At 57.1% G+C, this 56,031-nt stretch carries 52 protein-coding genes, 1 tRNA gene and 1 other RNA gene (1 of these 54 cut by a window edge); 20 read left to right on the top strand and 34 right to left on the bottom strand.

Annotated features, from left to right (window positions below; genetic code table 11):
* Positions 1-423: the 5' portion of a Nif3-like dinuclear metal center hexameric protein gene (locus tag HMPREF1022_RS01945; RefSeq protein ID WP_009301637.1), read on the bottom strand. 372 nt of this gene lie to the left of the window's left edge; only the first 423 of its 795 coding nucleotides appear in the window; its start codon is at positions 421-423; the stop codon falls past the left edge of the window.
* Between the two features lie 221 nt (positions 424-644).
* Positions 645-1,454, bottom strand: a complete 810-nt coding sequence (locus tag HMPREF1022_RS01940) for a phosphoribosylformylglycinamidine synthase subunit PurQ (RefSeq protein ID WP_008684166.1) — start codon at positions 1,452-1,454, stop codon at positions 645-647.
* Between the two features lie 215 nt (positions 1,455-1,669).
* Between HMPREF1022_RS01940 and HMPREF1022_RS01935 the strand changes: the two genes are divergently transcribed.
* From HMPREF1022_RS01935 to HMPREF1022_RS01890, 10 genes are all read left to right on the top strand, one after another.
* Positions 1,670-3,313 (top strand): CTP synthase, encoded by a 1,644-nt coding sequence (locus tag HMPREF1022_RS01935; protein WP_008684165.1) that lies wholly within the window; start codon positions 1,670-1,672, stop codon positions 3,311-3,313.
* A gap of 241 nt (positions 3,314-3,554) precedes the next feature.
* Positions 3,555-4,985, top strand: coding sequence for an RNA polymerase factor sigma-54 (rpoN, locus tag HMPREF1022_RS01930; protein WP_009301636.1), 1,431 nt, complete (start codon positions 3,555-3,557; stop codon positions 4,983-4,985).
* Positions 4,986-5,022: 37 nt separating this feature from the next.
* Positions 5,023-5,562 (top strand): ribosome hibernation-promoting factor, HPF/YfiA family, encoded by a 540-nt coding sequence (gene hpf, locus HMPREF1022_RS01925; protein ID WP_008684163.1) that lies wholly within the window; start codon positions 5,023-5,025, stop codon positions 5,560-5,562.
* Between the two features lie 76 nt (positions 5,563-5,638).
* Positions 5,639-6,592, top strand: coding sequence for an RNase adapter RapZ (gene rapZ / locus HMPREF1022_RS01920; protein WP_009301635.1), 954 nt, complete (start codon positions 5,639-5,641; stop codon positions 6,590-6,592).
* 34 nt (positions 6,593-6,626) lie between these two features.
* The gene (locus HMPREF1022_RS01915; protein WP_008684161.1) at positions 6,627-7,070 is read left to right on the top strand and encodes a PTS sugar transporter subunit IIA; all 444 of its coding nucleotides are present in this window, start codon (positions 6,627-6,629) and stop codon (positions 7,068-7,070) included.
* A 3-nt stretch (positions 7,071-7,073) separates the two neighbouring features.
* Positions 7,074-7,532, top strand: coding sequence for a PTS sugar transporter subunit IIB (locus HMPREF1022_RS01910; RefSeq protein ID WP_008684160.1), 459 nt, complete (start codon positions 7,074-7,076; stop codon positions 7,530-7,532).
* Positions 7,533-7,697: 165 nt separating this feature from the next.
* The gene (locus tag HMPREF1022_RS01905; RefSeq protein ID WP_232221529.1) at positions 7,698-8,222 is read left to right on the top strand and encodes a hypothetical protein; all 525 of its coding nucleotides are present in this window, start codon (positions 7,698-7,700) and stop codon (positions 8,220-8,222) included.
* 471 nt (positions 8,223-8,693) lie between these two features.
* Positions 8,694-8,770, top strand: a tRNA-Arg gene (locus HMPREF1022_RS01900).
* Between the two features lie 84 nt (positions 8,771-8,854).
* Positions 8,855-9,886, top strand: a complete 1,032-nt coding sequence (locus tag HMPREF1022_RS01895) for a polysaccharide deacetylase family protein (protein WP_009301633.1) — start codon at positions 8,855-8,857, stop codon at positions 9,884-9,886.
* A 915-nt stretch (positions 9,887-10,801) separates the two neighbouring features.
* Positions 10,802-12,706, top strand: coding sequence for a methyl-accepting chemotaxis protein (locus HMPREF1022_RS01890; RefSeq protein WP_009301632.1), 1,905 nt, complete (start codon positions 10,802-10,804; stop codon positions 12,704-12,706).
* Positions 12,707-12,776: 70 nt separating this feature from the next.
* Here HMPREF1022_RS01890 and HMPREF1022_RS01885 read toward each other — a convergent pair whose 3' ends face one another.
* Positions 12,777-13,964, bottom strand: coding sequence for a hypothetical protein (locus HMPREF1022_RS01885; protein ID WP_009301631.1), 1,188 nt, complete (start codon positions 13,962-13,964; stop codon positions 12,777-12,779).
* A 211-nt stretch (positions 13,965-14,175) separates the two neighbouring features.
* On the opposite strand from HMPREF1022_RS01885, the gene HMPREF1022_RS01880 reads away from it, so the two are divergent.
* Positions 14,176-14,838, top strand: coding sequence for an HAD-IA family hydrolase (locus HMPREF1022_RS01880; protein WP_008684059.1), 663 nt, complete (start codon positions 14,176-14,178; stop codon positions 14,836-14,838).
* 206 nt (positions 14,839-15,044) lie between these two features.
* On the opposite strand, the gene HMPREF1022_RS01875 is transcribed toward HMPREF1022_RS01880, so the two are convergent.
* Genes HMPREF1022_RS01875 through HMPREF1022_RS01860 form a run of 4 tightly spaced genes read right to left on the bottom strand, consistent with a single transcriptional unit; the run spans position 15,045 to position 18,803 of the window.
* Positions 15,045-16,271 (bottom strand): aspartate kinase, encoded by a 1,227-nt coding sequence (locus tag HMPREF1022_RS01875; protein ID WP_035060242.1) that lies wholly within the window; start codon positions 16,269-16,271, stop codon positions 15,045-15,047.
* Between the two features lie 59 nt (positions 16,272-16,330).
* Entirely contained in the window at positions 16,331-16,813 is a 483-nt protein-coding gene (tsaE, locus tag HMPREF1022_RS01870; RefSeq protein ID WP_008684053.1) for a tRNA (adenosine(37)-N6)-threonylcarbamoyltransferase complex ATPase subunit type 1 TsaE, read from the bottom strand.
* Positions 16,801-18,432 (bottom strand): bifunctional ADP-dependent NAD(P)H-hydrate dehydratase/NAD(P)H-hydrate epimerase, encoded by a 1,632-nt coding sequence (locus HMPREF1022_RS01865; protein WP_009301629.1) that lies wholly within the window; start codon positions 18,430-18,432, stop codon positions 16,801-16,803. Before HMPREF1022_RS01865 ends, tsaE begins: the two co-directional genes overlap by 13 nt.
* Complete coding sequence (locus HMPREF1022_RS01860) at positions 18,432-18,803, bottom strand: holo-[acyl-carrier-protein] synthase (protein WP_009301628.1); 372 nt, start codon at positions 18,801-18,803, stop codon at positions 18,432-18,434. The genes HMPREF1022_RS01865 and HMPREF1022_RS01860 overlap by 1 nt, the downstream gene beginning before the upstream one ends.
* Positions 18,804-18,954: 151 nt before the next feature.
* On the opposite strand from HMPREF1022_RS01860, the gene HMPREF1022_RS01855 reads away from it, so the two are divergent.
* A complete protein-coding gene (locus tag HMPREF1022_RS01855) occupies positions 18,955-20,295 on the top strand; it encodes a UDP-glucose dehydrogenase family protein (RefSeq protein ID WP_008684049.1) in 1,341 nt (446 codons plus the stop codon).
* Between the two features lie 69 nt (positions 20,296-20,364).
* Here HMPREF1022_RS01855 and HMPREF1022_RS01850 read toward each other — a convergent pair whose 3' ends face one another.
* The 3 genes from HMPREF1022_RS01850 to HMPREF1022_RS01840 all read right to left on the bottom strand — a co-directional run bounded on the left by HMPREF1022_RS01850 (position 20,365) and on the right by HMPREF1022_RS01840 (position 24,839).
* Positions 20,365-21,339, bottom strand: a complete 975-nt coding sequence (locus HMPREF1022_RS01850; protein ID WP_009301627.1) for a rhomboid family intramembrane serine protease — start codon at positions 21,337-21,339, stop codon at positions 20,365-20,367.
* A gap of 58 nt (positions 21,340-21,397) precedes the next feature.
* Positions 21,398-21,607: a 50S ribosomal protein L28 gene (rpmB, locus tag HMPREF1022_RS01845; RefSeq protein ID WP_009301626.1), complete on the bottom strand. Its 210-nt coding sequence runs from the start codon at positions 21,605-21,607 to the stop codon at positions 21,398-21,400.
* Between the two features lie 169 nt (positions 21,608-21,776).
* Positions 21,777-24,839: a bifunctional diguanylate cyclase/phosphodiesterase gene (locus HMPREF1022_RS01840; RefSeq protein WP_009301625.1), complete on the bottom strand. Its 3,063-nt coding sequence runs from the start codon at positions 24,837-24,839 to the stop codon at positions 21,777-21,779.
* Between the two features lie 322 nt (positions 24,840-25,161).
* Between HMPREF1022_RS01840 and HMPREF1022_RS01835 the strand changes: the two genes are divergently transcribed.
* A complete protein-coding gene (locus tag HMPREF1022_RS01835) occupies positions 25,162-26,265 on the top strand; it encodes an FAD-binding protein (RefSeq protein WP_009301624.1) in 1,104 nt (367 codons plus the stop codon).
* Positions 26,266-26,309: 44 nt separating this feature from the next.
* On the opposite strand, the gene HMPREF1022_RS01830 is transcribed toward HMPREF1022_RS01835, so the two are convergent.
* Positions 26,310-27,236, bottom strand: coding sequence for a LysR family transcriptional regulator (locus HMPREF1022_RS01830; RefSeq protein ID WP_009301623.1), 927 nt, complete (start codon positions 27,234-27,236; stop codon positions 26,310-26,312).
* 105 nt (positions 27,237-27,341) lie between these two features.
* Here HMPREF1022_RS01830 and HMPREF1022_RS01825 point away from each other — a divergent pair, with 105 nt between their 5' ends.
* Positions 27,342-27,722 (top strand): carboxymuconolactone decarboxylase family protein, encoded by a 381-nt coding sequence (locus HMPREF1022_RS01825; protein ID WP_009301622.1) that lies wholly within the window; start codon positions 27,342-27,344, stop codon positions 27,720-27,722.
* Between the two features lie 36 nt (positions 27,723-27,758).
* Here the strand turns inward: HMPREF1022_RS01825 and HMPREF1022_RS01820 are convergent, their stop codons facing one another.
* Entirely contained in the window at positions 27,759-28,706 is a 948-nt protein-coding gene (locus tag HMPREF1022_RS01820) for a DMT family transporter (protein ID WP_008684041.1), read from the bottom strand.
* 160 nt (positions 28,707-28,866) lie between these two features.
* Here HMPREF1022_RS01820 and pdxR point away from each other — a divergent pair, with 160 nt between their 5' ends.
* On the top strand, positions 28,867-30,291 hold the full coding sequence (pdxR, locus tag HMPREF1022_RS01815; RefSeq protein WP_009301620.1) for a MocR-like pyridoxine biosynthesis transcription factor PdxR: 1,425 nt from the start codon (positions 28,867-28,869) through the stop codon (positions 30,289-30,291).
* A gap of 23 nt (positions 30,292-30,314) precedes the next feature.
* On the opposite strand, the gene HMPREF1022_RS01810 is transcribed toward pdxR, so the two are convergent.
* Entirely contained in the window at positions 30,315-30,755 is a 441-nt protein-coding gene (locus tag HMPREF1022_RS01810) for an acyl-CoA thioesterase (protein WP_009301619.1), read from the bottom strand.
* 298 nt (positions 30,756-31,053) lie between these two features.
* Here HMPREF1022_RS01810 and HMPREF1022_RS01805 point away from each other — a divergent pair, with 298 nt between their 5' ends.
* The gene (locus tag HMPREF1022_RS01805) at positions 31,054-31,233 is read left to right on the top strand and encodes a hypothetical protein (RefSeq protein WP_009301618.1); all 180 of its coding nucleotides are present in this window, start codon (positions 31,054-31,056) and stop codon (positions 31,231-31,233) included.
* Between the two features lie 230 nt (positions 31,234-31,463).
* Here HMPREF1022_RS01805 and HMPREF1022_RS19050 read toward each other — a convergent pair whose 3' ends face one another.
* Positions 31,464-31,598, bottom strand: a complete 135-nt coding sequence (locus HMPREF1022_RS19050; protein WP_269544134.1) for a hypothetical protein — start codon at positions 31,596-31,598, stop codon at positions 31,464-31,466.
* A gap of 398 nt (positions 31,599-31,996) precedes the next feature.
* Here HMPREF1022_RS19050 and HMPREF1022_RS01800 point away from each other — a divergent pair, with 398 nt between their 5' ends.
* The gene (locus tag HMPREF1022_RS01800) at positions 31,997-32,344 is read left to right on the top strand and encodes a hypothetical protein (RefSeq protein WP_009301617.1); all 348 of its coding nucleotides are present in this window, start codon (positions 31,997-31,999) and stop codon (positions 32,342-32,344) included.
* A 16-nt stretch (positions 32,345-32,360) separates the two neighbouring features.
* Here the strand turns inward: HMPREF1022_RS01800 and traI are convergent, their stop codons facing one another.
* The 5 genes from traI to HMPREF1022_RS16915 form a co-directional block, all read right to left on the bottom strand.
* Positions 32,361-33,086, bottom strand: a complete 726-nt coding sequence (traI, locus tag HMPREF1022_RS01795; RefSeq protein WP_009301616.1) for a TraI/MobA(P) family conjugative relaxase — start codon at positions 33,084-33,086, stop codon at positions 32,361-32,363.
* A complete protein-coding gene (locus HMPREF1022_RS01790; RefSeq protein ID WP_009301615.1) occupies positions 33,083-33,400 on the bottom strand; it encodes a plasmid mobilization protein in 318 nt (105 codons plus the stop codon). Before HMPREF1022_RS01790 ends, traI begins: the two co-directional genes overlap by 4 nt.
* 311 nt (positions 33,401-33,711) lie before the next feature.
* Positions 33,712-34,041, bottom strand: a complete 330-nt coding sequence (locus HMPREF1022_RS01785; RefSeq protein ID WP_009301614.1) for a TraK family protein — start codon at positions 34,039-34,041, stop codon at positions 33,712-33,714.
* On the bottom strand, positions 34,038-34,661 hold the full coding sequence (locus HMPREF1022_RS01780; RefSeq protein WP_232221527.1) for a hypothetical protein: 624 nt from the start codon (positions 34,659-34,661) through the stop codon (positions 34,038-34,040). Before HMPREF1022_RS01780 ends, HMPREF1022_RS01785 begins: the two co-directional genes overlap by 4 nt.
* A 54-nt stretch (positions 34,662-34,715) precedes the next feature.
* On the bottom strand, positions 34,716-34,943 hold the full coding sequence (locus tag HMPREF1022_RS16915) for a helix-turn-helix transcriptional regulator (RefSeq protein ID WP_009301612.1): 228 nt from the start codon (positions 34,941-34,943) through the stop codon (positions 34,716-34,718).
* A gap of 428 nt (positions 34,944-35,371) precedes the next feature.
* Here HMPREF1022_RS16915 and HMPREF1022_RS01775 point away from each other — a divergent pair, with 428 nt between their 5' ends.
* Positions 35,372-35,746, top strand: coding sequence for a type II toxin-antitoxin system RelE/ParE family toxin (locus HMPREF1022_RS01775; protein ID WP_009301611.1), 375 nt, complete (start codon positions 35,372-35,374; stop codon positions 35,744-35,746).
* Entirely contained in the window at positions 35,739-36,053 is a 315-nt protein-coding gene (locus tag HMPREF1022_RS01770; RefSeq protein ID WP_009301610.1) for a helix-turn-helix domain-containing protein, read from the top strand. Before HMPREF1022_RS01775 ends, HMPREF1022_RS01770 begins: the two co-directional genes overlap by 8 nt.
* A 255-nt stretch (positions 36,054-36,308) precedes the next feature.
* Here the strand turns inward: HMPREF1022_RS01770 and HMPREF1022_RS17890 are convergent, their stop codons facing one another.
* The 11 genes from HMPREF1022_RS17890 to rdgC all read right to left on the bottom strand — a co-directional run bounded on the left by HMPREF1022_RS17890 (position 36,309) and on the right by rdgC (position 47,709).
* Entirely contained in the window at positions 36,309-37,829 is a 1,521-nt protein-coding gene (locus HMPREF1022_RS17890) for a hypothetical protein (RefSeq protein ID WP_009301609.1), read from the bottom strand.
* Positions 37,820-39,052: a toll/interleukin-1 receptor domain-containing protein gene (locus HMPREF1022_RS16910; RefSeq protein ID WP_009301608.1), complete on the bottom strand. Its 1,233-nt coding sequence runs from the start codon at positions 39,050-39,052 to the stop codon at positions 37,820-37,822. The genes HMPREF1022_RS17890 and HMPREF1022_RS16910 overlap by 10 nt, the downstream gene beginning before the upstream one ends.
* Positions 39,053-39,061: 9 nt before the next feature.
* The gene (locus HMPREF1022_RS01765; protein ID WP_035060233.1) at positions 39,062-39,508 is read right to left on the bottom strand and encodes a DUF4231 domain-containing protein; all 447 of its coding nucleotides are present in this window, start codon (positions 39,506-39,508) and stop codon (positions 39,062-39,064) included.
* A gap of 478 nt (positions 39,509-39,986) precedes the next feature.
* A complete protein-coding gene (locus HMPREF1022_RS01755; RefSeq protein WP_009301607.1) occupies positions 39,987-41,270 on the bottom strand; it encodes a tyrosine-type recombinase/integrase in 1,284 nt (427 codons plus the stop codon).
* 189 nt (positions 41,271-41,459) lie between these two features.
* Positions 41,460-41,838: a transfer-messenger RNA gene (gene ssrA, locus HMPREF1022_RS16905) on the bottom strand.
* 49 nt (positions 41,839-41,887) lie between these two features.
* A complete protein-coding gene (locus tag HMPREF1022_RS01750) occupies positions 41,888-42,427 on the bottom strand; it encodes a hypothetical protein (protein WP_009301606.1) in 540 nt (179 codons plus the stop codon).
* A gap of 367 nt (positions 42,428-42,794) precedes the next feature.
* Positions 42,795-44,390 carry a DNA repair protein RecN gene (locus tag HMPREF1022_RS01745; RefSeq protein WP_009301605.1) on the bottom strand — a complete coding sequence of 532 codons (1,596 nt, stop codon included), beginning with the start codon at positions 44,388-44,390 and terminating at the stop codon, positions 42,795-42,797.
* Between the two features lie 109 nt (positions 44,391-44,499).
* Positions 44,500-45,336 carry an ABC transporter permease gene (locus HMPREF1022_RS01740; protein ID WP_008684010.1) on the bottom strand — a complete coding sequence of 279 codons (837 nt, stop codon included), beginning with the start codon at positions 45,334-45,336 and terminating at the stop codon, positions 44,500-44,502.
* Positions 45,336-46,373: an ABC transporter permease gene (locus tag HMPREF1022_RS01735; protein WP_009301604.1), complete on the bottom strand. Its 1,038-nt coding sequence runs from the start codon at positions 46,371-46,373 to the stop codon at positions 45,336-45,338. Before HMPREF1022_RS01735 ends, HMPREF1022_RS01740 begins: the two co-directional genes overlap by 1 nt.
* A gap of 15 nt (positions 46,374-46,388) precedes the next feature.
* On the bottom strand, positions 46,389-46,916 hold the full coding sequence (locus HMPREF1022_RS01730; RefSeq protein WP_009301603.1) for a hypothetical protein: 528 nt from the start codon (positions 46,914-46,916) through the stop codon (positions 46,389-46,391).
* 169 nt (positions 46,917-47,085) lie between these two features.
* Positions 47,086-47,709, bottom strand: a complete 624-nt coding sequence (rdgC, locus tag HMPREF1022_RS01725; RefSeq protein WP_008684004.1) for a recombination-associated protein RdgC — start codon at positions 47,707-47,709, stop codon at positions 47,086-47,088.
* Positions 47,710-48,151: 442 nt separating this feature from the next.
* Between rdgC and HMPREF1022_RS01720 the strand changes: the two genes are divergently transcribed.
* A complete protein-coding gene (locus HMPREF1022_RS01720; RefSeq protein ID WP_008684003.1) occupies positions 48,152-48,886 on the top strand; it encodes a pseudouridine synthase in 735 nt (244 codons plus the stop codon).
* Positions 48,887-49,343: 457 nt separating this feature from the next.
* Here the strand turns inward: HMPREF1022_RS01720 and HMPREF1022_RS01710 are convergent, their stop codons facing one another.
* The 4 genes from HMPREF1022_RS01710 to HMPREF1022_RS01695 form a co-directional block, all read right to left on the bottom strand.
* Positions 49,344-50,993: a phosphoglucomutase gene (locus HMPREF1022_RS01710; protein WP_009301600.1), complete on the bottom strand. Its 1,650-nt coding sequence runs from the start codon at positions 50,991-50,993 to the stop codon at positions 49,344-49,346.
* A 245-nt stretch (positions 50,994-51,238) separates the two neighbouring features.
* The gene (locus tag HMPREF1022_RS01705; protein ID WP_008683995.1) at positions 51,239-52,669 is read right to left on the bottom strand and encodes a DegQ family serine endoprotease; all 1,431 of its coding nucleotides are present in this window, start codon (positions 52,667-52,669) and stop codon (positions 51,239-51,241) included.
* 14 nt (positions 52,670-52,683) lie between these two features.
* Positions 52,684-54,150: a 30S ribosomal protein S1 gene (locus HMPREF1022_RS01700; RefSeq protein ID WP_009301599.1), complete on the bottom strand. Its 1,467-nt coding sequence runs from the start codon at positions 54,148-54,150 to the stop codon at positions 52,684-52,686.
* Between the two features lie 325 nt (positions 54,151-54,475).
* Positions 54,476-55,657 (bottom strand): MFS transporter, encoded by a 1,182-nt coding sequence (locus HMPREF1022_RS01695; protein WP_009301598.1) that lies wholly within the window; start codon positions 55,655-55,657, stop codon positions 54,476-54,478.
* Positions 55,658-56,031: the final 374 nt, after the last annotated feature.

Here is a 56,031-nt window from a genome sequence, read left to right as displayed (position 1 = left end):
ACCGAAGCCCAGCGGCAGGGGAGCCGCAGCCAGCGGCGGGGCCGTGGCTTCCAACACCGCCAGGTTGCCGAGTTCCAGCTCGCGCGCCAGCCAGCCCGCCGGACCGTCGGCGTTGACGTCCAGCGAGGTGTGGGCGGCATAGAGCGGCACATCCGCAGCGAGCAACAGGCACAGAACTTCATGGTAGGCGTCCAGACGCCGGGGCAGGGCGGGCTTGAGCGCCAGGGGGTGGTGGCTCAAAATGCACTGCGCCCCCCGTTCCAGCGCCTGACGCACCGAGGCGGGCGTGGGGTCCAGGCAGACGGCCAGCATGTCGGCTTCACTTCTGTGCGCTGCTACCTGCAGGCCCGAGATATCCCAGGGGGCGGCGGCGTCGAGAGGCGCGATTTTTTCAATGGCGCTAAATATTTCAATGAGTTGCATTGATATTGCCCTCAATAAAAAAGGCACTTTCTTGCACTTGAACAGAGAAAGCGCCTTAAAAAATCATCCGGCGTAAAAAAAGAAAGCGGGAATGTGCGGCAAACGTGTACACACCTTGTCTGACGCGCGCGGCTCTGAGCGAACCACACGGCTGTTGCACGATGTTGTGGTTAATCTTGATATTCTGTCCGTATAAGTCGGCTTTGTCAAGGCCGGGCCAGCTACTGGCCGCGCAGATAGCGCACGGCATTGACGAACAGCAGGGTGCCCGGCGGGTCCAGTTCGCCCCTGGTCCAGGCGGGATGATTGGTCACATGGTGAAAGGCTTCGGGATGCGGCATGAGGCCCAGCACGCGTCCTGTGGGGTCGGTGAGTCCGGCAATGGCCAGCGGCGAGCCGTTGGGGTTATAAGGATACTCCTGCGTGGGCTTGCCGCTTTCCGGGTCGGCATATTGGAGAGCGATGAGCTGTTCGGCCGCAATACGACGCAGACATTCCTCGTCACGGGGAATGAGCTTGCCCTCGCCATGGCGCACGGGCATGGCCAGCAGGGGCAGGCCTTTGGTGAACACGCAGGGGCTGTCGGAATTGGGCAGCAGATGCACCCAGCGGTCCTCGAAGCGGGCGGAATCATTGTGACCCAAGGATGCCTGGCGCTCGAAGCGGACGCCGCCCAGCGCGGGCAGCACGCCCAGCTTGACCAGCAGCTGGAAGCCGTTACAGATGCCGAGGATCAGCTTGCCCTGGTCCAGAAATTCCCGCAGGCTTTGCAGCAACGGCGTGCCTTGGGCGTCTTTCAAATAGCGCCAGCGCATGGCTGCGGTCTGGGCCGCGCCCAGGTCGTCGCCGTCCAGAAAGCCGCCGGGGAAAATCAGAAAATGGTAGTCCGCAAGGCATACGTTGCCCGCCACCAGATCGGAGAAATGCACCACGTCGGCCCTGTCGGAACCGGCCAAGCGGGCCGTATGCGCGGTTTCCAGATGGGAATTAGTACCGTAGCCGGTGATGACCAGAGTATTGACTGTAGCCATGCGGGAGGAGCCTCCTTAGGAGCAGCCTGAAATACGCCCGGCCCGGAGCGGGGTAGGGCCGCGCGTCCAACCACACGGCGGGACGCATGCTGAAAAAGGGAAAATTACACTACTTACCTTATCAGACTTAGTCAATGCTAGCCAAAAAAATCAATTGGGTGTATCAGCATGCGGTTACGCGGAACCGTGCATTCAAGCAAAACAGGTGGGAGGCCATGAAAACCAAATTTATTTTTGTAACGGGCGGGGTTTTGTCTTCACTGGGCAAAGGCTTGGCGGCCGCTTCGCTGGGCGCGCTTTTACAGACGCGCGGCCTGTCGGTGACCATTCAGAAGCTGGATCCTTATATTAATGTGGATCCGGGCACCATGAACCCCTTCCAGCACGGCGAAGTTTTCGTGACCGACGACGGGGCCGAGACCGACCTTGATCTGGGCCACTACGAGCGCTACCTCAACGTGCCCATGTCGCGCAAAAACAACACCACCTCGGGCTCCATCTACAATCACGTCATTGCCAAAGAGCGGCGCGGCGACTATCTGGGCGCCACCGTGCAGGTGATCCCGCACATCACCGACGAGATCAAGCATACTGTGCTTTCCCTGGCCGAGGGCGAGGGCGCGCCGGACGTGGCTATCATAGAAATCGGCGGCACGGTGGGCGACATTGAGGGTCTTCCTTTCCTGGAGGCGATCCGCCAGTTGCGTTCGGAACTGGGGCGCGACAACTGCCTGAACATTCACCTGACCCTGGTGCCCTATCTGCGTTGCGCCGGTGAACACAAAACCAAGCCTACCCAGCACAGCGTCAAGGAGCTGCTTTCCATCGGCATCCAGCCGGACATCATCCTCTGCCGCTGCGAACAGAGCATCCCCCAGGAAATGCGCAAAAAGATCGCCCTGTTCTGCAATGTGGACCAGGACGCGGTCTTTTCCTCCGTGGACGTGGACAACATTTATGAAGTGCCCCTCAAGTTCTATGAGGAAGGTTTTGACCAGAAAGTCGCCATCATGCTGCGCCTGCCCGCGCGCAATGCCCACCTGGAATCCTGGGAAAAGCTGGTTCACGACAGCGCCAATCCCCAGGGCAAGGTGACCATTGCCATTGTGGGCAAGTATGTTGACCTGAAAGAAGCCTACAAGAGCCTGCACGAAGCCCTGATCCACGGCGGCGTGGCCAACCGGGTGGCTGTGGAGTTGCGCTACGTCAACTCCGAAAATGTGACCGAACACAACGCGGCTTCAGTGTTCAAGGGCTGTGACGGCATTCTGGTGCCCGGCGGCTTCGGTTACCGCGGCGTGGAGGGCAAGATCGCGGCTATCCGCTACGCCCGCGAAAAACACGTGCCCTTCTTCGGTATCTGTCTGGGCATGCAATGCGCGGTCATTGAATTTGCCCGCCATGTGGCCGGTCTGGACGACGCCAATTCCGAGGAGTTCAATCCTCTGTCCGACCACAAGGTTATTTACCTGATGACCGAATGGTTCGACTTCCGCACCAAAAATGTGGAAAAACGCGACGCCAGCAGCGATAAGGGCGGCACCATGCGCCTGGGTTCCTATCCCTGCAAGGTATTGCCCGGCACCAAGGCCCACGAAGCCTACAAAAAGGATATGGTGGACGAACGGCATCGCCATCGCTATGAGTTCAACAATGCCTTTAAGGAAATTCTGGGCCAGAAGGGCATGGCCTTCAGCGGCACGGCGCCGGACGACTCTCTGGTGGAAATCATGGAGCTGCCCGACCATCCTTGGTTCCTGGGCTGTCAGTTCCATCCCGAGTTCAAATCCCGCCCCATGGAAGCCCATCCTTTGTTCCGCGAATTCATCAAGGCGGCCAAAAAGCAATCCAAAGCCTGAGCGCCGTTTTGTCGCTTGGCTTGTGATGTATGAAAGGGGAGGCCTGAGGCCTCCCCTTTGCCGTAACTGAGACTTGGTTCCCTGCGGTTTCCGTAGGGGCCGCCACCCGGCGCAAGCCTTGCGGCCTTTCCCTTTTTGTTCGCAGCTTCCGTCTATTGCATAATTTTTCAGCATATGGCACAATTTTTGTAAATGAGAACTCCGTTCAGACATTGTAGCTTATCAGCCTAAAAGAGCAGACATGGCACTGGAACTTCGTCAGCAATTGAAATTGGCTCAGCAACTGGTCATGACGCCGCAGTTACAGCAGGCCATCAAGCTGCTTCAGCTCTCGCGCGTGGAACTACTGGAAACCGTGCAGCAGGAGATGCTGGACAATCCTTTTCTTGAGGAGCTCTCGGGTGATGAGTCTTCTTCGGATCAGGCCTCCCAGACAGAGCGCCGGGAGGCCGTTGAAGAAGAGGTCTACGACAAGGAACTCGCCAAGGATGCCTCGTGGGAGGACTATCTCGGCGAGTTCGCCAGCACTCCGCGCCAAGTACAGCCGCGTGACTTTGAAGCGGCTGAAGAAATTTCTCCTCTGGAAGCCCGTTATGCCGCCAAGCCCACATTGGAAGGGCATCTGCTCTGGCAGCTGCGCCTTTCCATGCTGACCGAGGCGCAAAAGGAAATCGGCGAGGTCATCATCGGCAATCTGTCTTCCTCCGGCTATTTGCAGGCCACCTTGGAAGAAATCGCGGAGATGACCACATCCACGCCCGACGAGGTGCGGGCGGTGCTGGAAAGAGTGCAGCTTTTTGATCCCATAGGGGTGGCCGCGCGCGACGCGCGCGAGTGTCTGCTGATCCAGCTGAAAAGTCTGAACTATGACCGGGATCCCATTCTTCTCGATCTGGTCCAGTCCCATCTGGAAGATCTGGAGGCCAAGCGCTACAAGCCTCTGCTGCGCAAGTTCAAGCTGGATATGGAGGAACTCAAGGAATATCTGAACATCATCCAGAGCCTTGATCCACTGCCCGGCGCCAGTTTCGGCGGCGGCGAACCCACCTATGTGAGCCCGGATGTCTTTGTGTACAAGATGGGCGATGAATTCGTCATTCTGCTCAATGAAGACGGTTTGCCGCAGTTGCAGCTTTCCTCGCTCTGCCAGATGAATATGGGATCTTCCTCGGATAAGGAAAAAGAATACTGTACGGAAAAAATGCGCTCGGCCTCCTGGCTGATCAAGAGCCTGTATCAACGCCAGCGTACGCTGTACAAGGTGGTGGAGAGCATTGTGCGCCACCAGCAGCCGTTTTTTGAAAACGGCGTCACCAAACTGGCTCCGCTGATTCTGAAAGACATTGCCGATGATATCAGCATGCACGAATCAACCGTAAGCCGGATCACTACCAACAAATACGTGGCGACGCCCCACGGGATTTTTGAGCTGAAGTTCTTCTTTAACAGCGGCCTTGAGCTGGACGACGGCAGTCAGGTCGGCTCGGAAAGCGTTAAGGCGCTGATCAAGAAGTTCATAGCCGATGAAGACTCCAAGGCCCCCTTGAGTGACGAACGCATCGGAGAAATGCTCAAGGAGCGCCTGAAAGTGAATATTGCCCGGCGTACGGTGGCCAAGTACCGCACGGCGCTGGACATTCCCTCGTCGTCACGGCGTAAGGAGCACTTCTGATCTCACAGCGGTGCTTTGCAATCCCAAGGAGGAACGCATGAATATCTCTTTCGCCTTCAAGAATTTTGAGGCCTCCGATCATTTGAAGAAGTATGCCCGCCGCCGCATGGAAAAGTTGGGGCGGTTTTATGGCAAGTCCGCGGGTCTGGAAGTAAGCGTCGTGCTGACGGTGGATAAATTCCGCCATCGTTGCGAAGTGACCGTTTCCGGCGAGGGCCTGCATATCAACGCCACCGAGCAGACCTCCGATATGTACGCGGCTATCGACCTTGTGACCGACAAGGTGGAAGCCCAGATCAAGCGTCAGGTGTCCCGCGTCAAGGAACAACGCCGTAAGGCCCGCAATGCCGATGTGGACGTCTTTACCTACAATCTGGAAGCCCAGCCCGAGGAAAGTCAGACCGTGGTGGGCACGGACCGCTTCGCGCCAAAGCCGCTGCACCTGGATGAGGCGCTGATGCAACTGGATTCCATCGGCAGCGAATTTCTGGTCTTTCTCAATGCCGAAAGCAATCGCGTCAATGTGGTTTACCGTCGGCGCACTACAGGCTACGCCCTGATTGATCCCGTGTTGTAGCCGTTCCGCCATACTTTTTCCGCCGGGCCTGTCTTCGCACGAAGATCGGCCCGGTGGCTCCCAGTGAAGTATACGTATGAGCACGTCACAGCAGCCCCCCTGCCGCAGCCCGTCCGATCCGGATTCATCTGCTGACACGCCCAAAGTCGCCCATGACCGCCCTGTGCAGGTCTGTATTGTCACCGGTCTTTCCGGCGCGGGCAAAAGTACGGCCGTGCAGGTTTTTGAAGATCTGCGCTATTTCGCCGTGGACGGTCTGCCCGCAAGTCTGGCCCCGGAAATGGCCGCTATGATGGAACGCCCTTCCATGAGTCATTTCATGGGCATTGCCTTGGGCATGGACATGCGTCAGAGCAATTTCCCGGATGAAATCAACGACGCCCTGAGCGTTATGGCCGCCAAGGGTATCCGTCCGCTTCTGCTGTTTCTGGAGGCTGACGCGCAGGAGCTCATGCGCCGCTACGCCACCACCCGCCGCCCGCATCCGCTGGAGCGGGAGGGCATGGGCCTTGAAGCCGCCCTGGCCGCCGAACGCAACCGCCTGCGCCCTTTGCGGGAAATGGCCGACTTGGTTATCGACACTTCGCGTTTTTCCATCCATGACCTGCGGCGTTCCATTCAAAAGCGTTGGAGCGGCAACAAGGACAAATTGCGCGCTATCCGCGTCAATGTGATTTCCTTTGGCTTCAAGTACGGCGTGCCCCGAGAAGCCGACACGGTTTTTGATCTGCGCTTTCTGCCCAACCCGTATTTTGTGGAAGAGCTGCGCCCCCTTTGCGGCAAGGACAAGGCCGTGGCCGATTATGTTTTCGCCTCGTCCAGCGCGGTGGAATTCCGCAAGAAACTGCTGGACCTGCTTTTTTTCATGTTGCCCCTGATGGAGGCCGAAGGCCGCTACCGGATTACCATCGCCGTGGGCTGCACCGGCGGGCGGCACCGCTCGGTGGCTATGGCCGAAGAATTGTCACAGGCGCTTCGCCAGGCGGACTACCCGACCTCTCTGGAGCACCGGCACCTTGAACTTGGCTGAAAAAGCTGGCAGGTTGTGAACCGTGAGGAATGCCATGACGGATGAAAGCAAGACGACACAAGTCGGGATCATTGTGGTCTCCCATGCGGACTACGGTTCTGCCATGCTGCGTACGGCCGAATTTATTTTGGGACCGCTGAGCGATTGCAGTTCCATCAGCGTTGACGTGGCGCATGAAGTTTCTGAAACAGTGCGCCGTTTGGACGACGCGGCCCAACGCCTGGATAAGGGCGCGGGCGTTATTATTCTTACGGATATGTTCGGCGGCACCCCCACCAACCTGGCCCTTTCCCTGTTGGGCAGCCATAAGGTGGAAGTGGTGACCGGCGTCAATCTGCCCATGCTTCTGAAGGTGTTCACGTCCCGCGACAAAGAGCTGAACGAACTGGCCCGCATCGCCGGTGAAGCCGGGGCCAAAGGTATTGTGGTGGCCGGCAGCATGTTGCGGAACAAGGCCCGTGACAAAACGGGCGACTGAGCAATGTGGTTTCGCGTGGACAATCGCCTGGTACACGGGCAGGTGATCGAGGCATGGCTGCCGTATACCGGCGCCAAACATCTGGTAGTGGCCAATGACGAACTGGCTACGGATCTATTACGCCGGCAGATTGTGGAGCTGGCCATACCCCAGCGCGTAATCACTCATTTTATCCCGGTGCGCGAACTTGCTGCCACACTGGATGCCTGCGGAGACGACAGCTTCGTGCTTTTTGCCAACTGCCAGGATGCCCGCCGGGCCTGTGATGAGGGCATTGAAATGCCGGTGCTCAATATGGGCAATCTGCACTACGGGCCGGACAAATTGCAATTACTGCCCCATGTGGCGCTTTCAGCACAGGACAGGGAAGATTTACGCATTATTCAGCAGCACCTTGTGCAGCTGGACTTCCGCTGCGTTCCCACTGAAAACGTACGAGGCTCTTATGATCAACTTTTCTGAGCTGATATACACGGGGCTTCCGTACGCTTTTTTTTTGTCCTGGCTGGGGCGGCTCGTTCCTCATGCATCATCGGCCTGCTGGACAGGCCCATATGCCTCGCGCTGATCACGGGCTTTTACACCTCCGATTGGGCTCTGGCGCTCTCACTCGGCATCATTCTTGAATTGCTCTGGCTGGATGTGTTGGAGTTGGGCAGCGTAGTGCCCCCCTTCGGCAGCCTGAGCTTTCTGCTGCTTTTTCCTCTGGCCTCGCATTTCGGGCTGAACCGGCCGGGTCCTCTTTTGTTGCCCCTGATACTGGTCATTCTGGCCGCCTATTTGGGCGGTTTTATGGAGCGCAGCCTGCGCATCCATGAAAATTATTTAGTGGATAGGGTAGAAGCCTGGTGCGCCGGTGATTGTTTTGTCCTTACGCCCGGTCAAGCTGTTCTGCATGTTGTTTTGCTTCGGGCCTTCTGGCAGTTCATGCTGTACGTCGTATGTTACGCCCTGTTATTTTGCCTGATCGCCGTGCTGTCGGCGCGCCAGGCCCTGCCGCAACTGTCGGTACTGAGCTGGCCCATGCTGTACGGGGCGGCCCTGATGGGCGCGGTACTTTCGTTGCGAACCCGACGCGCGTACATGGTGTTGGCCTGCAGCCTGGGAGCCTTGGCCTTGCTGATCTGGGCCGGACAGAAAAGCCTGCCCTGAGGGCTCGGGATACCGTTTTCCCAGTGTTGCATAGCCCGTTTTGTCCGATACGGATGGACAAGACCGAGCCTCCAGCACAGGGCAGACGCATCTAAAAAAACGCGGCCAGCGTGTTTATAATTTAATTATTTAAAATAGTTAATAGAATTATCTGACCACGCTACGGAGTTAGGCAAAGCCACCTTTGCTCCGCCGGAGCGAAGCGCAGGCGGATGGCTGGTGCCGGGAGAATCCTAAAAACTAAGATTTTTCGGCGCTGGCAAGGAAAATGGCGCTTTTTGCGCGGAATGTACTCAAGTACATGAGCAGCAAAAAGCCCCAGATGACGTCGCCAGCGCCAAAAAGGCTGGTTTTGACGGATAATCCCGTCAAATAAGAGGTCAGCAAAAGCTGAAATTAGATGCGTCTGCCTTGGCCTCCAGCAGCCCTGTTCTTGACATGCGTAAAAAGAGCCCCTACAAGTGGGGCGACGCGCTCGTAGCTCAGTTGGATAGAGCGATAGCCTCCTAAGCTGTAGGCCGCAGGTTCGATTCCTGCCGGGCGCACCAGTCATGAACGCAGGCAGTTGCATTTTTGCGGCTGCCTGTTTTTTTATACGGCCGGCAATTCAAGCGTCGGAAAAGGGAACACTCATGGCGAATACCGAAATCCGGCTTTATTGCTTTATCTTCTGCGTCGTTGTGGCCTGCTGTTTGCCTCCTCTGGCGGTCTGGAGCCGGACCGATAAGCCAGCCAACATTGAGGATGCACACACTTTTGAACATCTCTGGCAGGCCACGCCCGCCGATCAGCGGCGTGCCCTGCCCAACAACAGCGCCCCACCGGAACGACGTCTGCCGCGTATGCAGTTGCCGCCCCTGCCGCCTCAGGAAGAGGGGAGCATTCGGCGGGTGATGCTGCCTGAGGGTGTGAAGGCCGTGGCATTGACATTTGATCTCTGCGAACTGGCAACAACCACCACGGGCTACGACGCGGACGCCATCAATTTCCTGCGGCGCGAGCATATCCCGGCCACGCTGTTCATGGGCGGCAAATGGATGCGCACCCATGCGGAGCGCGCCAAGCAGGTCATGGCCGACCCTCTGTTCGAGATCGGCAACCATGCCTGGTCGCACGGTAATTTCGGGATTATGGATCCGCAAAACATGCGCGATCAGGCTCTCTGGACGCAGGCGGAATATGAAATTCTGCGCGGGGAAATCCTCCGGGGCGCAGCGGAAAAAGGCGCATCCTTGCCGGACATCGCCGCTGTACCGAATTTGTTTCGCCTGCCGTACGGGCGCTGTACGGATCAGGCCCTGACACTTCTGGCCCATCTGGGGCTGCAGGTCATCCAATGGGATGTGGTGGCTGAGGTCATGGCGGATAACAGCCGCCCAGAACTGGCTGCGGATGTGGCACGCCGGGTGCGTCCCGGTTCCATTCTTCTCTTTCATGCCAATCGCGTGCCCAAGGGCACAGCGGCCTTGTTGTCAGGTGTGGTGCGTGAATTACGCGGCAGAGGATATCATTTCGTGACTGCGGGAAAGCTGTTGGCCATGGGGCAGCCTTGGCGCACGCGAGACGGTTACTTTAACAAACCCGGCGACAATAAGGCTCTGGACACTCGCTTTGGCGTGGACGGCACTGGTCGGAGGCCATCCGCCAAAGAAATAGCGGAGTAGTCCTTCCCTGGACTCTCAGTTACTCTCTGAAAGCCTTCTGCTCCTTTCCCTTAGGGGATATTGTCTCCGCTTTTCCCCAACGCCATCTCTTCTTCGGCTGTGCGTATTTCTTTCTGCCACTGGCATCCAGCCCGGCAAGCACAGGCACCAGCCGCACTGATTCCTTCTTCACGGACCAGCAAGGCCATTATTCGAGCGTGTCGATCCAATCCCATGGAAAGGATCTAAATGACACTCCCGGACTGGAATATTTGCTATGCAGCATAGCGCGCGGCCACGCCGTATTTCTTCCTGTTTCGAGACGTTAATACCCCAGTACCTCATAATCATAGGCTGACAAGACTGGTACATGTGCCTTCAGATGCAACAGCAAGCGAAGCGTGTTTATCTTATAATTTATATAAAATTTGAAATAAATAACTATATAAATTATATATAGCTTTCTAAATAACTAGGTTATCAAAATCGCTCAAAAAATAGTCATGCGGCCAAAGAATGATGATTTTTTTCCCGCAGATTGCCCCTTTGAAAGGCGTTAGCCTATAGCGATAATTTTTGATGCCGATAGGATTAGAAAATGTTTTTATGAGTATAATCTGAGTAAAAAGCTATACTTTGACGTGGGATGGACTTTTGGCCAGCCGGATATTTTTGGGGTGTCCCGCTTAACCTGACCGCCATGCGCTATGGCGGTCAAAGGCAGATATGGAGTGGAAAAGGGATGCTTTTACACAAACCCGGACACGATCCGAGTTCACTGTACGCAATATAGCTGTGTGGTTATGCGGCTACTGTGAGGGGGGAATAATAGCCGCTATATTCAGGAGAAAATATTTTTTGCCGTCCATGCCTGAAAAATATGCTGTATATTTCTCAGGAGTTCTTTAATGCGCTATCCGAAAGAGGTAAAACATCATGTGGAGGTCATTACGGGTTCATTACAAGCTTCTGGCTTGTAATGCGGTTTGCGTTGCGTTTATCGTCACGCTGGTCTGCATAGCCATGTCCGGCTTGCAGCAAATGCCGGGACAGTCCACATCCCAGGCCGACAACGTGTTTTGGCTCTGGGGTTGGGCCGCTGTATTTTGCGTTTGTGTGCTGCTCATGGGATTTTGGGTGGGCATGGATATCGGCAGACCCATCCAGCGCGGCAAAACTTTTGCCCGGACGCTGGCCTCTGGAAATTTTGAAGCCCGCTGGCAGGAGATGGCCGATAGCGAGCTGGGGGACATGGCCAAAGATCTGAATCAGGCACTCGACATCGTACTGGATCAGTCCTCACAATACAGGGATATCCTCAACTCTCTGCCCAATCCTCTGGCGACGTTGGACAGTAACCGCAATTTCACTTTTGTGAACACAGCGGCCGAAAAGCAGTTCGGCATGCTCTGCACGGATCTGCTGGGCAAACAGTGCTCCACCTGGGGAGCGGCCGTCTGCAACACCGAGCACTGCGCTTTGGAATGTTATCTACGCGGCATTAAGGATGTGGTTTTTCACCAGCCCGGCATGGGGACGCTCAAAGCCATGGTGGTGCCTTTGAACAACCGCCTGGGCGAGCATATCGGTTTTATCGACATGGTTTTTGACATTACGGAAGAATATAACAACCGCCAGCGAATCGCGGCGCTGCACGACACCATCGCCGACTCCGCCCATGATGCGCAGGATATCGCCCAACGCCAATCCTCGCTTTTCGATACCGTCATTGCCCAGCTTGCCACCACTTCAGGCATAGCGCGCGAGCAGGATGAAGCCTCCACCCGGACCGTCAGCGAGGTGGAGGAGATGAGCGCCGCCATGACTCATATCGCTGAGCGGGCGGCGGACGCCACGCACAACGCACAGGCTTCGGAGGAGGAAGCGGAGCGCGGTGCGGTTATGGTGGAACAGGCCATTGAGGGCATTCGACGGCTTACGGCGCAAACCAACACGCTGGCGAGCACCATGGAACAGTTGAACGAACACGCCTTCAACGTCAGCCGTGTGATCACACTCATTGAGGACATTGCGGACCAGACCAACTTATTAGCACTGAACGCGGCCATTGAAGCGGCGCGGGCCGGAGAGGCCGGTCGGGGTTTTGCCGTGGTGGCCGATGAGGTGCGCAAACTGGCGGAAAAAACCATGCAGGCCACCGGGGACGTGGCGCGGGCCATCAAGGCCATCCAGTCCAGCGCGCAGACAAGTTCACAGGCCACGGGTCAGGCGGTGGAGCTTTCCACGGAATCGGAGGAATTCATCAGCAAGTTTGGTGAAATCCTCAACCGCATTCTGGAAGTGGCCCGCAAGACGGCTGTTGAAATCCATTCCATCGCGTCCGCCGCCGAAACACAGAGTTTCGTTACCGACAGCATCCGGGAGCGGATGCAGAGCCTGAACGCGGGCGCGCGGGAATCCGCATCCAACATGGCCCAGAGCGCGCAAGAGGTGCGCAAGTTGGGCGATCTTTCCCAGCAGCTCAGGCGTATTATTGATTCCATGCGCGATGAAAAACGCCGGGCCGAGCGCATTTCACTGGAAAGCCCCACGGAAGGCCATCTCCAATGTCAGGGACGGAAGGTGCGCCTTTTTGTGGTCAACATCAGCACTACCGGCATTTGCGTGCAGCATCTGGACCCCTTGCGGGTAAAACAGGATGAACAGGTGGAGATCGTAGTGGAGCAGTCGCCTTGGCATTTGCATGAGCAGGCCATCCTTGTCTGGAAGGATGACCAGTATTGCGGCCTGCAATGGGTGCAGCCTCTGACCCTTTCCACGGAGCAGATCAAGATGAACGCGGAGGCCTGCCCCCCGCTTAGTGAAGAAGCGAGCCGCTGATCCGGCGATGCCTGTCCCATGCTGCAGTTCACGAAAAACGGCTTGCCGCATGGGACAGGCGGCAACATGTTCAGGCCTTGACCACTACGCCTTGGGAGGGCGGAGGCAGGGCTTCTCGCTGAACTTTCCGTTGCGGGTCCAGCGCCCACTGGGCGGCGTCAAAGGCGAAGTCTTTATTTGAGCTGTTGGCTATTTGCCAGCGCACGCGCAGCCTTCCGAGATTTTCCGCCCGCCCGGCGACCCCGGCCGAAAGCATGGAAAATTGGGCATCGCTGTGCGGTATGGCTCCCGGAGGCGTCTGGCGGAAAAGCTGCTCCAGATGCACCCGGCTGTCGGCGGAAAAATTCACCCCCGGCACCAGCGGAGCGAGCCCCCGGCCGCCTTCGGTCCTGCCGGTGGCCGTGCGGCGCACCTGCCGCAGCAGAGCAGCGCCGCCGGGCATGGCCGCATTGAGCAGGCGCTTTTCAGCGCTGCCCAATTCATCGCCCCAGGAATTTTGTTTGGCGTCCGCCGTACGGATGGCCCAGACCACATTCTGAAAATCGGCGGCATAATCCGCATGTTGCCTGCCAGCCATGTGCAGCACTTTATAAAAGAGGCGGCGCAAACGGAAGTTGATCAGGCCGGCCATGGGCACAAAACGCATGGGTTCGCCTTCTGATGGGGCCGGGCGGTCCGGATCAAGGCAGTAGCCCTGGGCTTCAAATTGGAGCACTTCGCCGGGGTGGATCGTGATGACGCCGTTCACCGCACTGCGGACGTCGCCCACGCGGGCACGTGAAGCGACCGAAGGAACAGCGGGCTTGTTCTCTTTTGGGATGGGCGCTTTCCGGCCGGATGCCGCGTCCGCGCGTCCAGCAGACTGTTTGGGGGCGGCAGGGGCGGTTTTCTCAGCAGGCTTGGCTGCCAATCTGCCCTTTTGAGCGCCGTGGGCGGGTACTGTGCCCGTTTCCGGCGCGGCGGGTGGTTGGGCGGCACTGTCTCCGGATACTTCCGTAGCGGCATTGCTCAGCCAACGGCTTTCTTCCGTATCTTCCGCCACATCTTCCGGTAGGGGGGAAGGCGCATCCCAGGTCGCGTCCGTGAATTCCTTAAAAATCTCCTTGGCTTCAGAGGAAGAATTCGGACTGTACGCCGCACCGGCATCAGTGGGCGGCAGGCCGGAGTCTGTCGTGCCGACCCCGGATTGCGTACGGGATACGCAGCCAGCGCCCGCCAGGGTGCCCAGGGTCATCCATAAAAAAGCGCGCCGATTCATATTTCCTCCTGCCTCAACACCATAAACGAACGATATTGCCACGCACCGTTTGCAGACCGACTTTTTGCGAAAGATAGCCTCGGGGCACGGTTTTGTCCACGCGGTGAGCGCACGCCGCTCAAGGCTATCGCATTGACGGAGGCGCCTTGGATGTCTATTTAGCACATTAGCAAAGCTGTTTTTTTATCTTTTATCCATGACAAGGCTTTTCATGACGTACACAGATATTTTTTTTGATCTGGACGGCACGCTGACGGATTCCAAGCCCGGCATCATCCGTTCCGTGGAGCATGCTTTGGATTTTTTTCATATTCATGTGCCGCCGGAACAGCTGATCCCCTTTATCGGACCGCCGCTACACGATTCCTTTGCGCCTTTTTTCGACAATGACACAGCGCGCGTGGATCTGGCTATCCAAAAATATCGCGAATACTACAGCGTCAAGGGGATTTTTGAAAATAGCCTTTATGACGGCATTACGGACCTTTTGCGCGGGCTTCAGGCTCTGGGCCGCCGACTCTGCGTCGCCACCTCGAAGCCGGAACCCTTTGCCAGGCGGGTTCTGGAGCATTTCCGGATCGACGGCTTTTTCTCCTTTGTGGCCGGGGCTGAACTGCACGGCCCGCGCAACAACAAAACGGAAGTTCTGCGCTATGCCTGTACACAGTTGGGTATTGAGGACATGAATCCCTGCCTGATGGTCGGGGATCGCAAATACGACGTGCGCGGCGCGCATAACGTGGGCATGGCCTGCGCGGGCGTTTTATATGGCTACGGCCCGCGCGAGGAACTGACGGAAGCCCGTGCGGAGTATCTGTGCGCCAGCGTGGACGATCTGGAAAAGTTACTGCTGGCCGATGCGCCGGGAGCCTGAGCCGGAAACAGAATGAAAAAGCGTCCCGCTGTCTATAGACAGCGGGACGCATCATTTTTACGTTCGCGGGGTTAGAGCAATTTGCGCTTGAAATTATCGCTTAACGGCGGAGTAAATTGGCCTTGCGATAATTTCGCGGTGCGGATTTTCACGGAAAATCCGCACAGAGCGTTGAGACATTTTCAACATCAAAACGCTCTAAAAGGTTAACAGCCGATGTCCCAGTCCAGCCCGAAGGTGTCGTGCAGAATACGCACGGCCAATTCAACGTATTTTTCCTGGATAAGGATGGTAATCTTGATTTCCGAGGTGCTGATCATCAGGATATTGATGCCTTCCTGGGTCAGGGCCGCGAAAGCCCGCGCCGCCACACCGGAATGATTGCGCATGCCCACGCCGATGGCCGAAACCTTGGCCACGCTCACGTCGTGCAGCACTTCTGAGGCTCCGGTCTTCCGGGCCACTTCGGTCATCAGCTCCAGGGTCTGCGGCAGGTCCTTGCGGGAGATGGTGAAGGTCATGTCGGTATGGCCGTCTTGGCTGGTATTCTGGACGATCATATCCACCAGAACGCCTTTTTCAGAGAGCGGGCCGAATACCGCCGCAGCCATTCCCGGCACGTCGGGAAGATCGCGCAGGGTCACGCGGGCCTGGTCTTTGTCATAGGCAATGCCGGAAACAAGTACAGCTTCCATGCTGGAGTCCTCCTGGGTGACAAGAGTGCCGGGATCATCACTGAATGTGGAACGCACGCGTACAGGGACTTTGTATTTCTTGGCAAATTCCACGGAACGGATATGCAGAACCTTGGCCCCCATACTGGCCATTTCCAGCATTTCCTCATAGGCCACGCGGTCCATTTTGCGGGCAGTGGAGCAGATGTTGGGGTCCGTGGTGTAAACGCCGTCCACATCCGTATAGATTTCACATTCCGCCGAATCCAGAGAGGCTGCCAGAGCCACGGCCGAGGTGTCCGAACCGCCGCGGCCGAGGGTGGTAATGCGCCCGTCCTGGGTGCAGCCCTGGAAACCGGCCACCACCAGCACATCGTACTGGTCGAGGTAGTTGCGCAGGGTCTTGCTGTCAATGGCGAGAATGCGCGCACGGCCGAAATCGTCGTCCGTGGTGACGGGAATCTGCCCGCCCAGCAATGAACGGGCGCGGATTCCGGCATCTTTGAGCAGCATGGTGAAAAGGCTGATGGAAACCTGCTCGCCGGTGGAAACCAGCACATCGCATTCCGCCTTGTCCGGCGCGGGCGACCACTCATCGGCCAGGGCCAGCAGTTTATTGGTGTCCCCGGAGCGCGCCGAAAGCACGGCGACGACCTTGCTGCCGCGCTTGAGGCCGTCCTGCACCTTTTCACGCACCTGTTTCATGCACTCCAGAGTAGCCACGGAAGTGCCGCCGAATTTCTGTACGAGAATTTTCATGCCTGTATCCATTGTCCACGATTTGTTACAGTGTGCAGACGTTCCCTGCACATCGGGACTCATCCGTCGCCCTCCGGCCACTGCGCGCACAGGTCGCACAAAAGCTTCGCAGCGCTGGAACCGTAGGCTTGCAGCGTCAACAGGCGACTTTTTTCGCATGCCTTCAGCGAGATGTCCAGAATTTCTTCCGGCAGATCCGCCGGAGAAAGGTATTCGGCCCATTCCACCACGGTCAGGACGGCGGGATCTTCCAGACCGTCCAGAATTTCATCGGGCAGGCCGCCGATACTGCGGTACAGATCGCAGTGCAGTACTGCCGGTGTGGTGGGGTAGTGATTACAGAGTGTGAAGGAAGGGCTGGCTGTTTCCGCTTTGTCGCCGCCGGGCAAAGCCTGGACCAGCGCGCTGGTCAGAGTGGTTTTGCCGCTGCCCAGCGGACCGCGCAGCAGCAGCGCCCGCACGCCGGAGCCCGGCAGATGATCGGCCAGCCAGCGCCCCAGACGGCGCGTCTCTTCAAGATTGTCCAGTCTTATTCCGGCCACGGCAGCACCTCCCGTTCTGCCTGGCCCGGATTGCCGTGCGCGAAACGCGCCCGCACCCGAGGCAGGGTGTCGGCCAGTTCAGAGGCCCTGTTGCCGCGTTCCGGCCAGAAGGCGGCGCAGGCCCGTCCCGCCAAAGCATGCAAGGCCACGCCCAGACCCGCCGTACACAGACTGGGCCGGGCCGAGGCGTCGCCGAGTGCCAGCAGTCCGCCTAAGCAACCCGCCAGTACATCGCCCGAGCCGCCCATAGCCAGCTGGGGCACATCGTAGGGGCTGATCAGCAGAGGCGCGTCAGCTTGGCCGACGAGAGTGCCCGCGCCCTTCAGAACTATAACTCCCGCGCAACGAGTGCGAAGAGTGCTTAGAGCGACCGGTCTGTCGGCCTGGACAACGGCCGTGTCGCACGCCAGCAGGGCGGCGGCCTCGCCGGGATGCGGCGTCAGGATGTCACGGCTTGTTATCCGTTCCAGCAAATCCGGGCGGCGGCCCAGCAGTATCAGGGCGTCGGCGTCGAAAACCGTGGGCGGACGCCGGGGCATATCCAGCAGGGCGGCCAGGAAGCGGGCGGCATCCTCACCGCGCCCCATGCCGGGGCCCACGACCAGGGCCGTACAACGCGCGCAGAGTTCCCTGAACTCTTCGGACAGCGTGCCGGGCCATTGGCGCTCGCCGGGTTCGGTCAAGGCCAGAGCCATGATTTCCGGCCAGCCGCTTTTGATCTCCGGCAGCGATGCGGCAGGGGCCGCCGCCGTCACCAGACCGGCACCCGCGCGCAAGGCGGCCCGCGCAGCCAGGTGAGCCGCGCCGCTGAGTCCCGGCGCTCCGCCCAGCACCAGCACATGGCCGAAACTGTTTTTATAGCTGTTTTCCGGCAGCGCGGGCAGGGCGTTCAGGCAATGCCCGTCCAGGAGATATGCGCTGCAGGGGCTCGTGGCGCGCACCACAGCCGGAATGCCGATAGCGCGGACATGCAGGCGGCCGGTCCAGGGACGCGCCCAAGGCAGAACCAAACCGGGCTTGGCCGCCGCGAAGCTGACCGTGGCCGTGGCCTGGACCGCTAGGGGCGAAGGCCGCCCGCTCACGCCGTTAAGCCCGGAGGGAATATCCAGGGCCAGCACAAAGCAGGAGGGCGCAAGCCGGTTGATGCGTTCAATAACCTCCCGCAGGGCGGGCCTCAACTCACCGCTGAAGCCGGTGCCCAGTAGGCCGTCCACCATGATGGCCGGAGCCTCATGCCGGTCGTGCCAATCGTGGCGGCCCAGCGAAGAGAACGGCACCCCGGCGGCCCTGGCTATACGGATGTGTTTGGCGGTAACGCCTTTGTAAGCGCCCAGGGCCTTGGCGTGCAGTACCAGCGGCCGCGCTCCGGCATCCAACAGATGGCGGGCCAGGCAGGCGGCGTCGCCGCCGTTGTTGCCGCTGCCCATGAACAGCCAGACCGTCTGCCCGGCAAGTTTCGGGCAATAGGCGCGCAGCACGTCAAAGGCCGCCCGGGCCGCATTTTCCATCAGCATGACTTCCGGCAGGCCCAGCCGTATCGCCGCCGCGTCCCAGGCCCGCATTTCCTCGGGAAACGGCAAGGGGGGCAGAGCGTTCGGAAATTCGCGAAGACTGCGCATTATGCCTCCAGAATGACGACGGCCACCGCCACGCTGCGCTCATGACTGATAGAGAGACGACAGTGCCGGACGCCCAGGCTTTGGGCCCGCTCAAGGGCCTGATCCAGAAAGCGGAGCAGGGGTTCCCCGAGCGCAGTGCGACCCGTTTCAATCTGCCGGGGGCCGATGTCCTGGCTGAAGCCCGTGCCCAGAGCCTTGACCGCCGCTTCTTTGGCCGCAAAGCGCCCGGCGATGTAGGGCAGGGCCTGAGCGGGCAGGGCAGCCAGCTCCGCCGGGGTAAGAATTTTTTCCAGAAAGCGGCGTCCGAATTTGTCGTACACCTTGGCAAGGCGCGCCATTTCGGCAATATCGATGCCCAGTCCGACGATCATGACTCTACCCCCGGCAGTCTGCTTACCCGACGGTTGCCCGCTGAAAAAAATTAACATATACTATGATATTCAAGAACACTATTCTGACCCGTTCAAGGCCGGGACGTCAAGCGTGGCGCAAGGCCGGAGAACACAGGGAGAACAGCATACCATGAAATTGTGCATTGTCGGTACAGGCTATGTGGGACTGGTCAGCGCCGCCTGCTTTGCGGAAATGGGCAATACCGTGACCTGCGTGGACGTGAACCCCGCCGTGGTGGAAAAACTCAATGCCGGTTCCGTGCATATTTTTGAACCCGGCCTTGAGCCCATGGTGCAGCGCAGCCGCGCCGACGGCCGGTTGTCCTTCACCACCAGCCTTGAACAGGGCATTGCCGACGCGGACTGCGCCTTTATCTGCGTAGGCACGCCGCCGCAGCCGGACGGCTCCTGCGATCTGAGTTACGTGCGCCAGGTAGCCGCTGAAATCGGCCGTCATATGCAAAAGGAACTGGTGGTGGTGGACAAATCCACCGTGCCCGTGGGCACCGCCGACATGGTGCGCGGCATTATCGAGAAAGAACTGGCATCGCGCGGCCTGGACCTGCGGGTGGACGTGGTGTCCAATCCGGAATTCCTCAAGGAAGGCGACGCCATTTCGGACTTCATGAAACCGGACCGCGTGGTTCTGGGCACGGATTCCGAGCGGGCTGCTTCCATTATGCGCGAATTGTACGCTCCCTTTGCCCGTACCCGCGAAAAGCTCATCGTGATGCGCGTGCGCAGCGCGGAAATGACCAAATACGCCGCCAACTGCATGCTGGCGACCAAGATTTCCTTTATCAATGAAATCGCCACGATCTGCGAAAAGGTGGGAGCCGACGTGCGCGACGTGCGCACGGGCATCGGCTCTGACTCGCGCATCGGTTACCAGTTCATCTATCCGGGCGTGGGCTACGGCGGCTCCTGCTTCCCCAAGGACGTCAAAGCCCTGATCCAGACGGCGGAAAGCGCCGGGGTGGAGCCCATGCTGCTCAATGCCGTGGAAGCGGTCAACGCCCGGCAGAAAAAGCATATGGCCGAACGCATTCAGGACTATTTCGCGCCCCAGGGCGGCGTCAAAGGCAAAACCCTGGCGCTCTGGGGACTGGCTTTCAAGGCCAATACCGATGACATGCGCGAGGCGGCCTCCATCAGCATTGTGAACGCGCTGACCGCCGCGGGCATGAAGATCCGCGCTTTCGACCCTGTGGCCGCGGATAACGCGCGCCGTATTTTCAAGGATAATGCCCTGGTGGAGATTCTGGACGACCAGTACGGCGTTTGCCGGGATGCCCAGGCCCTGCTGGTGGTGACGGAGTGGAACCAGTTCCGCAATCCGGATTTTGACCGCGTCAAATCCCTGCTGACCGCGCCCCTGCTGTTTGACGGACGCAACCTCTATTCTCCCTCGGCCATGGCCGAGCGCGGCTTTGCCTATTTTTGCATCGGCCGCCCCACGGCGGCTGTGTAGCCCCTTATTCGATCAGAACGTGAGCGGCCGGGGCTGTGAAGTCCCGGCCGCTGCTCGTTTCATATCTCCTTACATGGTGCTGAAAGCCCACCACCAGGCCAGTACGGGCAGCGCAAGGGCCAACAGGCCAGCCGGAATCTGCGGCAGTGCGGGCCAACCGCGCCGTAAACGCCAGCCTTCAGCCAGGCCCAAAGCCAACCCGCAGACCAAGCCTGCCACATGGGCCGCGTAATCGGTATTTTCACCTTCCGTTCCCAGCATGGCCAGCAGGGCCGCGCCCGCCGCAATGGGCAGGACAGCCTTGCGTCGTTGCGCTTCGCGGCTGGCCATCAGACCGGCCAGAGCGCCCACCGACGCAAACAGGGCCGTGGAAAAGCCCAGGCTCACGACGGCCCGGGGTCGCAGGAGCACGGTCAGAGCGTTGCCCAGGATGCCGCCCAGCATTGTCAGCCAGACGGCCCGGCCCACACTGGTAAGGCGCGCCAGCAGGGCCAGAAAAAGCGCGCCGAAGGCCACATTGCCCCAGAGATGGCGCAGGTCGGCGTGCAGGGTCAGAGCCGTGGCCAGGCGGTAGAATTGCCCGTAAACACGCACCAGCACGTTGTCCAGCACGCCGACACTGAACCAGGTTTGCGGCGGCGGCAGAAAATCCGGTGCGGGCCACCAGCCCATACGCAGGCCGTGCCAGAGGATCAGCGGCAAAAGGAAAAAGGCCGTTAGGCCGCCATAGGGATGCACGGGCAAAGGGGGCAGAGCAGAGGCAGACCCCCCGCGCTCGGCATCGAAATCCGTCACTTCCCTGAGCGCCGCCTGTTCCAGCAGAGGCGGCACATAGATGTATTCCCGTCCCTGAAACACGCTCAGCACATGCGGTATGCTGCAGGCGCTGAGCACAAGTCGCCAATCGCGCCGCTGGGTATAGTCGGCCAGGCCGGTAGGGCCGGTAATGTTGCGCCAGAAGGACGGCAGGCTGCCCGGCCTGCGCCGGACGGCCCAACGGCTTCGGGCATGAAGACGGAGTGGGGAAGGGGAGTATGCGGGCATTGATAAAAAAAGCCCCGACAGCGGACTGACGGGGCCTATTGCGACAGCCTAAAAAAAACTAACCCTGCTTGCGCGCCGCGGGCTTGGTCACGGCACCCGAACGCAGGCAACGGGTACAAACGGTCAGGGTACGCACGCTGCCGTCCGGGAACTGATGACGCACGCGCTGCAAATTAGGGTTGAAGCGGCGTTTGGTCTTGATATTGGAATGGCTCACGAGATTGCCGACCTGGGGCTTTTTGCCGCAGAAATCGCATTCCTTGCTCATACAATCCTCCGTATATGCAAAAAACAGTTCACTTCAATGCGGCAAAACCGTGGCCCGGCGCTGTGACGACAACAGCATTCATTAGCGGGCATGACCGCGCGAAACGATTCTGTAGCGCATGGGGCGGAAAAAGGCAAGACTTTTCCTAAAAAGAAAAGCAAGCCCGCAACTATGCCGCCCCGCCGTTCAGGAAACGGTTCTGAAAAACCGTGGCGGGCATGGGCCGCCCGAAAAAGTAGCCCTGTATATAGTCCAACTTCATGGGACGCACCAGTTGCAGTTCTTCTTCCCGTTCCACGCCTTCCAGACAGACCTTGATGTCCAGATCGTGGCAGAGTGCCACGACAAAGCGGATGAATGTGGCGTCAAAGCGGCTGTTGAGGATATCACGCACAAAAGCGCGGTCAATTTTAACGGTATCGGCCGGGGAGGTCTTCAGCATGCTCAGCGAGGAATAGCCGGTGCCGAAATCATCCATGGCGATGCGGATGCCCAGGCTACGGATTTTTCTGAAAATCTCCTGCAGGACCGCATTTTCGCGGATCATGCAGCTTTCGGTGAATTCCACTACCACATTGGCGGCATTGAGGCCGGTCTTTTCCAGGGTAGTTTTGATGAAGGGCAGCATATCGCTGGAAACGGCCTGCAAGTAGGAAAGGTTGACGCTGATCACGAAATCCGGCCGCCATTGCGTCCATTCCTTGCACTGGCGCAGGGCCTCCTTGAAGACCCACTGGCCGAAAGGCACGATCAGGCCGCTGTGCTCCATGAGCGGAATAAATTCGGCAGGGGAGACCGCACCGTATTTTTTGCAGTTCCAGCGCGCCAGGGCCTCGGCGCCCACCAGGCGGCCTCCGATCGCCGTAACCTGCGGTTGATAGAAAAGCTCAAAGCCTTCAAACTGACATTCGATGCTCTCACGCAACAGCTCCGTAAGGTCCAGAGCGCGCTTCTGGTCCCTGCCGAGTTGCTTGTTGAAAAAAGTGATCCGGTTGCGCCCGTTTCGTTTGGAGCTGGCAAGAGCGCATAAGGCGGCCTGCAACAATTCTTCATGGATCGAGGCGTCTTCAGGGTAGCGGACATAACCGGCGGAAAGCGGGCAGAAGTATTTTTTGCCGTCATATTCCTGCTGATAGCGAAAACTTTCGGCCACGGCGTCGTAGAGCTTCTGCGCGTCGTCCGAATCCTCGTAGAGGACGACGGCGAACACATCCCCGTCCAGGCGATAAAGCGAGGCGGTTTCAGGCAGCATGACCTGGAGTTTCTGGGCAATGATCCGCAACACCTCGTCGCCGAACATCCGGTTGTGCAGGTCATTAATGTGCGTGAAGTTGTCCACGCCCAGCAGCATGAGGCGCAGAGGCGCGGACGGGCGGTTATGTATCGCCTCTGTGACGTCTTCTTCAAATTTTATCTTGTTGTGCAGGCCGGTAATATGGTCGATTTTGTTTTTCTGGCCCAGATTGGTGATGAAACCGGCAAAAAGCGCCGGATCACCGTTTTCATCCCGTTCCAGATACCCTCGGCAGCGTACCCAGACCCATTGCCCGTCGCGGTTTTTGACCCGGTATTCCACGCAGTGCGTGTCGGACCGGCCGTCGGCGATGATCTGGTTGGATTCAAGAAAGGCGGCCCTGTCGTCGGGATGGACCCGCTCGCCCCAGACCGCGGCGGCATTGGGCACAACTTCGCCCGGCAGGCCGAAATCATTGACCATGGCTTTGGAATAGCGGAAGACGCCCGACGGCACTTTGGAGACATAGACATAGGCGTCCGTACTGCGGGAGAGGGCGTCGTAAAGCTGGGCGGCGCCGCAGCTCAGGCTGTCCTCGATGGCGACGGGGCATGCTTCGCGCAGCCGCCGGGCGGCCAGTTTGATATGAGCCTGTTTTTTCTGCTCATACATGCTTTCATCGGCCTTGGAGAGAATAGCCGTCAAGGCCAGCTGCATGTCCGGGCGTACCTCAAAACAGCCGAAGCAGAAACTCAATTCGTATTCCAGGTGCAGCGCGGCTCTTCTCGTTTCCAGATTATGAAGCACATTTTTGAGGCTGGAGGCCGCCGTGTGGCGGTCCAGTTCATGAAAAACGACCACGAACTCGTCGCCGCTCAGGCGGAAACAGAAATCGACCCCGGACAGACCGGCTTCAATTTCCCGCGCCACGAGGTTGATGGCCGCATCGCCGACCATGTGCCCGAGGGTGTCATTGATATTTTTAAGGTCATTGACGTCAAGAAGGGCCACGATAAGCGAGGCGTCTCCAGCTCTGGCTTCGTCGATAGCCTGGGCCAGCCTCTCAAGACCGGCCCGGCGATTCAGCAGGCCCGTGAGATCGTCGCGGGAGGCCTCGCGCCGCAGGCGTTTGCTGTCGGTGATATCGATGGATTGCTGCAAGTGCACGAGTGAACCGTCGCTCCAGCGCATCAGGCTGTCGTAATTTTCAAAAAAACGGCCCGTCCGTATATTATGTTCTTCCCAGCGGTATACGGAGTGATCGTCAAGATGAGCGCTCAGATGATTCACGGGGCAGAATTCGCAACGCTGCGATTTGTCGTTCTGCAAAACCTGCCAGCAGATTTCACCTTCGGGCTTCTCAAGCTGGAAGATATCCTTCATGAACTGGTTCATATAGAGGATGCGGTCCGTCTGGGGATCCGTGATGTAAATGCAGACCTTTACCCGGTCCATGGCGGCATTGAAAATACGGTTATGGAAGGTCTGATGGGAGCAGTAGGTCTGGCCGGCGGTGAAAAGCCCCAGCAGCATGGCGAACAATTCCATATAACGGCGCTGTTCGGCATCCCAAGGTTGGTCATCCGGCGCGCGGCTGAAAAGCACAAAGCCCGGCGCCTGCCTGTCCTGATCCCGCAACGGCAATGCCATGCCCTGAAAATTTTTTTGAAGAGAATTGGGCAGGCAGTCACGCAGCGCATCCGCCGTGGCCTCAGGCTGACCTTGCAGGCCGCACAAGCATTCAAAAATTTCCTGCCCGCTGAATGCCCGGCAGAGCTTTTCTTCTGACAGATCGGGCAAGACACTCCAGGCAACCGGGCTGAGGTGGAGGTCGTCTTTGTCCCGGCGCAGAACAATCAAGGCGTTGAGCGGCAAATATGTGCGTAGAACTTCGACCAGTGACGGCAGAAGGGCGGTCAGGGATTTTTCATAATCCAATCGACCGGTTAGGGCATCAATAAAGCCGAACAGCGCGGCATCGTTGCGCATATGGTCCATTTCTGTCCCTTTGATGCTATTTAGTAAAAAATCATTCTCCGGGCCCGACTCTCTTTCGTCAAGTAAAAAGTCCGGAGTTACTCGGAGATTCTCACCGTCACGATAGTGACAAAGAAGAAGGAAAAACGAAAAAATTTTCTCGTGGAGAATCGTGCTGCAACCCCAAGGGTAGGTATAAGATCAATTATGGCACTGGCTAGTGGCGGCTTTGCAGATTGTCCCAGCCAGCCCCCGCGTTGATTACAGCAAGGGATTTACCTGCGCCCCGCTTCGGGGTAGGAGGTCGCATTCCAATCTGCTGCAACTGCCAAGGGGGCCGACTGTGAAGGATTTTGACATCATTATCGTCGGCGCGGGACCGGCGGGCTCTTGTCTGGCCCGTCTCGCCGCCGGGCTGCCGGGTCTGCGCATCGCTCTGCTGGACGCCAGAGCTTTGGACAGCGCTTACACCGGAACCGGGCGAATCAAGAGCTGCGGCGGCCTCATGGCACCGGCTGCCCAAAAGGCCCTGGCCCGCATGGACATGGCCCTGCCGTCGCGCCTTCTGGTAACACCGCAGCTTTTCGCGGTACGCACTCTGGATCTGCCCAGCGGCCTGGAAAGAAACTACCAACGCTTTTATCTGAATCTGGATCGCGAAGCCTTTGACCGCTGGTTGTTTGCCTCTGTAGGCGACAGCGTGCGGAAATTTTCCTCTGTCATGGTAAAAAAGCTGCACCGGGAAAGGGACGGATACGGCGTGCTCTGCGAAGACGGCACGCACCTGTGTTGTCGCTTCATCGTGGGCGCTGACGGAGCCAATTCCGTGGTGCGGCGAAAGCTGTTTCCCCAGCTGCGCCCGACATGCTATATCTCCATTCAGGAGCGCTTTGCCCTTGAATCGCGCAAGCCCCATTTCGCGGCTTTTTTCGATCCGGAAATCACGGATTATTACGCCTGGGGCCTGCCCAAGGGACAGGAATATCTTCTCGGCGCGGCCATTCCGGCAACAACCGGCGCGGGGAAGACATTTCTGCGTTTCAAGGAAAAGATCAGGCCCTTCGGCTATGATCTGCGAGACCCGCTCAGCCGTGAAAGCACCCTGATTCTCCGACCTGACGGTCCGCCCGCCTCCGGCGTGCTGCCGGACGGCACGGCCTGCCTGCTCGGCGAGGCGGGCGGCTACATCAGCCCCAGCTCCGCCGAGGGCTTCAGTTACGCCTTTCGCACGGCCATGCTGTTATACCGCAGTCTGCGGCTGGCTGGGGAGGGCAGGTCATCCGACGCGTATTTCAAGAATGTCTGCCGCTGGCAGGACCATCTTTTGCGGCCGTTGCGCCTGGAACTCTGGGGGAAATGCCTTAAGCGGCAGGTGCTTTACCGCCCCTTTCTGCGCCGCCTGGTCATGCGCTCCGGGCTGAGGCATCTGCGCTGCCTAGAGTCCTGATCCGGAAAGGAGCGGTTCAGCAGGTGCTTACGATGGGAAGAGCGTCACAGGGTTGAAAGTGGAGGGCACAGCGAATCAGCTCCGGCTCGCTGATGCGGCCAATTCACCGCGCTCAGCTCCCGAGTAAGCTCGTCCGCAAGCTCTTCCCTGCCCGGCAGCACAGCCAGACCAAGCTGAACCCGCAGCAGCGCGGCTTCCGCCAACGGAGCAAAGACAAGGCCTTTCCGCTGGATGGCCGCAAAGGAAACCGGCAGCAGTCCCAGGCCCTCGCCGGAAGCAATGCGCGCCAGCAGAACATCATATTCCGCCGGTTCTTCCAGATAGGTGGGGGCAAAGCCCACATGCGCGAACACGCCCCGCATATGATCAAAAAAGGCCGGATTGCTCTCCCGGCGGAACCAGAACAAAGACTTGCCGCTCAACGCCCTGAGAGGCGGGCTGCCATGCCGGGCTTCGGGCCAGCTTTCGGGCAGAACCGCCTGCAGCGGTTCGGCATACGGCAAAGGCCGGAGGGCGAGGCCGGGGGCTTCCAAAGGCAGAGCCACCAGCGCCGCGTCCAGCCCGCCCCTGCGCACGGCCCGCGCCAGACGGGGCGAGGTTTCCCGCGTCACGCGCAGCCGTTCGCCGTACCGGCCGCGCAGATGCGCTTCCATGCCGGAAAAAACTCCCTGTTCAAAAGCGGTGGTCAGACCCAGAGCAATAATGTTTCCCACGGGCTGCGCCAGATCCGCCAACCGCGCGAAGGTTTTTTCCTGCAGGCGCAAAAGCGGCCGGATGATCTCCAGCACCCGCGCGCCGTCCTTTGTCAGGGTCAGCCCCTTGGTATGCCGGACAAAGAGCGTCAGCCCCAGGCGCTCTTCCAGCTTTTTGATCAAGCGGCTCAAGGGAGGCTGGGAGATCAGCAGCCGTTGCGCCGCCCGGTGCAGATTGCTTTCCTCGGCCGCGACGGCAAAACAGCGCAGTGCGTGCATGTCTGATGCATTGGGCGGAATATTTGTCATACCTGAAAGGTATCGCAAACAACGCACGATGAAAAGCCTGGACAGCCTCCTATAACGGGGAAAAAGGAGAAAGACATGCATTCCGAACGTTACGCGACCGGTCTGAACATTCTGCGTCAAGTGGACGGCAAGGGCGGCGAAGTCGTGCTGGAAAGCCTGCGGGATATCGCGCCCGACTTTGCCCGCTACCTCATTGAATTTCCGTTTGGAGACATCTACGCCCGTCCCGGACTCGATCTGAAGAGCAGGGAAATCGCGGTGGTCGCCGCCCTGACCGCCTTGGGCAACGCAAGTCCACAGCTCAAGGTGCATATCGCCGCCGCGCTGCATGTGGGCTGCACGCGGGAAGAGATTGTGGAAGTCATCATGCAGATGGCCGTATACGCCGGATTCCCGGCGGCTCTGAACGGCCTGTTCGCCGCCAGGGAGGTTTTTGCGGTTCACGCTGAGGCCTGAGCAAAGCAATCCGGACGGGTGAACGCTTCGCGGCGCTCACCCGCCGCCGGAAGCGTGTGCATCGCTCCCGTCCGGCGCGCCTGCGGGGCGCCTCTTGTCCGGCAGGCATGCGAGCCCGATCCCCAGCAGCACAAACAACAGACCAAACCAGTAGGCTCCGCTGATACTCTCATGCAGCACCGCCCACGAAAGCAACACGCCGGTGAGCGGAACCAGGCCGGTGAACGAAGCGGCAATTCCCGCCGGAACAACGGCAATACCTTTAAACCAGAACACATAGGACAGAAAGGACACGAAAATTCCGTAATAGCCGATGCAGAGAGCCGTGGAAAACGGCATGGCCGCAAAATCATATTCTCTGGCCTCATACACGGCGCAGGGCAGCAGGCAGAGGAAGGCGTACAGGGAAATCAGCGCGGTTCTGCGCAGCGCCGTCAGCTGCCCGCATTTTGCCCTGCTCATGACTGAAAAGCCGGATTCGCAGAGAACGGCGGCCAGAATCAGACAGTTCCCCAGAATGGCATCGGCCGCCTGTGAGGCGTCATTCAAAAAAGGATGGAGATTGACGGCCAGAATGCCGATGGACACGCTGATGGCCCCGATCACGCGCTTTCCGGATATTCTTTCGCGCAGCAGCACAAAGGCCAGAAGCGCGATGAGCGCCGGGGCCGCGCTGCTGATGAGCCCGCCCGCCGCCGCTGTGGTGTGGCGCAGCCCCCGGAAGATGAATGCACGGTACAGAACGATCCCGAACAGGGCCTGCAACAGAAGCGCAAGATGGGTTTTGCCGTCTGTTTTCCATGGACCGCGCCGCTGCCGGAAGGCCAAAGGCAGCAGGATCAGCAGGCTGACGAAGATGCCCAGCTCCGCGGCGAGAAAGACCGGCATCGACGCGACCATGCATTTTCCGGCCACTACGGCGCTTCCCGCAATGCTCATAGCCGTTGCGAGAAAAAGATACGCCTTTATTCGCTTGTTTTTCATTGTCCAGCCCGGATGTGATGCTAAAAAATCCGAGGGAAGGCTCCGGCATCCTTGCCAGAGCCGCCTTGCCTCTTTCCGGGAGCCACTGTAGTGTGGACAAAGTGGATAAAAAAGATCCACTTTCAAAGAACTTTGACCATACCACTTGAGGTGGTTGATTATGTGGCTGGAGCTGCAAACTGGCATCGGCGTGCCGTTGAGCAGGCAGGTTTACGAGCAGATAAAGGCCCTGATTCTGCGCGGCGATCTGAAAGCGGAAGAAAAACTGCCCTCCAGCCGCACCCTGGGCAAAGACCTGGGAATAGCGCGGCACACCGTACTTGAGGCATACGAGCAGTTGCTTGCCGAAGGCTATCTGGAAGCGCGCCACGGCTCCGGAACCCGCGTTGCCCACGGCATAGCCGCCGTCATGCTGAAGCCGGGAACCGCCGTCCCCCTCCCGGCGCAAAGACGGCCGCAAGCCCACGTTATTGAAACAGGCTGCATCAATTTCCGTTCAGGCATTCCGGCCCTGGAGAACTTTCCTCAAAAGGAGTGGGGCAGACTGTACCGGGGCATTTGTGAGAGTCTGCCCGGCCGCGCCTTTCGCTACAGCAGTCCCGGCGGCGTATGGGAGTTGCGTGAAGCCATTGCGGCCTATCTTTTCAGGGTGCGCGGCATCCGCGTGCCGCCGGAACGGGTGATGATCACTTCCGGCTCCACGCAGGGTTTACGGATTGTGGCCGGGCTCCTGCGCGGGGATGGCGACACGGTGCTGGTGGAAGATCCCGTCCACACGGGACTGCTGGAGGTCGTCGCCAGGGCCGGATACGCCGTGGAGGGGCTGCGGGCCGATGAGCGCGGCATGGATACTTCCGCCCTGGAGACATTCAGTCGGCAAAAAGCGGCACGCATCGCCTTTGCCTATGTGACGCCATCACACCAATATCCCTTGGGCGGTGTGCTGCCGGTGCAACGCCGCCAGGCCCTGATCAGTTTTGCCCAAGAGTTTGGATGCCGCATTGTGGAGGACGATTACGACAGCGAATTCCGCTATGAAGGCGCTCCCCTCAGTTCTTTGTATGAACTCGCTCCTGAGACAGTGGTCTATCTGGGTTCATTCAGCAAAATACTCGCACCGGCCATGCGCCTGGGCTTCGCCATCGTGCCGGAAACTCTGCAAGAGCCCTGGAGGCGGGAAAAGCTATACACGGACGTGCACACAGACGCCCTGTCGCAACATGCGCTGGCCGCTTTCATCAGCGGGGGCGGTCTGGAACGGCATATCTGGAAAATGCGAAAGCTGTATCAGCGCAAACGGGCGCGCCTGCTGCAAAGCCTGGCGCGGCACTTCGGCGATCGCTTCGAGGTCAGGGGACAGGCTGCGGGCCTGCATCTGGTGGCGGCTTTTCCGGGTGTTGTTTTTACAAAGGAGCTTCTGGCCCGGCTTCATCAGCGCGGCGTCTCGGTCGTGCCGGTTGAGGCATATTCCCTCTGCCGGGACGGCGCGCACGGGCACGAACTTATCCTGGGCTATGCGCACTTGAGCGAGGAAGAGCTGGACAGGGGCGTGGAGTTGCTCAAGGAGGGGCTTGCCGCCCGTTAGAGACGCGACCGCGTTTGCAATCCCTATTTCCGCAACAGCCTCAAAACCTCGCTGTTGTCTTCAACTGTTTCAAACGCTGCGCGCAGCTCGTCGGGCAGTCGGATCGGCCTGCCGCTTTTAAGGTCGATATAGACCCAGTTGGTTTCCGCCTCGGCAAGCAGCGTCTTGTCCGCGCCGCGCCAGAACAGATAGCGGCGCAGGCTCTGCCGTGGCGCGAATGCAGAAACCCAGGTGGCCGCCGTGATGACTTCGCCCAGAAACGCCGGGCGCTTGTAGGTAATGGTGTGCTGCCTGACCACCCAGCTCTGACCCACGGCCTCGTAGCGCTCCATGCTCCAGCCCACGGAAGTGGAGTGCTGTATTGCCAAATCCTGCATCCACTGCACATAGCACAGATTGCTCACACGCTTCTGAATGTCGATATCCTGAACTTCGACTATAATTTCTTGTGTAAATATGCGCATTACTTTCTCCCTGGTCCATAGGGGACGAAAACGAACGGCCGCTCTCGTATCCTTTCAGTATTTCATAAGATCCTCACTACTTCAACGGTCCTGTCACCTGCTTTCATCAGGGCATTTTTACAGGATCATTCCGTACCTCCTGATCCGGCAGAATCGCCGTTATAAATAGAAGGTTCCCGGTTGGATAGAGCAAAAAAGAAATACCGGGGAATACTATTTTTCTATAGCAATCTGTCTATGTTTTGCTATATTGAAACCACCAGACCCATCTGATGATATTATTCAAAGGAGGGTGTTTATGTTGATGGAAGCGGAATGCGAAACCTTGGTAGCTGCCTTCGACCGTGAAACTCGTCTTGCCCTGGCCCATTCAGCCTGCCTGATGCTGGCGCTGGACCGTGAGCTGTCCCCCAAAGACGCGGTAGCCGATGCATGCCAGGTTTTTTCCACCGTATTCCCAAAGAATGAGAAGGAATAATCAAGAAGGTCGGAGCGCTGGAGGATCGTCCTTATCTGCGCAAGCCCCCGGTTCCACCGGAACCGGGGGCTCTTCATTATTCGTTGGAATTTCTAGTCACGCGGTTCCGGAGGACGCATGTTCGGATGATCCGGCTTCTGGTACGACCGCTTTTCCGGTTGCGGTTTTATATCAAGATGAGACTTTTTGTCCGGGCGCGGCGTTGCTGGGCGGGCTTGTTCGGGGCCGGTTCATGCCGGGGCGGCTGCGACTTGTGCTTCGCCTCTTTCGGGAACAAGGGGCTCAGTCGGTGCGGAAAGCGCCATTCCGGACGCACCCACAAAGCCCAAAAAGGCCATTACAAAAATCGCTATGAATTTTTTCATGCTGGAATTCCTTTGAGCCAGGTAACACTCTGTAACCTTATGGGAATAATGAAAAAATGGATAACGCATTGTTTTTTTATATGAAAATTTGCAGGGCGCCAACTTACGGTGCCTTTTTTATTTTAACGGCGTGCAGCTTGACTTTTTCCAATCTTCCCGCATAGACTTTTCTTACTACTTCTAGGCAGCGGGTGTACGGCTAGTTTTTATCGTGCACACTGCCCGGCGTTTTATGCTGGGTTTTCTTTTGTGCGACTTGTCGCCATCAGCATACTATTGCCGGGTCGATAGCTCCTAATACAATACCTGCAAGGGGAATAAGAGCAGCGTTCCTAGAACGTAGTTGAGTCCCGGCATTTCTCATTTCTAATGCCGAAAACTAAATCTAGGAGTTTTTCATGTCTGAACCCATCTCCCTTTCTTCCCCATCCGGCCCAGGCAATCCCAGAGACGGCGACCAGTACCGGGAATATTACATCCCGATAAGAAGCGTTGAGGAAGAACAGGAATTATTGGAAGAATACGAAACGGATAGATTCGCCCACGCTTTGCGGGAAATCTACAATGAATTTTATTTGATGATAGAGCTAATGCGGGGCTATGCGGAAAACAATAACGATGAAGATTATACTTATTTTCTGCTTGCGCAAAACCTCCAAAAACCCTTGGACAGGCTGAGTCTTGCTTGTTCCACGATTGTGGATTGGGAATTAGTTTGTAGGAGGACTATCGGGGTAACCTCTTAGGCGGCTCCTAAATTTGTTAGAGAAAGGCCGCCTCTTTGCCGTGCAGGTTGAAGAGCACAAGGCCGTTGCCGTGGGGCTTGATGCCAAGGCCGAAAGCCCGCAAGCCCTCGTGCAACTCCTGCCAGTTCCGGGCCTCGTGCAACGCGGCGGCGGCTTCACGGGCTGAACGCTTGGCGTAGCTTTCAAACGATTCCTGCCCGGTCTGGGCCTCAATGGCGGCGGCTTTCTGGCTCAGAGCGTTTTCTCGGCGCTGTTCCCGGCCATTATCCACATGCAGTCCGTATTCGCGCTCCAGCTCCCGGCACAGTTTGTCCCGTGCGGCATAATCCCTGAACGGCTCATGCCGGGTGTGCCGTTCGGCGTGAATCATGTTGTACGCTATGTGCATGTGAATGTTGTTGGTATTCTTGTGGATTCCGCAATGGCGCTGATGCTCGGCAAAGCCAAGGGCGGCGGCAAAACGTGCCTCAATGGCCTTGAAAACTTCCGGCGTGAGCGCGGTCTCGTCCTCCGGGCGAAAAGATATAAGCAGATGATAGGTTTTTTCCTTGCCGCTGCGGGTGTTCTGGGCTTGCACGGCCTGGGCCTCCACAATGGCAAGTTCGTAATCGTCCTCGGCGGCGCACCCGGCGCACCAATGGGCAAGGCACTTTTCCCCATCGTGCCCGGCATCGGCAATGTAGCGAGCCAGGGCGCGGTAATCGTCGTGCCCGGAGTCATAGGCAACGTGCTTGCTTATCATCGTATTTTCAGGGCGGCGGCGCGGAGTTCACGCATTCCGGCGTCCACCTCCCGCAAGAGGCGCTGCAAGGTGAATTTGTCGCCGTCCGCCGCAATGGCCTGTTTGAGCAGGCCGCCCAACCTGCCAAGGTCGGCGCGGGCCTTGATGATCTCTTGCACAGCCTGCTTGTGTTCCAGCGTGGGCACGGGCAGGCCGGTGCAAACCAGCTTGGCGAAGGTGGAGAGGGATATGCCCGCTCTGGCGGCACTGGCTTCGATGCCGCGCAATTCTTCCTCGGTGAGGTAGACGGTCAGGCGTGGTTTTTTCGAGGGCATGCTGTCTCCCGGTTTTGGCGTTGAGCAAGCAGGGCGAATAAGCGCCCTTTTGCCCCCGGAGGGCAGGATGCAAGGTACATGTACCTTGTCTGTCCTGCCTCCAGAGGTCATTGCTATTTATTGCCAGATATTGCCGCAAAAAGAGACTTTTGACGCATCTTGCCCATGGTGGGCGTTATTTTCATATGTTTTCATATAATGGTCAGTCCGGTAATAAAATCTCAATTCGTAGCAATAAATGGCAATAACCGGTAATAAAAGCGTCAATCGTGGGCAATATGCTCATACTGTATCGAGTGCTCGCATTTCCGCTAAAACAGCTTTGAGGGGTCAACGGGATTGATGCCAAAGCTCCGTTGTGCGTCCGTTTTGGGCACGATGAATCCGGGCCGGTTCCCCGCCTGGGGCAAACCGCTCGGCAGGGGTTTCTTGCTCTTGGAATGCTTGCGCTTGCCGCCGCCGCGCACATAGTCGCAAAAGGCGGAATAGCTGCATGTCATCCGGCCTTGTTCCTTCATTGCTTCAAAGGCCATGCGGGCGCTGTAGCCCTTGGCAAGCATGGCCTCCACATCCTCACGGCAGGCGATGTATTCCACGCGGGCCGCTCCTGGGGTTCCGGGGGTGATTGTGGGCGTATTCATGGCTCTTTCCTCTCAATGGGTTGCGAAAATCCCATGCAGCGCAGGATGTTTCCCGCGCTCTGGGGGCTTTCGCTGTTTTCGGTTGTTTCTGTCGGGTCAAACTGCGGATTGTTTTGCAGAATGCGCTCCAGATAGGCGGGGGGATTGTCCGGCGCTCTGGCCGACACATGGCGGAAGATACGCGCACCCCGCCCGGATTCGGGGCTTATGCCGTGACGGCAGAGCACAGCCCCGAGCGCCGGGGTGAACTGTCTGTTCTTGTTTTTTTCTTTATCTATTCTGTTCTGTTGTATTCCCGAGTGGCTCTCGAGCGGCTCGGGAGCCACTCCCGAGTTTTTGCGTGTGCGGTCTGTCCATTCATCCTGTAATTCCAGAAGAATAGGCGCATTCAGGCACAGCTTGCCGTCGGCATATTCTGAAAAAACTATTTCGTGGCTTTTCAGAATTTCCAGCAAATCTTGCAGCTTTTTCACCGAAAGTCCGCAGGATTTTGACCATTCCTTGACGGAAATTCGCAATTCCGGCGCGTTTTTGCCGCTCCTCGCTTCGGCTATGCGCTCCAGAATCAGCCATGCCGCCCCATAGCCCGCCGGGCCGCACTGTTCCCGAACATCGGTCATGGCTGCCGAGCGACAGAAAGAGGCGGGATGCTTTATCCAGCGCATGTCTGTGGCCTAACGAGTCTGGGCGGGAGTGTCGTTTTGCCGACTGAGAGAATCCACCAGGGCGGCTATGTCTTCCGCCCGCCATACCGTAGTGCGCGCGGCAAGCTTGACCGGCTTAGGATAGCGTCCTGTATGGCAGCCTTCCCACCACGAACTTTTGCTGATGGGAAAAATGGCGAGTATTTGCGGGAGACGGAGAAAACCGTAAGCGGGGATAGAAGAATTGTTCTGGGACATAAAAAACCTCGTGCTGATAATGAACAAAAAAAGAACTTCCTAGACACCGTAAGTGAAAGAAGCTCAAAGGCTTGCTCAGTATGAAGCGCGAGGCTTGCTAAGTTGAAGCGCGAGGCTTTCAGGGGTTAATGTGTGTGAGAATTACAGCATGATAGTTATCTTTTGTCCATAGCCAATATTTCTGTACAATGAGTTTTGCTTCGTAGAGCAAGAATAGTGTTGTCCGAATACGTCCAATATAGTCCGTAGTGTATTGAAAAATTATTTTAAACGGGCATTGCCAGGGGCGGCGCGTTCCTTGCGAGCGACACCGTAAGGGAAATGTCGCGGCTGCAAGGAACGTGACGCCCCGGCGGGCCTGCTATTCCGGCAAGCACTCTTGACGATTGTGCTACTAGGTAGTATAGAAATAGGTAGGAAGGTTGCCCATGAAGCTTATCTTGAAAACGCGCACATTCTCCCGCTGGCTGCGCAAAACGCTTTTGACAGACGCCGCGTTGCTTAAAGCCATTGACGAGATGGAGCGGGGGCTTGTGGACGCGGACTTGGGCGGCAACGTCTACAAAAAGCGGGTGGCCCTGCCCGGACGAGGAAAAAGCGGGAGCGCCCGGACGCTCATTGCCACGCAATGGGAAAACCGGTGGATATTTTTGTTTGGCTTTGAAAAGAACGACAGGGAAAACATCACTCCAGCCGAACTTGCCTACTTACAGAACATCGCCCAAGACCTTCTCCAGTGCCCGGAAGAGAGCATTCTTTCCGGCATTGAGCGAAGGGAACTGGAGGAGATACGCCATGACTGAGCACAGTAGAATTATCGAAGAAATGCAGGAAACTGCCGAAGGTTTGTTTGCGGCGGGCCTCATCGACAAGCGGCGTATGCGTGAATATGAAGCCCTGTACCGGGCGTACAAGACGCCAAAATACGATGGGGCCAAAGTAAAAGAACTGCGTTCCCGCCTGAATGTCAGTCAGGCGGTGCTTGCCGTTATCATCAATACCAGCGCCGCTACTGTACGCGCATGGGAGGCCGGAACAAAGAACCCCGGCGGGCCTTCCTGCAAGCTGCTGGAAATTCTAGACAGAAAGGGCCTGGAAGCCCTGTTGTGATTTTATATATTATATGTGTGAGCACCGCCAAAACCTGTATACGGTTTTGGCGGTGTTGTTTTATTCTTCGGTATGGGCTGGAATGAGAAATCCCGAGAGTCCCCAAATAGCTTGACTTTCGGGACTCATCCGTCTGTTGTCGGATAGGCGGATGGGGTGGCGGCTATCGATTTGTATAGATAATATTCTGATATTTATATGGATATATTGAGATAGAAATACCAGTTACCTCTAAAATTACCCCTATAACACATTTCAAATGTAAAATTTAAATCTAGGGTCTGGCCTCTTGACGGTTGGATTGGAAACAAGAATTTCACCAACATTTTTAGAAAACAAAACCGTCACTGGCTCAGAATCCCCAAGTCTGCATGCATTATAGTTTAATTTTGTTAGGCCAAAAATATCTTTTCCAATTTGCTCAATATCGCACTCGCCATGCTGGAGGTCTATTTCTAAAGGAACTGGGACTTCCCATCCGTCATAAGTGCCTAAGCGCTCTTTATATCCAGAGGCCCATAGAAAACACTTTTTAGAACTTTTAACCAATAAAGTTCCTCTGGGTACAGGTAATTGGCCTGGACTGTATAGACGTATACCATTTTTAAAAGTTCTTCTAACGCGTATCCCGTAAATATTTACACCACTCGGACATGCGTCTTTGAACCCTTCAAACTCATGTTCATCGATGCTTGAATGACAATGCAGGAAAATTTCTTTTAGCGGATTTGACGAAAATAAATTATATGAAGATATGGCTCCAGAAAGTAAAGATTTTGCGGCTTCATAGCTTAAATGGAACTCTTTTTTTTCTTGAGAATACCATGGGCCAAAATCGCCTTTGAAAACAATTCCATCTCCATCTTCAAGAAACATTTGAGCTGCACAACACGCTGTAGATGAATTTGCTTTTCCTGTTAAATGATAGGCAATGCCAACATAGCACACGCCTTCTCTTGCGGTGGAAAGCTTCCATGGTTTTCCACCGGATTTGTAATACATTCCAACGCTTAAATTCCATGCTCTATCAGACAAAAATGTGAGCCCTGTAGTATCGAATTCACTCTCTTGTTCAATAATATCACTTTGTGTTGTATCGAGAGTAAGTGTGCGTTCACGGATAATCTGTATTGGAATTTTGTATTCCATGGCTCTAGCTTTTAGCTGTCTGCGAAAATCAACTGAGAAATTATAGTATTCTGTATTGTACTCTTCAAGAAGGCTAAGTTGCCCAGACTTTCTCGTTTTGATTTCTTTACTTGATAATTTAGGGCCAATTCCATCTTGGATGCGGGACTGTGTTCTACAGTTTTTAAAAATTATTTCCGGAACGATACAGATAATTATTTTTGGTTCTTCATCTCTAGCAGAAATTCTTTTAATACCATCCAAATATAAATCAACAATGCTTCCTACTCTATCATGTTGATCATAACGATTTGAAATTTTATCAACATGCTCATCATCTAATGTGTGAGTAAAAGTAGGATTTACCGGAAGTTTGCAATTGAAAGCAGCTTCAAAGCCTGGAAAAAACGGCCAAATTCTTTCGTCCTTTCCTTCATCAACATAGACTGGGGTTTGAATACGAGTAACAAAATTTGAAAAAATGCGCTGCCCCGAGGGCGTAGAGATTAATCCGTATGCAACACTAGTCGGATGGGCACTGTGGTCGGCATCAAAGGGGCCAAAATAAACCAGGCCATCGTGTGGTGAAGCCAGTTTTTGACCATATCGGAACTCAAGAGGAGGTTCGCGGAGGAGTTTTAAATACATATTTCATTATCCAGCACTTCTAGCTTTAAAGGGCTAGCTTCGATTGTTAGTGATTTGTTCCTAGAGGCATATAGCTGACATTCTTTATTATTATTGCCCACAAACAAAAATGAAGTGATAGCCATAAGCCTTTTAAGCCAAGCGTCATTGAACATCATCTTGCAAAGTTTTTTTCTCCTACTTAAAATTCTAGCTGGGTCAAGCGGATTGTCATTCATATCGGTTAGGACAAAATTTGGAGAAATACGTAAGTAAAGATCTCCACTGTCTCCAATTAATGAATATGAAAATGATAAATGATACTGAAATTGTTCAGTGTAAGAGAATCTTCGGATTCCAGAATGTTTTATCCAGTGTGTTGCATCATTTAGTGTAAAATATAGTATATTTTTTTCAGTTGATCCATATGGAAAATAAAATTCATTTTTAGTGTCACTTTTTCTAAGCATGCCTAATGATTGAGCATGTATAGCAATCGATTCTCTTATCAAGCTTTTCCTAATTTTATTAAAATCTGATGATGAATCAGAATTTGGAATATAAACGCCACGTTTATTAACAATGTTGAGTAAAGATTTTGGAATCTCATCATCAAAAGCCCAAAACTCAGTATCACTAATCTTCACAAAGGGATATTTCTTAGGAAATTTTTCGGGAATAAAAGGAGTTGATGTTTCGATACGCCAAAGGGAATTGGGAATATTTACAAATTTGAACATATTCGTCCAAGCATACTCAAAGCTATAATTTGTAGGATATCTAGAATCTACTTCATAAGCCAAAGGCATTAATTGGAGAGCAGATTTTGGAACATTAATTGATTCAAGTTTTCTTAAAAGTTTTGCAAGGCCGTCTGCCCACCCACTGGTGAATGATATATGTGACAGGTCACTTAAATCCCAACTTAATTCAGAAGTTTTAAAAAAATCGAGCATGACAGGTATCAAAAATGTATCATCTAATTCTTTTCCTATACTTGCAGCTAAAGTCCGTTCTCTTCTAGGCGCAGATTTATTAATTGAAGATTTTGATATTATCGCTACTAGACATTTAGAATCATTTTTGATTGCCTTGTCAATATCTTCAACAAATGATTCACCGCCCAAGAGTTTATCTTTGTCAATCCACGTGCTGTAGCCTAGAGTCCTAAGCTTGAGATCCAGCCAATACGCAAAGTTCTTGTCTTCGGTGGCATAGCTTATAAAAATCTTTTCTTTGTTCATGAAGGATTACTATTCTCCTTGGATTTTGTCTGGAATATTTACTTGAGTTTCCCATTGTTCATTTTCATATGAAGTTATTTCGATATATCTTTTAGCAAGTAGATTAACTTTGTTTTGTTTGTCACGGTAAATGCTCGTTTCTGTAAGGTACATTAATCTTTCTTTTTTCATTTTTTCTAGGATGCTACGATAAAGAATCCATTTTTCATTACTTTTATATATGTTTCTAAAACCTTCTAGTATGGCTATCAGCATTGAAATCAAAGCGATAACATATTTTGTATTGTCAAAGTTACAAACTATTAGGAATGGTATTGCTGTTGTAAAAATCAACAAGAGTATTTTGACAATAAGATCAGTCTTTTTATAAAATCTTGCTTTTTTCCCGTACCACGCAACTTGGCTATCAATATCAGCTAATAGTATCGATTCTGGAGAAGTTTCGTTGATTTCCATATACTTTCCTGTTTTGAATTTAGTATATTATAGCATGCAGGGCAAATGTGTAGCCAAGGCGTACAAGGTGTTCTTCCATATTTTTGCCAACGCCGGGAATGCGGCGAAGGTCTGTTTTCTCAACTTTGAGCATGGTGTTCCTCAGGGGATAACCCAAAAGAAGTATCGCTTCATACTTATGACATAGTGTAGCGTAAACAATAATACTCCACAATATGCTACGGGTTTCATTGGTTTAATCAAAGTTAACCTTTATAAAACGCTAACACTTTGGAGGGCTTGATGAAATTTATTTTTCTGAAATATGACAGCCCCTATTTTCGCCCGTGCGTATCTGGGCAGGCCGGAAATTTCCCCCTTCTGTGATTTGCATTCACTATATGCACAAACGCCGCCAAAACCGGCATACGGTTCTGGCGGGGTTGTTTTATCCTCATGCGGGGCAGGGCTACACGGACCGTGATGCCCCGCCGTGCCTCTACAGCTCGCCCGCTTTGACCCTTTCCCGGAGATCGTCCAGATAATCCGCGTAGCTCTGCACCATCACCCGTCGTTCCTCAATATACGAGCGGGGAGTGAGAATATTATACGCCTCTGATTCTATCCTTTTGGACGTGGCAAGCTGGAACTCTATCCAGTCCTCTTTGAGGTGCTGAAAGGCGGGGTGCTGGTTAAGCGTTGTCGAGGCCATGCCCCGGAAGCCGTGGGTGCAAAAGCTGTTGCCTTCTTCTTTGGTGGAAGCGTAGCCGATGCGCCGGATGGCTTGCAGCATGGATGCCGTGGATATGGGCGCGTCATGCTTTCGCGGCGAGGGGAAGACGTACTTGTTCGCACCGGTAAAGGGCCTGATCTCGAGGAGCAGTTCACGGGCCTGCCGGGAAAGCGGCACAATATGGTCACGCGCCATTTTCATGCGGGCAGCCGGAATGCACCACTCGGCGGCGTTCATGTCGATTTCCGCCCATTCGGCCTCGCAGATTTCGATAGGCCGCAACAGCACATAGGGAGCAAGCCGAAGGGCAACGCTTGTCTGCAAGGTCCAGCGGCCTTTGCTTTCTTCCAGCGCCCGCAGAAGCGCGCCTATCTCGGCTTCCGACATTTCCTTGTACAGATGGCGCTTGGTGACCGGCTTGGGCATCTCTTTCCGGTACCGTGTCAATCGGTTGATGATGACGGGATTTTCCACAAAGCCCATGAGGTCGGCATACTCAAAGACATTGATCACGATGGAGCAGATACGTTGCGCCGTTTCCCGCGCCCCACGCGCAATCACCACGGCCAGGGCGTTGTCGATATGCTCCATAGTAAGATCATTGATGGCAACATCGCCGAAGGCGGGAAAGATGTTGCCCACAAGCCGCTCTTTCTGGCGCTTGGCGTGGGCATCGTCCCACTCAGGCATTTTTTTCTGGAGCCAAGCCGTGGCAACCGCTTCAAATGTGCGCGTGGACTGAACCTGGGGCAGCTTTTCCCTGGCTTTGGCCTTAGCAACATTTACGCCGGATTTGGCATTTGCCTTCAAGTCTTCCGCCCCAGCGCGGGCCTTTGCCAAGCTCAGTTCGGGGTAGGAACCTATGCGGGCTTTCTGGCGTTTGCCCGCCGCGTCGGTGTAGCGGAGATTCCATTTTTTTGCCGTCTGCCCGGACTGGTTAATGGTAACCCATAGTTCGAGGCCCGCCCCGCAACTGATGACGTTTGTTTCGCCCTTAACGCCTTTGGCGTTCCGAATGACAAGCTCTAAGGAGTTGGATTTTGTAGCCATTTTTGATCCTCCGCGAGATGGTACCAACTTGGTACCATCTTCTCCTTTATGGCACCATCTTCGGGAAAAAGGTACCAAAAGTTTGCGGACTTCCTCGTATATGGTCGGTCTTGGCTGGAATGAGAAATCCCGAAAGTCCGCTAATAGCTTGACTTTCGGGACTCATCCGTCTGTTGTCGGATAGGCTGATGGTGGAGGCGGGGGGAATCGAACCCCCGTCCGCGAATACTCCACGCGAAGCATCTACAGGCTTAGGCCAGGATTAAATCTCGCCGCGCTGGTGGCCCCTGACCAGGCGCAACGCGGCAAGCCCGCCGGTGACAGTCTCACGGAAAACCCCGGCGAGCGCCGGTTTCCGCCAGCCTGATAAATGTCGCCGCTCGGGATTATCAGGCGTGGTCCCGAGTAGCGCGACCGGCTATGCGGTCAGTTGCCTCGCTGACTAGGCAGCGTAAGCGTAGTCGTAATCGTTGTTGGCAATTACTGTGTTGCCGCTTTTTTACGAGGCCAGCGGCGCCTCGGCCTGCCGCTCCGGCTTCTACATCCACGTCGAAACCAGTGCGCCCCCATATTCGGGTAGGTAAATAGAATAAGCCGCTTGCGCTCGCTTGGCAAGCTCAGCGGACATAAAAATGCGAAAGCGGGCCCTTGAGACACATATGATAGCGGCTGAACAAGGGGTTGTCGGCCTCCTGTTCCGGTTCCCGCAAGGCGGTGTGGGCCTGACAGGCCACTTCCACGCCATGCGAGAGCAGGGCCAGCCGGGCCAGTTCCTGAAAGCGGCGTTGCAAGGCGGGCTTGCGGGAAATGAGTTCACAGACTTTTTCCGCATCGTTGTCGCTGCCTTCAACCACCAGGCGGCCCTCCGGCGAGAGGTAAAGATGCAGGCGTTCTTCCAGCTCCACCTTCCCGGCGTCCAGTTGCCCGTGCAACAGGGCCATGAATGATTCCTGCAGGCTGTCCAAATGCGCCTCCAGGGCTTGCGAAAGTTCACGGCCATCCCGGCTCAGGCTTTGCAGGGCGTGGGATGCTCTGCCCCCCAGCGACAGCGGCGCAACATTTCCGGAATCGGACTCCACAGCCGCCGCAACCGAGGCGGAAACGCCGGACTGCATATGGACCATGCTGGTGAGGTGGTTCTGACTGTCGGTATTCACGAACTCCTCCAGTGGAGTGATTTCTCCGGCATACAATGCTCTTGGATGTCCCCGGCTGTTTGCACGAACATCCACGGCTATTTTTTCCCTTGCGTGTGCTTACCCCGCACTTAAGCAAAATAGGTGCCAGCACGGCTTGAGCTTTCCATCGCCCTTAAAAGTCTAGAGAAATTTAAGAGAGGCGGCCCAGCCTATGGGAAAAGCAGTGCTATGCCGTATGCGTTCCCGGTTCCGACGGCGCGTTTTTGACGACTTTTCCACAGGAGATTTCAGTCCGAGAGCGACGGAAGACCGGCAGTGCGGCAAAATTTGCCAGTGGCTGCGTGGGAGGAAGGGAGCGAAAGAGAAAAGCAGTGGAACAGCGGAATCAGGCTTCCAAACTGCGCGCCAGGGCTTCCCCCTGAGGGCCGCCGCCCGCCATCCGGGCCAATTCCTCATGCCGGGCCGGGCCGTCAAGCGGCGAGCAAAGCGTAAAGGTGGCATCCTCGCGGACCACTTTACTGATCTGAAAATGTTTGCGCGCCCGCGCGGCCAGTTGGGGCCAGTGGGTGATCAGCAACATCTGGCGCTGTTCGGCCAGGGCATTGAGCTTTTCCGCCAGCTTGTTCAAGGTCAGGCCGCCCACACCGGCGTCCACCTCATCAAAGATATATGTGGCGCTTTCCGCGTCCCGGCGCACGCTGGTGAGGGCCAGCAAAAAGCGTGACAGTTCGCCGCCCGAAGCGATGCGGTCCAAGGGCTGTGGAGGCTGGCCCGGATTGGGGGCCCAGAGAATGCGTACCCGTTCGTCCGCAACGCCCTGCCAGAGTTCCTGCGGCACAAAATCGGGAATCACCCGCACCTGTTCGGAGAAGCCCAGATCGCGTAACTGGTCTTCCAGGCTATGGGCAAAAGAGCTTGCGGCTTCCCGGCGTACAGGCTGGATACGCTCCACCACGGCCGCCAGTTTTTCCGCCAGCGCGGCTTCTTCTTTGGCAAGGCGCGAGAGGTCCAGCGCACAGACGTCCAGAAAAGAGAGGTTCTCTTCGATTTCTCCGCGCAGGGCAAGGATTTCCGGCAGGCTGCGCCGCAGCTTGCGTTTAAGCTGGGCCAAAGCAAAGAGGCGTTCCTCCACCTTGTCCATGTCCATTTCCTCATCGGGCAGGGGAGGGCGGCGCAAATGATTGCCCAGGTGCACCAGTTGCTGACGCAGAGCGGCAACAGCCTCGGCCTCCGGGGCCAGAACCGCGTCGTCCCGGCTCATAGTATGGATGAGGCGTTCAAAGCGCCCAAGCATATCAAGCAGGCCCGGCCCGTCCTCGCCGTGCAGCAGCGTCAGGGCGTTCTCATAATTCTCCCGCAGATGCTCCTGCGAGCGGACCTGGGCGCGCAATTCTTCCAGATGCTCTTCCTCGCCTTCTTCAGGCGATACTTTATCTATCTCCTGCTGCTGCATTTCCAGCAGGTCGCGCCTGTCGGCCAGGCTGGCCTGCTTTGCCGACAGGGCCTTACGCCGGGCTGAAACTTCCTGTAGTTGGCCGAGCAGGGCGTCGCGCTCTTCCAGCAGCTCGGGCCGGGGAAAGGCGCTCTCCATCAGTTTGGCCTGAAAGGCGGGCTGCAAAAGTTGCTGCTGGCCGTGCTGGCTGGTGTGCGTCACCAGACGCGCGCGCAGATCACGCAGGCTTTCCTGTGAACTCAGGGCGTCGTTGATGTATAAGCGGCTGCGGCCGCTCTCGGCCAGCAGTTCGCGCCGCAACACCAGATCCTGATCGCCAAGGGTGAACAGCGCCTCCACCTGGGCCCGTTGCGCGCCGGGGCGCACCATTTCGGCGCTCAGCCTGTCGCCCAGCAGAAAGCCCAGAGCCTTGAGGATAAAACTTTTACCCGCGCCGGTTTCGCCGGTAAGCACATTCATGCCCGGCGAAAAGTCCAGCTCCATATCTTCGATCAGGGCCAGATTACGGATGCGCAGATATTCCAGCATGGTTGTTTACAACTTCAAGCGATAGATTAAATATGTGCCGCTTTTCAGGCCGCACAGGCCTATGCCGCCGCATTCATACTAACAAAACAGGTTGCCCAAGGCAAAAGGGCTATTGCTTGAGACGCGGGTCCAGCAGATCGCGCAGGCTTTCACCCAGAAGATTATAACCGAGTACAGTGATCAGAATAGCCAGGCCCGGATAAACCGAGAGCCAGGGTGCGTTTTCGATGACGGTTTTGCCTTCCATGAGCATATTGCCCCAGCTGGCCGTGGGTGGCTGTACGCCCAGTCCCAGAAAACTCAGGCTCGACTCCACCAGAATGGCTCCGGCCACGCCGAGAGTGGCGGTGATCAGCACCGGCGCGAGGGCATTGGGCAGAATATGGCGGAATAAAATCCGCCGGGTGGGGCTCCCCGCCAAGCGTGCGGCGGCCACGAATTCGCGTTCGCGCAGGCTGAGGGCCTCGGCGCGCACCAGACGGGTTACGCCCATCCAGGAGGTCAGGCCTATGACAACCATGATATTGGTAAGGTCGGGCTCCAGAAAGGCAATGACCGCCAGGATCAGGAAAAAGGAGGGGAAGCAGAGCATGATGTCCACCAGGCGCATAATGGCTTCATCCACCCAGCGCCGGAAATAACCGCTGATCAGGCCCAGCACCGTACCGATGCTGATGGAGATGCCCACGGCCACGAAGCCCACCCAGAGGGACACGCGCCCTCCGTAGAGCAGGCGGGAAAAGACATCCCGCCCCAGACGGTCGGTGCCCAGCCAGAAACGGGAGGAGGGCGGTTCCAGAATGTTGTCCAGATGCTGAGCCGTGGGCGGATAGGGCGCGATCAGCGGGGCGCAGAGCGCCGCCAGAGACATGAACAGCACAATGCCCAGGCCCAGGGTAAGCATGAGGTTGCGCCCGAGCAAGCGCTTTACGGCGGCGGGCAGCATCAGTTCTGCTCCCCGGAGGCGCGGATTCGCGGGTCGGCCAAGCCGTAACAGACGTCGGCCAGCAGATTGCCCGCCAGGGTGAGCACCGCGCCCAGCACCAGATTGCCCATGATCATAGTGTAGTCGCGGGCCATGACCGCCGAGTAAAAGAGCTGCCCCAGGCCGGGCAGGGCGAAAATGGATTCAATGATCACGCTGCCGCCGATGAGCCCCGGCACGGAAAGGCCCAGCAGGGTGATGACCGGCAGCAGGGCATTGCGCAGGGCGTGTCTCCGGATGATCAGGCTCGGCGGCAAACCTTTGGCTTTGGCCGTGAGGATGTAATCCTGGCGCAGCACTTCCAGCATGCAGGCGCGCATATAGCGCGACATGCCGGCCAGACCGCCGATGGTGTAGACCAGAATGGGCAGCGCCAGATGCCGGGCCAGATCACAGAGTTTCCCCCAAGGGCTCAGGCTGGCGTAATCCATGGACGTCAGGCCGGAAATAGGCAGCCACTGAAGATCGATGCCGAAGAACATCATCAACAGCAGGGCCAGCCAGAAGGAGGGCATGGCGAAACCCAGAAAGACCAGCACGGTCACGCTGCGGTCCAGCAAGGAGTTACGCTTGCAGGCCGAGAGTATGCCCACGGGAATGGCGATGATCAGGGTCAGCACCAGGGAAATCACATTCATGGACACGGTCAGGGGCAAGCGCTCCAGAATTTTGTCCAGCACGGGCCGCGCGTCCGCGGACATGGAATTGCCGAAATCAAAATGCAGCAGGCGCAGCAGCCAGTCCCCGTACTGAATATAGAGGGGACGATCCAGGCCGTAGAGCGCTTCCAGCCGCTGGCGTGCCGCTTCGCCCGCCAGGGGGTTCAAGGTGGTTTCCATGTCCGTCGGTGAGCCGGGGGCCAGATGGATGACCCAGAAGGAGATCAGGGTGATGCCCCAGAGCACCAGTAACATCCAGAGGGTTTTTCTGGCGGCTCTCCGGGCAATGGCCGCGATGCGGCCCCGACGGCCGCGGACAGGGGAAGGGGACTGACTCATAGAGGGAAGGGCGGCTTACTCCGTCCGCGTCAGCCACTGGCGCATATCCGCCACTTCCTTTTGCCACTCCGGCGAAAGGCGCAGCTTGAGAAAGCGGGCGTACAGGGAGTCCAGCAGGCCGACGCAGACCTCCATCAGATAAAATTTTTCCAGCAGCAGGGCGTCGGGATCGTCATCGCTGTCGCCCTTGTCCAGTTTGGGCGTCTTGAGGCTGCCCAGGCCGAAGTCCTCGGCCTTGAGGGTGAGCTGAAAAGCCAGTTCTTCTTTTTCCAGGCGGATCAGGGCCCGGCTGACCTTCTTGCCCGTGCCCAGGCCGAAGCGCGCCTCGCGCAGGGGCGAAAGCGAGCCGGAAACCGAGGCGGTTTCCTTGGCTTCGCCTTCACCGCCCTGAACCACGATGCGCTGTTCCATGGAAACGGCAAAAGGCGAGCCTTCGCTGTCCGTGAAAGCGCCGGGCGCGGTATCGCTCTGGTACCAGAGCCAGGTCAGAAATTCCTGCCCCAGAATACTGTCGGTGGATTCGCCGGAAATGGGCATATTCATTTTATAGAGTTCTCCCTGCTAGTGTCTAATTTGAAAAATCAGACACATAAAACCCGTAGGGTTTTACGGCGGCAAAGCCGCCGTGAGTCCACGAAAAACCAGGTTTTTTCGCGGACGATCCTGCTAAAATTGAGAGCATAATCATGCTCGAAATTTTGCAATCATGACACTAGGTGAGCAGCGCGAATTGGGTTGCTTCAAGCTGGTCCAGACGGATGAGGCTTTCCTCGTCCAACATGGCGGCCGCCAGATTATACGGCGTCAGTTGCTCCAGATGCAACTCAAAGGTTTTCAGGAATTCCTCCATGAAGAGGTCGATCATCTTGTTCTGGGTGGAGGCGAACCAGACTTCATTTTTGTCCGTGGCCCAAAGCACGTTGAATTCGCCCGGCACCGGCAGGAAACGCTGACGCAGGCGCAGCATGACCTGCTCCTTGAGTTCCTTTTTGCGTTCACGGGAGATAAAGGTCTTGTTCTGTTCGCGCATACGCTCTTTTTCCTGACGCAGGGCCAGGGCCAGATGCTTTTTCACCACGCCCGCCGGGATGCGCCGCGTGTCCAGGCGCAGGGAAAAGACGATATAAGCTCCTTTCTGAGGCGGTGCGGCGGCCCATTCCGAATCCAGCATATCCTCAAAGCTGACCCAGCCCTGAGCCTGCATTTCAGGGATATCGTCAATGTCGCGAAAGGCGAATTGCTTGAGCTTATCCGGAATCTGCTGCCAGAGCTCGGAGGACACGGGGTCCAGAATACGGAACCGGGTAAAACTGCAGGTGCTGTTGGCAAAGCCCATGAAAACTCCTTGGGATTGGAACACAAGACCGGTTTGTGTTGTACGTCAGAGCCGCCTTGTCGGCAAGCCCCGGCCCCGACCATCCCGGCAGTTCATCCCGAAGATGCGGGTGCGGGCGATCTACGTCTTCAAATGAGGTGGAGACGAGCCCTTCCCTGGGTCGACGTAAGTTGAGATAAATGTCCCATAATGATAATTATGTAAACTTTTGATTCCCAAGCGGCGAATCAGGGAATCGCGCTTGACGCGGTCCCCCTCTTCCAGCACGATGCCCTCACAAGCCAGCCAGGAGCCCTTCATGTCCGGAAAATCAAGGCCTCACACCGTCTCCACACGACGCCCGTCACAGGCGCCGCGCACGCATGCCGCCGACCGGGCTGATGTTCGCCGCGCCGCAAGCGCGCCGCCGGAAAGTGCAACCAGGGACAACGTGACAAACGGCGTGCGCCTGAACAAGGCCATCGCCGCCACCGGTCTGTGCTCACGGCGCAAGGCCGACGAGCTTATTCTTGCGGGTCAGGTACGAATCAACGGCACTCTGGAGGAAAATCCGGCCCGGCGTGTACTGCCAGGTGATTGCATCGCGGTCAATGACCGGGAGCTCGCCGCCGCTCAGGAATATTATTATCTGTTGCTGCACAAACCCGTGCAGACGGTCTGCACGGTGAATGATCCCGAGGGGCGGCCCACGGTCATGGCATATCTGCCGCCCGAGGTGCGTCATCTGCGGCTCTATCCCGTGGGACGTCTGGATTATTTTTCAGAAGGCCTGCTGCTGCTGACCAATGACGGCGAACTGGCCCAACGGCTTACTCATCCCCGGCATCACCAGCCCAAGACCTATGAGGTGCTGATTCGCGGGTCTGTGCCGGAAACGGCTCTGGCGGCCATGCGCCGGGGCATGCGCCTCGACGAAGGCCAAGCCTTGCTGCCGGTGGATGTGGAAGCGAAAACGGCTGAGAACGGCAATACCCTGTTGCGCATGGTATTACACCAAGGCGTCAACCGCCAGATACGGCGCATGTGCCGGGATCTGGGCCTGACTATTCTGCGTCTGCGCCGCGTGGCTCAGGGGCCATTGGCTCTGGGCAATCTTAAGCCGGGCGCGGCCAGGGCATTGACCACCGGAGAAGTGGCCGACCTCAGGCAAAGCGTCGGCTTGCCGTCCCAAGTGTAACCGCCCTGCTCCAAGACAATTTAACACTTGAAATGCTCGTTTACGGCGAGCAAGCCCGCCTGCTCGCTTCATGGCAAGGATTTGCAGAGCAGTTCGTACATAAAATACGTCAATTGCTTTATTGCCGAACGCATTGCGCAATGCCAATGGCCCAGAGCGCCGAGAGGACCAGATGGATCTGGAAAAGGCGCGGCCTCTTTGGCGCGGCGGCTTAGTCCCATCCCATAAGATACCAGAGAACCTCTCCGGCCATGCAGCTCACATAAGCCGCAGGCGAATGATACCACGGCAGGCCGCTGGCAGCCATTGGTATTGCGAATCGGGGAATGGCATCACGGATTTCATTCAGGCCCACGATGCAGAAAAAAGCGCAGACAGCGGCCCACAAAACGCGCGGAAACATGCCGACACGAAAGTTGCTGTGGCAGGCCTGACTGTCTCCGTTTTTCACCATGCCCTACCCTTCTTTTTTCAGCAGACGTTCCAAAAAGTCGATGGCGTCCTTTTGCAGAGCGCAGAGCTGGGCTTCGCCCTTGAAGCTTTCGGTGTAGACCTTGCAGATGGCTTCCGTGCCTGAAGGGCGCACGGCAAACCAGCCGTCTTCACTGCAGACCTTGACCCCGCCGATGGGCGCGTCATTGCCGGGCGCGCGGGTCAGCACACTGGTCACCGGCGAGCCGCCCAAGGTTTTCAGATGCACGCTCTCCGGCGTCAAAGCCTTGAGCAGCGCGCGGGTGCGGTCGTCGGCGGGCGCGTCCAGACGCTGATAGACCGGTGCGCCGAGCTTTTCGGTCAGCTTTTGGTAGATTTCACTGGGAGATGCCTGTTCCTTGGCCATGATCTCAGCGGCCAGAAGGCACATCAAGGGGCCGTCCTTGTCCGTGCTCCAGGGGGAGCCGTCAAAACAGAGGAAGGAAGCCCCGGCGCTCTCCTCGCAGCCCAGGCCGCACCGCCCGTTGAGCAGATAGGGCACAAACCACTTGAAGCCCACGGGCACTTCCACTACGGGCCGCCCCAGCTCCTTCCCCACTCTGTCCAGCATGGCGCTGGTCACCAGGGTTTTGCCGATGCCGCAATCCTTTGGCCAGCCCGTACGGGTACGGAAAAGATGCCAAGCCGCCACAGTCAAATAGTGATTGGGGTTCATCAGTTCCTGGCGGGTCACAATGCCGTGGCGGTCGGAATCCGGATCGCAGGCAAAGGCCAGATCAAAGTCGTCGCGTATCTCCAGCAGGCGACTCATGGCATAGGGCGAGGAACAATCCATGCGGATTAAGCCGTCTTTGTCGCAGGGCACAAAACGGAAGGTGGGGTCCACCTCCTTGTTGACCACGGTCAGGTCCAGGCCATAGGTCTCGGCAATGGGTTCCCAAAGCGGCAGGCTGGCCCCGCCCAAAGGGTCCACGCCCAGCTTGAGGCCGGAAGCGGCAATGGCCTTCATGTCCAACACTTTGGGCAGATCTTCCACATAGGCGCGGGTAAAGTCGTACTCCTCCACCAGGGAGGATCTCTGCGCCGCGCGCAAATGCACGAGCTGGACGTTGCGGTTGCCGCTGTCCAGATAGGCGTTGGCGCTTTTTTCAATCCAGGCCGTGACTTCGGTTTCGGCCGGGCCGCCGTGCGGAGGATTGTATTTGAAGCCGCCGTCGCGCGGCGGATTATGAGATGGGGTGATAATAATGCCGTCGGCCAGACCGCTGCTCCGTCCGGCGTTCCAGCGCAAGATGGCGTGCGAGACGGCTGGGGTTGCGGTAAACTCGCCGTTTCTGGCGATGCGCACACTCACGCCATTGGCCACCAGCACTTCCAGGGCCGAGCGGAAGGCAGCCTCGGACAGGGCATGCGTATCCCCGCCCAGAAAAAGCGGGCCGTCAACACCCTTGGCTTTGCGGTAGTCGCAGACGGCCTGAGTGATGGCGTAAATATGCTCTTCGTTGAAGGTATGAAGCACCGATGAGCCGCGATGCCCGGAAGTGCCGAACGACACGCGCTGAGCCGGGATCTTGGGATTGGGAAATTCGGTGTAATAGGCGCTCATCAGCGCGGGGATGCGTTCCAGCTTTTCAGGAGCGGGCAAATGCCCCGCGTCACAATGGACAACAGCCATAAAGAACCTCCAGCATAGATACGTTATCTCTACGCCGGAACGAAGCGCGCTGCAATCCTTGGGCGAGCGCTCAAACGGACCTTTGCCTTTCCCCGCACTTTTTTACGTATGGATAATCAGCACCGCCCCTTCAAGGGGCGGTTTGATTTTTATGATCGAAAACTCCCCGCTTAGCGGGGAGTTTTCGATCATAAAAAAAGGGCTGTCTCACTGGGAGACAGCCCTGGTTGTCATTGGAAGGGCGCTTACTTGCCGAGGGGGATGGTGCGGAAGTACACATCTCCGCGCCGTTCAATCTGCAGCATAATGGCCCCGCGCTTCACGCCCACTTCTTTGACGATCTTGGAAAGGGCTTCCCCGCTGTTCACGGGCTTCAGGTTGGCCTTGAGGATCACGTCGCCGGGGCGCAGATCCGCTTCGGCGGCGGGCTTGTCGGGATCGACGTCCACAATCAGCAGCCCTTCATCCTTGCTGAGCTTCATCTCGCGGCGTTCCTCCTCCTTGAGGGGGCGCACCGAGAGGCCCAGAAGGCCTTCGTCCTGCTGCTTCTGGCCCATGCCGGGACGACCGTCGTTCTGGCCGCTCTTGCGTTCGCCCAGCGTCACCTTGAGGTCGAAGTTCTTGCCGTCGCGCCACACGGTCAGCACAGCGGTGCTGCCCGGGGCCTTGTCGGCAATGGCGCGCAACAGGGCCGCGGCGTCTTCGACATCCTTCTTGTCCACGGCGATGATCACGTCGCCGTCCTGCACGCCGCCCTTGGCGGCGGGCTCATTTTCCATGACGCTGCCCACCAGGGCACCCGAGGGCTCTTTCATGCCCAGAGCCTTGGCGGTGTTTTCATCCATGTCCTGGATGCTCACGCCGATCCAGCCGCGGCTGATCTTTTTGCCGCTCTTGATCTGATTGATAATCTTGGCGGCCATATTGCTGGGAATGGCAAAGCCGATACCTTGGCCGCTGGCGATGATGGCCGTGTTGATGCCCACCACCTGCCCAGCCATATTCAGCAGCGGACCGCCGCTGTTGCCGGGGTTGATGGAGGCGTCGGTCTGGAGGAAGTTGTCAAACGGCCCGGAACGGATATTGCGGCCCTTGGCCGAAAGGATACCCGCGGTCACAGTGTGGTCCAGGCCGAAGGGATTGCCGATGGCCAGCAGCCATTCACCCACCTTGAGCGCGTCGGAATCGCCGAAGGTCAGGAACGGCAGGGGCTTTTTGGCGTCCACTTTCAGCAGGGCCAGGTCGGTTTCCTCATCGGAACCGATCAGCGTGGCCTTGAGGGTTTCGCTTTTGCCGTTGTCTTCATCCAGAGTGACGTGGATCACGTCGGCGTCGGCCACCACATGGTTGTTGGTCACAATGTAGCCGTCAGCGGACACGAGAAAACCGGAACCCAGCGATTTCTGCTTCTGCTGGGGCCGCTTGCCGCCGCGCCCTTTGCCGCCGAACTGGTCAAAAAACTTTTCAAAGCCGGGGGGCATATTGCGGAACATTTCACCGAAGAAATCTTCAGGGCCGCCCCCGGAGGCCTTGCGTTCCGTGCCTATATTGACCACAGCCGGGCCGCTTTTCGCCGCCAGCTCGCTGAAGTCGGGCAGATCCGCCGCCTGCGAAAGCTGTGCCGAGGCCAGGAAGGCCACGGTAAGCAGTGCGGCGAGGTATTTTTTTACAATCATGGAACCACTCCTCGTTACTTTTTTTGCATGGCCTTTTGCAAAGCCTGTGCCATAATGCCCATTCCGTTGCCGGAAGAGGACGACCCGGCGGAGGCATGCTGCTTCCAGGCTTTGTCCTCGGCGGACGCGGCGGCTTCGGAGCCTTCCGGGGCCAAGCTGATGCGGCGAGCGGCACTGTCCAGATTTTGAACAATCAGGGTCACGTTGTCGTCCTTATCCAGCTTGCTGAACTGAGCGGCGTTTTTGGCGTTCTTGATCACGCCTGCGGGCAGCAGACCGGTGATGCCGGGGGCCAGGGTCACAAACAGGCCATACTGGGTGCGGCTTTCCACCGTGCCGGTCACCGTGGAGCCCACGGCAAAGCGCTGGGCCGCGTCCTGCCAGGGGTCGCCCTCGGCGTCGCGCAGGCTCAAGGCAATGCGCCGCGTCTCGGTGTTGACGTCCTTGATCTTGACGGAGACGGTCTCGCCCGCGCTGAGCACTTCCTCGGGCTTGTTAACCCGCTTGGCCCAGGACATTTCGGAAACATGAATCAGGCCTTCCACGCCTGGCAGCAGCTCGACGAAGGCGCCAAAGGGAGCCAGGCGCACCACCTTGCCCTGCACCACGGCGCCCGCGCTCAAGCGTTCCGGGGCATCCAGCCAGGGATCGCCCTTGGCCTGCTTGCGCGAAAGAGAAATTCGGATCTGGCCCTTGTCGTTTTTGCTGATGCCGAGCACCTTGACCCGGACAAGGTCGCCGGGGGACACCGCTTCGTCCGCCGCGCCCACGCGGGACCAGGACAGCTCGGAAAGATGGATCATGCCTTCCACCGCCGGAGCCAGCTCCATGAACGCGCCGAAGGGAGCCAAGCGGGTGATCCGCCCTTCCACGGTGTCGCCTTCCTTGAGGGTTTCCAGCAGTTTGTCCAGATTTTCCTGGCGCTCGCGTTCCAGCAGCGCACGCCGCGAAACCACGACGTTCCGGCCCCGGTTTTCAACCCGGATGATCAGGAACTGCATGCCGCGCCCCACCAGGGAGTCGGCGTCGCCCGAGGAAGCGTCCATCTGGCTGCCGGGACAGAAAGCCGTCTTGCCCAGCACTTCCACCGTGTAACCGCCCTTACAAACGGCGGTCACCCTGCCGTCCACCGGCAGGGCGGCGTCGCGGGCCTCTTCCAGCGCGGCCACCCCGCTGCCGCTCATGGAGCGGGACAGGCGGATTTCCTGCGGGGAGACAGCAATGACCCAGGCTTCCACGCTGTCGCCAGGTCCCGCGCTTTCCTTGCCCTCGGCATCCAGAATGTCCTTGCGCTCCATGATGCCGTCCACCTTGATGCCCATATCCACAAAGACGCTGTCGCCGGTGATGGCAATGACGGTGCCGCTGACCTTCTGGCCCGGCTGCAAACGGCCGGAAGAAGCGCTGTGCGCCGCCAGCATGGCGGCGAAATCTTCAGTGGCTTCTTCCTGCGCGGGGCTTTCTATTTTTTCCTCAGTCATATTTCCTGCTCCTCCAAACTGGGCATTTTGTTAAGTTGGTAATCATAGCCTATCCTTTTACGGATGACAATGAAGCCCCAGGCAGCGCGGCGTGCGGATTGCGGCCCGCCATATGGTTTCCGGGGCATAAGGGGACGGAATTTTTTCTAGAAACTGAATGAAAATTTTACACATGCATAATTTTTGACCAGCAGTCGGGCGGAAGAAATCGCAGCAGGCTATCCGGGTTTTTCAGCGACACAAGCACACATCCCGTTTTGCGGCAAATTTTTCTTTATGGAAAACTTGAAATATTTTTTTACAACCTCACCATGAGCGACGGTGCTCAACGGGCGGAATCGAACCTGCGCATCAATAGAACCGGCACGGCGGCCACCGCCGCCACCACCGCCATGATCGCATAGATGGCATTCATGCTCCAGGCGGAGGCCAGGAAGCCGAAAAGAAGCGGGGTCAGCATGTTGGTTATGCCGCGCAGAAAGGAATTGATGGAGAACACGTCGCTGTAGGAGGCGGCATCCCGTACGGGTTCGGTGATGATGGCCTGGATGACCGGAACGGTGCCCTTGGTCACAATGCCGAGCAGCAAGGCGATGCTGACGATGAGGACAAGCTGGTCCGCCATGATCAGGGCACAGAGCAGGACCGTCAGCAGCAGTTCGGCGGCCACGAAAACCTTTCGCGGTCCGAAACTGTCCACAAAGCGGCCGCAGGCCATCTTGCCGAGAAAAGAGCCCACCGAAAACCCCAGGGCGAAGGAACCGATGATTTTAGGGTCCACCCCCTTGCCGATCAGCAGCAAGGGCAGAAACGTGAATATTCGATCGTTGCTGAATGCGTTCAGAATGCTGGCAAGCATGGCCAGGAATATTTCCCTGTCCTTGAAGATACCGAACGCGGGAAAGCTTCTGCCTCCGGAGGCTTCCTCCCTTGTTTCGGGGCGTTCGCCCCGGCAGGAAAAAAAGAGCCAGAGCGCGGCAACGAGCGCCGCCGCCCCGTATGTGATGCAGACGACCCGCCAGCCCGGAAAGCCCCCGAATGAATACGCGGCGGCAAAGGCCGCCAGGGAAACCAGGGGGATTCTGCCCACATCGCCGATGGCGGTGAAATCGCTCATGGCTCTGCCCAGGCGGCGTCTTTCGGTGTGCAGCGTAAGGTAGGAAAAGGCAATATTATGAAAGACGTTGTAGCCCGCCACGGCCAGGATAAAGCACAGGCCGGCGACCACGATGTTGCCGGAGAAGGTGGCCGCGAAAAATCCGGCCCCGCACACGGCTGTCACCAGGGTGATGGTCTGCATGAAGCCCAGTTTCCGGGCCAGAAGCAACGTGCCCAGACCGGCTGCCGTACCCGCGGCGGTGCCCACGGAGACGATCAGACCCACCGCTTTTTCACCTTCGCCAAAGGAAATGACCATAAAAGCGAGCAGAATGGGAACCGCGTCAAAAAGCCCGTCAATCAGGATATGGTAGGCATTGAGCAAAATATAGCGGGCGCGGGAAAGCATGGCATCTTCCTGTGCGGGAATTGTGCGGACGCTGTCCACAAGCGGTTCAGGCAAGCCGCGCCGACGGCTGACGCGCGGGCGGATATGGCGTCCGTTCTCACGGCCGCCCGGCGGATATTTTTTATGTTAATCCGCTCTAACAACACCACTTTTACCCGGCTGTCAAAGGCTTTCTGAGCGCGAGGGAAGTTCGGCGCGGAAACGCCAGGGGCCTTGTGTTATAGCGGCGCAAGACCCCTGGGGCGAGTGTTTTCCATGGAAGTTGTCCTGCCCTCCGGTCACGAGGATAGGCCCACAGACCATACGCGTTTATCGCCGGGAGGATTGCGGAGTTTTTCCCGGTGGTCGGCAACAGGATAGAAAAAACCCTGAAC

Origin of the sequence: Desulfovibrio sp. 6_1_46AFAA, assembly GCF_000224635.1 — a bacterium.
GTDB classification, from domain to species: domain Bacteria; phylum Desulfobacterota; class Desulfovibrionia; order Desulfovibrionales; family Desulfovibrionaceae; genus Desulfovibrio; species Desulfovibrio fairfieldensis.
The sequence above is the reverse complement of the archived record's forward strand: the minus strand, read 5'-3'. Positions and strand labels throughout refer to the sequence as shown.

Coding starts and splice junctions, on each gene's coding strand:
- HMPREF1022_RS01940 (WP_008684166.1), bottom strand. CDS start 1,454: ATGGCTACAGTCAATACTCTGGTCATCACCGGCTACGGTACTAATTCC.
- HMPREF1022_RS01935 (WP_008684165.1), top strand. CDS start 1,670: ATGAAAACCAAATTTATTTTTGTAACGGGCGGGGTTTTGTCTTCACTG.
- rpoN (WP_009301636.1), top strand. CDS start 3,555: ATGGCACTGGAACTTCGTCAGCAATTGAAATTGGCTCAGCAACTGGTC.
- hpf (WP_008684163.1), top strand. CDS start 5,023: ATGAATATCTCTTTCGCCTTCAAGAATTTTGAGGCCTCCGATCATTTG.
- rapZ (WP_009301635.1), top strand. CDS start 5,639: ATGAGCACGTCACAGCAGCCCCCCTGCCGCAGCCCGTCCGATCCGGAT.
- HMPREF1022_RS01915 (WP_008684161.1), top strand. CDS start 6,627: ATGACGGATGAAAGCAAGACGACACAAGTCGGGATCATTGTGGTCTCC.
- HMPREF1022_RS01910 (WP_008684160.1), top strand. CDS start 7,074: ATGTGGTTTCGCGTGGACAATCGCCTGGTACACGGGCAGGTGATCGAG.
- HMPREF1022_RS01895 (WP_009301633.1), top strand. CDS start 8,855: ATGGCGAATACCGAAATCCGGCTTTATTGCTTTATCTTCTGCGTCGTT.
- HMPREF1022_RS01890 (WP_009301632.1), top strand. CDS start 10,802: ATGTGGAGGTCATTACGGGTTCATTACAAGCTTCTGGCTTGTAATGCG.
- HMPREF1022_RS01885 (WP_009301631.1), bottom strand. CDS start 13,964: ATGAATCGGCGCGCTTTTTTATGGATGACCCTGGGCACCCTGGCGGGC.
- HMPREF1022_RS01880 (WP_008684059.1), top strand. CDS start 14,176: ATGACGTACACAGATATTTTTTTTGATCTGGACGGCACGCTGACGGAT.
- HMPREF1022_RS01875 (WP_035060242.1), bottom strand. CDS start 16,271: ATGAAAATTCTCGTACAGAAATTCGGCGGCACTTCCGTGGCTACTCTG.
- HMPREF1022_RS01865 (WP_009301629.1), bottom strand. CDS start 18,432: ATGCGCAGTCTTCGCGAATTTCCGAACGCTCTGCCCCCCTTGCCGTTT.
- HMPREF1022_RS01860 (WP_009301628.1), bottom strand. CDS start 18,803: ATGATCGTCGGACTGGGCATCGATATTGCCGAAATGGCGCGCCTTGCC.
- HMPREF1022_RS01855 (WP_008684049.1), top strand. CDS start 18,955: ATGAAATTGTGCATTGTCGGTACAGGCTATGTGGGACTGGTCAGCGCC.
- HMPREF1022_RS01850 (WP_009301627.1), bottom strand. CDS start 21,339: ATGCCCGCATACTCCCCTTCCCCACTCCGTCTTCATGCCCGAAGCCGT.
- rpmB (WP_009301626.1), bottom strand. CDS start 21,607: ATGAGCAAGGAATGCGATTTCTGCGGCAAAAAGCCCCAGGTCGGCAAT.
- HMPREF1022_RS01840 (WP_009301625.1), bottom strand. CDS start 24,839: ATGGACCATATGCGCAACGATGCCGCGCTGTTCGGCTTTATTGATGCC.
- HMPREF1022_RS01830 (WP_009301623.1), bottom strand. CDS start 27,236: ATGCACGCACTGCGCTGTTTTGCCGTCGCGGCCGAGGAAAGCAATCTG.
- HMPREF1022_RS01825 (WP_009301622.1), top strand. CDS start 27,342: ATGCATTCCGAACGTTACGCGACCGGTCTGAACATTCTGCGTCAAGTG.
- HMPREF1022_RS01820 (WP_008684041.1), bottom strand. CDS start 28,706: ATGAAAAACAAGCGAATAAAGGCGTATCTTTTTCTCGCAACGGCTATG.
- pdxR (WP_009301620.1), top strand. CDS start 28,867: ATGTGGCTGGAGCTGCAAACTGGCATCGGCGTGCCGTTGAGCAGGCAG.
- HMPREF1022_RS01810 (WP_009301619.1), bottom strand. CDS start 30,755: ATGCGCATATTTACACAAGAAATTATAGTCGAAGTTCAGGATATCGAC.
- HMPREF1022_RS01805 (WP_009301618.1), top strand. CDS start 31,054: ATGTTGATGGAAGCGGAATGCGAAACCTTGGTAGCTGCCTTCGACCGT.
- HMPREF1022_RS19050 (WP_269544134.1), bottom strand. CDS start 31,598: ATGAAAAAATTCATAGCGATTTTTGTAATGGCCTTTTTGGGCTTTGTG.
- HMPREF1022_RS01800 (WP_009301617.1), top strand. CDS start 31,997: ATGTCTGAACCCATCTCCCTTTCTTCCCCATCCGGCCCAGGCAATCCC.
- traI (WP_009301616.1), bottom strand. CDS start 33,086: ATGATAAGCAAGCACGTTGCCTATGACTCCGGGCACGACGATTACCGC.
- HMPREF1022_RS01790 (WP_009301615.1), bottom strand. CDS start 33,400: ATGCCCTCGAAAAAACCACGCCTGACCGTCTACCTCACCGAGGAAGAA.
- HMPREF1022_RS01785 (WP_009301614.1), bottom strand. CDS start 34,041: ATGAATACGCCCACAATCACCCCCGGAACCCCAGGAGCGGCCCGCGTG.
- HMPREF1022_RS01780 (WP_232221527.1), bottom strand. CDS start 34,661: ATGACCGATGTTCGGGAACAGTGCGGCCCGGCGGGCTATGGGGCGGCA.
- HMPREF1022_RS16915 (WP_009301612.1), bottom strand. CDS start 34,943: ATGTCCCAGAACAATTCTTCTATCCCCGCTTACGGTTTTCTCCGTCTC.
- HMPREF1022_RS01775 (WP_009301611.1), top strand. CDS start 35,372: ATGAAGCTTATCTTGAAAACGCGCACATTCTCCCGCTGGCTGCGCAAA.
- HMPREF1022_RS01770 (WP_009301610.1), top strand. CDS start 35,739: ATGACTGAGCACAGTAGAATTATCGAAGAAATGCAGGAAACTGCCGAA.
- HMPREF1022_RS17890 (WP_009301609.1), bottom strand. CDS start 37,829: ATGTATTTAAAACTCCTCCGCGAACCTCCTCTTGAGTTCCGATATGGT.
- HMPREF1022_RS16910 (WP_009301608.1), bottom strand. CDS start 39,052: ATGAACAAAGAAAAGATTTTTATAAGCTATGCCACCGAAGACAAGAAC.
- HMPREF1022_RS01765 (WP_035060233.1), bottom strand. CDS start 39,508: ATGGAAATCAACGAAACTTCTCCAGAATCGATACTATTAGCTGATATT.
- HMPREF1022_RS01755 (WP_009301607.1), bottom strand. CDS start 41,270: ATGGCTACAAAATCCAACTCCTTAGAGCTTGTCATTCGGAACGCCAAA.
- HMPREF1022_RS01745 (WP_009301605.1), bottom strand. CDS start 44,390: ATGCTGGAATATCTGCGCATCCGTAATCTGGCCCTGATCGAAGATATG.
- HMPREF1022_RS01740 (WP_008684010.1), bottom strand. CDS start 45,336: ATGCTGCCCGCCGCCGTAAAGCGCTTGCTCGGGCGCAACCTCATGCTT.
- HMPREF1022_RS01735 (WP_009301604.1), bottom strand. CDS start 46,373: ATGAGTCAGTCCCCTTCCCCTGTCCGCGGCCGTCGGGGCCGCATCGCG.
- HMPREF1022_RS01730 (WP_009301603.1), bottom strand. CDS start 46,916: ATGAATATGCCCATTTCCGGCGAATCCACCGACAGTATTCTGGGGCAG.
- rdgC (WP_008684004.1), bottom strand. CDS start 47,709: ATGGGCTTTGCCAACAGCACCTGCAGTTTTACCCGGTTCCGTATTCTG.
- HMPREF1022_RS01710 (WP_009301600.1), bottom strand. CDS start 50,993: ATGGCTGTTGTCCATTGTGACGCGGGGCATTTGCCCGCTCCTGAAAAG.
- HMPREF1022_RS01705 (WP_008683995.1), bottom strand. CDS start 52,669: ATGATTGTAAAAAAATACCTCGCCGCACTGCTTACCGTGGCCTTCCTG.
- HMPREF1022_RS01700 (WP_009301599.1), bottom strand. CDS start 54,150: ATGACTGAGGAAAAAATAGAAAGCCCCGCGCAGGAAGAAGCCACTGAA.
- HMPREF1022_RS01695 (WP_009301598.1), bottom strand. CDS start 55,657: ATGCTTTCCCGCGCCCGCTATATTTTGCTCAATGCCTACCATATCCTG.